General features: G+C 44.2%; 47 protein-coding genes (1 of these 47 running past the window's edge). 28 read left to right on the forward strand and 19 right to left on the reverse strand.

Annotated elements, in window-relative coordinates:
* Positions 1 to 137: 137 nt before the first annotated feature.
* From ACE1CD_RS06610 to ACE1CD_RS06620, 3 genes are all read right to left on the reverse strand, one after another.
* A complete protein-coding gene (locus ACE1CD_RS06610; RefSeq protein WP_374822564.1) occupies positions 138 to 983 on the reverse strand; it encodes a filamentous hemagglutinin N-terminal domain-containing protein in 846 nt (281 codons plus the stop codon).
* Between the two features lie 185 nt (positions 984 to 1,168).
* Complete coding sequence (gene cphA / locus ACE1CD_RS06615; RefSeq protein WP_374822567.1) at positions 1,169 to 3,853, reverse strand: cyanophycin synthetase; 2,685 nt, start codon at positions 3,851 to 3,853, stop codon at positions 1,169 to 1,171.
* 379 nt (positions 3,854 to 4,232) lie between these two features.
* Positions 4,233 to 5,093 carry a cyanophycinase gene (locus ACE1CD_RS06620; RefSeq protein ID WP_374822569.1) on the reverse strand — a complete coding sequence of 287 codons (861 nt, stop codon included), beginning with the start codon at positions 5,091 to 5,093 and terminating at the stop codon, positions 4,233 to 4,235.
* Between the two features lie 419 nt (positions 5,094 to 5,512).
* Here ACE1CD_RS06620 and trmD point away from each other — a divergent pair, with 419 nt between their 5' ends.
* From trmD to ACE1CD_RS06670, 10 genes are all read left to right on the forward strand, one after another.
* Positions 5,513 to 6,271 carry a tRNA (guanosine(37)-N1)-methyltransferase TrmD gene (gene trmD / locus ACE1CD_RS06625; protein WP_374795416.1) on the forward strand — a complete coding sequence of 253 codons (759 nt, stop codon included), beginning with the start codon at positions 5,513 to 5,515 and terminating at the stop codon, positions 6,269 to 6,271.
* Positions 6,272 to 6,325: 54 nt separating this feature from the next.
* Entirely contained in the window at positions 6,326 to 7,345 is a 1,020-nt protein-coding gene (locus ACE1CD_RS06630; RefSeq protein ID WP_374795415.1) for a DUF1517 domain-containing protein, read from the forward strand.
* Positions 7,346 to 7,421: 76 nt separating this feature from the next.
* On the forward strand, positions 7,422 to 7,901 hold the full coding sequence (gene ispF, locus ACE1CD_RS06635) for a 2-C-methyl-D-erythritol 2,4-cyclodiphosphate synthase (RefSeq protein ID WP_374795414.1): 480 nt from the start codon (positions 7,422 to 7,424) through the stop codon (positions 7,899 to 7,901).
* A gap of 3 nt (positions 7,902 to 7,904) precedes the next feature.
* Positions 7,905 to 8,429, forward strand: coding sequence for a hypothetical protein (locus ACE1CD_RS06640; protein ID WP_374822572.1), 525 nt, complete (start codon positions 7,905 to 7,907; stop codon positions 8,427 to 8,429).
* Positions 8,430 to 8,434: 5 nt separating this feature from the next.
* On the forward strand, positions 8,435 to 8,572 hold the full coding sequence (locus ACE1CD_RS06645; RefSeq protein WP_374795412.1) for a hypothetical protein: 138 nt from the start codon (positions 8,435 to 8,437) through the stop codon (positions 8,570 to 8,572).
* 31 nt (positions 8,573 to 8,603) lie between these two features.
* On the forward strand, positions 8,604 to 10,415 hold the full coding sequence (locus ACE1CD_RS06650) for an ABC transporter substrate-binding protein (RefSeq protein ID WP_374822575.1): 1,812 nt from the start codon (positions 8,604 to 8,606) through the stop codon (positions 10,413 to 10,415).
* A gap of 47 nt (positions 10,416 to 10,462) precedes the next feature.
* Entirely contained in the window at positions 10,463 to 12,250 is a 1,788-nt protein-coding gene (locus ACE1CD_RS06655) for an ABC transporter substrate-binding protein (protein WP_374822578.1), read from the forward strand.
* A 41-nt stretch (positions 12,251 to 12,291) separates the two neighbouring features.
* A complete protein-coding gene (locus ACE1CD_RS06660) occupies positions 12,292 to 14,037 on the forward strand; it encodes an ABC transporter substrate-binding protein (protein ID WP_374822581.1) in 1,746 nt (581 codons plus the stop codon).
* Positions 14,038 to 14,085: 48 nt separating this feature from the next.
* A complete protein-coding gene (locus tag ACE1CD_RS06665) occupies positions 14,086 to 15,900 on the forward strand; it encodes an ABC transporter substrate-binding protein (protein WP_374822584.1) in 1,815 nt (604 codons plus the stop codon).
* 222 nt (positions 15,901 to 16,122) lie between these two features.
* Positions 16,123 to 17,577 carry an APC family permease gene (locus ACE1CD_RS06670; protein WP_374795407.1) on the forward strand — a complete coding sequence of 485 codons (1,455 nt, stop codon included), beginning with the start codon at positions 16,123 to 16,125 and terminating at the stop codon, positions 17,575 to 17,577.
* A gap of 233 nt (positions 17,578 to 17,810) precedes the next feature.
* Here ACE1CD_RS06670 and ACE1CD_RS06675 read toward each other — a convergent pair whose 3' ends face one another.
* Positions 17,811 to 18,008: a twin-arginine translocase TatA/TatE family subunit gene (locus ACE1CD_RS06675; RefSeq protein WP_374795406.1), complete on the reverse strand. Its 198-nt coding sequence runs from the start codon at positions 18,006 to 18,008 to the stop codon at positions 17,811 to 17,813.
* 278 nt (positions 18,009 to 18,286) lie between these two features.
* Here ACE1CD_RS06675 and ACE1CD_RS06680 point away from each other — a divergent pair, with 278 nt between their 5' ends.
* The 4 genes from ACE1CD_RS06680 (at position 18,287) to ACE1CD_RS06695 (ending at position 23,019) form a co-directional block, all read left to right on the forward strand.
* Positions 18,287 to 19,024, forward strand: coding sequence for a phycocyanobilin:ferredoxin oxidoreductase (locus ACE1CD_RS06680; RefSeq protein ID WP_374822587.1), 738 nt, complete (start codon positions 18,287 to 18,289; stop codon positions 19,022 to 19,024).
* Positions 19,025 to 19,269: 245 nt separating this feature from the next.
* Positions 19,270 to 21,009 carry a biotin/lipoyl-binding protein gene (locus ACE1CD_RS06685; protein ID WP_374822590.1) on the forward strand — a complete coding sequence of 580 codons (1,740 nt, stop codon included), beginning with the start codon at positions 19,270 to 19,272 and terminating at the stop codon, positions 21,007 to 21,009.
* A 27-nt stretch (positions 21,010 to 21,036) separates the two neighbouring features.
* Positions 21,037 to 22,185, forward strand: coding sequence for an ABC transporter permease DevC (devC, locus tag ACE1CD_RS06690; protein WP_374822593.1), 1,149 nt, complete (start codon positions 21,037 to 21,039; stop codon positions 22,183 to 22,185).
* A 123-nt stretch (positions 22,186 to 22,308) separates the two neighbouring features.
* On the forward strand, positions 22,309 to 23,019 hold the full coding sequence (locus ACE1CD_RS06695) for a DevA family ABC transporter ATP-binding protein (RefSeq protein WP_374822596.1): 711 nt from the start codon (positions 22,309 to 22,311) through the stop codon (positions 23,017 to 23,019).
* 142 nt (positions 23,020 to 23,161) lie between these two features.
* Here ACE1CD_RS06695 and ACE1CD_RS06700 read toward each other — a convergent pair whose 3' ends face one another.
* A complete protein-coding gene (locus tag ACE1CD_RS06700) occupies positions 23,162 to 24,061 on the reverse strand; it encodes a hypothetical protein (protein WP_374822599.1) in 900 nt (299 codons plus the stop codon).
* A gap of 639 nt (positions 24,062 to 24,700) precedes the next feature.
* Between ACE1CD_RS06700 and ACE1CD_RS06705 the strand changes: the two genes are divergently transcribed.
* Positions 24,701 to 27,340, forward strand: coding sequence for a PAS domain S-box protein (locus ACE1CD_RS06705; protein WP_374822602.1), 2,640 nt, complete (start codon positions 24,701 to 24,703; stop codon positions 27,338 to 27,340).
* A 135-nt stretch (positions 27,341 to 27,475) separates the two neighbouring features.
* Positions 27,476 to 27,814: a hypothetical protein gene (locus ACE1CD_RS06710; protein ID WP_374795397.1), complete on the forward strand. Its 339-nt coding sequence runs from the start codon at positions 27,476 to 27,478 to the stop codon at positions 27,812 to 27,814.
* A 26-nt stretch (positions 27,815 to 27,840) separates the two neighbouring features.
* Here the strand turns inward: ACE1CD_RS06710 and ACE1CD_RS06715 are convergent, their stop codons facing one another.
* Positions 27,841 to 29,163, reverse strand: a complete 1,323-nt coding sequence (locus ACE1CD_RS06715) for a hemolysin family protein (protein ID WP_374795396.1) — start codon at positions 29,161 to 29,163, stop codon at positions 27,841 to 27,843.
* An 897-nt stretch (positions 29,164 to 30,060) separates the two neighbouring features.
* Between ACE1CD_RS06715 and mfd the strand changes: the two genes are divergently transcribed.
* Positions 30,061 to 33,651 (forward strand): transcription-repair coupling factor, encoded by a 3,591-nt coding sequence (gene mfd / locus ACE1CD_RS06720; protein ID WP_374822605.1) that lies wholly within the window; start codon positions 30,061 to 30,063, stop codon positions 33,649 to 33,651.
* A gap of 161 nt (positions 33,652 to 33,812) precedes the next feature.
* The gene (locus ACE1CD_RS06725) at positions 33,813 to 34,259 is read left to right on the forward strand and encodes a nitrate reductase associated protein (RefSeq protein ID WP_374822608.1); all 447 of its coding nucleotides are present in this window, start codon (positions 33,813 to 33,815) and stop codon (positions 34,257 to 34,259) included.
* 73 nt (positions 34,260 to 34,332) lie between these two features.
* On the opposite strand, the gene ACE1CD_RS06730 is transcribed toward ACE1CD_RS06725, so the two are convergent.
* From ACE1CD_RS06730 to ACE1CD_RS06750, 5 genes are all read right to left on the reverse strand, one after another.
* The gene (locus ACE1CD_RS06730) at positions 34,333 to 35,751 is read right to left on the reverse strand and encodes a glycosyltransferase (protein ID WP_374822610.1); all 1,419 of its coding nucleotides are present in this window, start codon (positions 35,749 to 35,751) and stop codon (positions 34,333 to 34,335) included.
* A 38-nt stretch (positions 35,752 to 35,789) separates the two neighbouring features.
* Positions 35,790 to 36,554 carry a beta-carotene ketolase CrtW gene (gene crtW, locus ACE1CD_RS06735; RefSeq protein WP_374822613.1) on the reverse strand — a complete coding sequence of 255 codons (765 nt, stop codon included), beginning with the start codon at positions 36,552 to 36,554 and terminating at the stop codon, positions 35,790 to 35,792.
* A gap of 472 nt (positions 36,555 to 37,026) precedes the next feature.
* Positions 37,027 to 39,255 carry a photosystem I core protein PsaB gene (gene psaB / locus ACE1CD_RS06740; protein ID WP_374822616.1) on the reverse strand — a complete coding sequence of 743 codons (2,229 nt, stop codon included), beginning with the start codon at positions 39,253 to 39,255 and terminating at the stop codon, positions 37,027 to 37,029.
* 866 nt (positions 39,256 to 40,121) lie between these two features.
* A complete protein-coding gene (locus ACE1CD_RS06745) occupies positions 40,122 to 40,373 on the reverse strand; it encodes a hypothetical protein (protein WP_374822618.1) in 252 nt (83 codons plus the stop codon).
* Between the two features lie 893 nt (positions 40,374 to 41,266).
* On the reverse strand, positions 41,267 to 41,581 hold the full coding sequence (locus tag ACE1CD_RS06750) for a hypothetical protein (protein WP_374822621.1): 315 nt from the start codon (positions 41,579 to 41,581) through the stop codon (positions 41,267 to 41,269).
* Between the two features lie 133 nt (positions 41,582 to 41,714).
* Between ACE1CD_RS06750 and ACE1CD_RS06755 the strand changes: the two genes are divergently transcribed.
* Both ACE1CD_RS06755 and ACE1CD_RS06760 read left to right on the forward strand, forming a co-directional pair.
* Positions 41,715 to 41,891: a hypothetical protein gene (locus ACE1CD_RS06755; RefSeq protein ID WP_374822624.1), complete on the forward strand. Its 177-nt coding sequence runs from the start codon at positions 41,715 to 41,717 to the stop codon at positions 41,889 to 41,891.
* A gap of 104 nt (positions 41,892 to 41,995) precedes the next feature.
* Positions 41,996 to 43,228 (forward strand): zinc ribbon domain-containing protein, encoded by a 1,233-nt coding sequence (locus ACE1CD_RS06760; RefSeq protein WP_374795390.1) that lies wholly within the window; start codon positions 41,996 to 41,998, stop codon positions 43,226 to 43,228.
* Positions 43,229 to 43,242: 14 nt separating this feature from the next.
* Here the strand turns inward: ACE1CD_RS06760 and ACE1CD_RS06765 are convergent, their stop codons facing one another.
* Entirely contained in the window at positions 43,243 to 43,935 is a 693-nt protein-coding gene (locus ACE1CD_RS06765) for a response regulator (RefSeq protein WP_374822627.1), read from the reverse strand.
* Between the two features lies 1 nt (position 43,936).
* The gene (locus ACE1CD_RS06770) at positions 43,937 to 45,025 is read right to left on the reverse strand and encodes a sensor histidine kinase (protein ID WP_374822630.1); all 1,089 of its coding nucleotides are present in this window, start codon (positions 45,023 to 45,025) and stop codon (positions 43,937 to 43,939) included.
* Between the two features lie 263 nt (positions 45,026 to 45,288).
* On the opposite strand from ACE1CD_RS06770, the gene ACE1CD_RS06775 reads away from it, so the two are divergent.
* From ACE1CD_RS06775 to ACE1CD_RS06800, 6 genes are all read left to right on the forward strand, one after another.
* Positions 45,289 to 45,411 (forward strand): hypothetical protein, encoded by a 123-nt coding sequence (locus tag ACE1CD_RS06775; protein ID WP_374795386.1) that lies wholly within the window; start codon positions 45,289 to 45,291, stop codon positions 45,409 to 45,411.
* Between the two features lie 273 nt (positions 45,412 to 45,684).
* A complete protein-coding gene (gene kdpA / locus ACE1CD_RS06780) occupies positions 45,685 to 47,430 on the forward strand; it encodes a potassium-transporting ATPase subunit KdpA (RefSeq protein WP_374822633.1) in 1,746 nt (581 codons plus the stop codon).
* A 66-nt stretch (positions 47,431 to 47,496) separates the two neighbouring features.
* Positions 47,497 to 49,632 carry a potassium-transporting ATPase subunit KdpB gene (gene kdpB / locus ACE1CD_RS06785; RefSeq protein ID WP_374822636.1) on the forward strand — a complete coding sequence of 712 codons (2,136 nt, stop codon included), beginning with the start codon at positions 47,497 to 47,499 and terminating at the stop codon, positions 49,630 to 49,632.
* A gap of 201 nt (positions 49,633 to 49,833) precedes the next feature.
* Positions 49,834 to 50,115, forward strand: a complete 282-nt coding sequence (locus ACE1CD_RS06790; RefSeq protein ID WP_374822639.1) for a potassium-transporting ATPase subunit F — start codon at positions 49,834 to 49,836, stop codon at positions 50,113 to 50,115.
* Complete coding sequence (gene kdpC, locus ACE1CD_RS06795) at positions 50,115 to 50,759, forward strand: K(+)-transporting ATPase subunit C (RefSeq protein WP_374822642.1); 645 nt, start codon at positions 50,115 to 50,117, stop codon at positions 50,757 to 50,759. Before ACE1CD_RS06790 ends, kdpC begins: the two co-directional genes overlap by 1 nt.
* An 84-nt stretch (positions 50,760 to 50,843) precedes the next feature.
* Positions 50,844 to 51,986 (forward strand): universal stress protein, encoded by a 1,143-nt coding sequence (locus ACE1CD_RS06800; protein WP_374822644.1) that lies wholly within the window; start codon positions 50,844 to 50,846, stop codon positions 51,984 to 51,986.
* A 99-nt stretch (positions 51,987 to 52,085) separates the two neighbouring features.
* Here ACE1CD_RS06800 and ACE1CD_RS06805 read toward each other — a convergent pair whose 3' ends face one another.
* Genes ACE1CD_RS06805 through ACE1CD_RS06820 form a run of 4 tightly spaced genes read right to left on the reverse strand, consistent with a single transcriptional unit; the run spans position 52,086 to position 56,013 of the window.
* Complete coding sequence (locus ACE1CD_RS06805) at positions 52,086 to 53,630, reverse strand: GH3 auxin-responsive promoter family protein (RefSeq protein ID WP_374795380.1); 1,545 nt, start codon at positions 53,628 to 53,630, stop codon at positions 52,086 to 52,088.
* Positions 53,630 to 54,238 (reverse strand): acyl transferase, encoded by a 609-nt coding sequence (locus tag ACE1CD_RS06810; RefSeq protein ID WP_374795379.1) that lies wholly within the window; start codon positions 54,236 to 54,238, stop codon positions 53,630 to 53,632. The genes ACE1CD_RS06805 and ACE1CD_RS06810 overlap by 1 nt, the downstream gene beginning before the upstream one ends.
* Positions 54,235 to 54,981, reverse strand: coding sequence for a sterol desaturase family protein (locus tag ACE1CD_RS06815; RefSeq protein ID WP_374795378.1), 747 nt, complete (start codon positions 54,979 to 54,981; stop codon positions 54,235 to 54,237). Before ACE1CD_RS06815 ends, ACE1CD_RS06810 begins: the two co-directional genes overlap by 4 nt.
* Before the next feature lie 9 nt (positions 54,982 to 54,990).
* A complete protein-coding gene (locus ACE1CD_RS06820) occupies positions 54,991 to 56,013 on the reverse strand; it encodes a Rieske 2Fe-2S domain-containing protein (RefSeq protein WP_374822647.1) in 1,023 nt (340 codons plus the stop codon).
* Between the two features lie 211 nt (positions 56,014 to 56,224).
* Here ACE1CD_RS06820 and ACE1CD_RS06825 point away from each other — a divergent pair, with 211 nt between their 5' ends.
* Both ACE1CD_RS06825 and ACE1CD_RS06830 read left to right on the forward strand, forming a co-directional pair.
* A complete protein-coding gene (locus ACE1CD_RS06825; RefSeq protein ID WP_374795376.1) occupies positions 56,225 to 56,497 on the forward strand; it encodes a hypothetical protein in 273 nt (90 codons plus the stop codon).
* An 11-nt stretch (positions 56,498 to 56,508) separates the two neighbouring features.
* Positions 56,509 to 56,970, forward strand: coding sequence for a type II toxin-antitoxin system VapC family toxin (locus ACE1CD_RS06830; protein WP_374795375.1), 462 nt, complete (start codon positions 56,509 to 56,511; stop codon positions 56,968 to 56,970).
* A 13-nt stretch (positions 56,971 to 56,983) separates the two neighbouring features.
* Here the strand turns inward: ACE1CD_RS06830 and ACE1CD_RS06835 are convergent, their stop codons facing one another.
* On the reverse strand, positions 56,984 to 57,292 hold the full coding sequence (locus tag ACE1CD_RS06835) for a 2Fe-2S iron-sulfur cluster-binding protein (RefSeq protein ID WP_374822649.1): 309 nt from the start codon (positions 57,290 to 57,292) through the stop codon (positions 56,984 to 56,986).
* On the reverse strand, positions 57,285 to 57,671 hold the 3' end of the coding sequence (locus ACE1CD_RS06840) for a P-aminobenzoate N-oxygenase AurF (RefSeq protein WP_374822652.1). Its footprint extends 819 nt past the window's final position; 387 of the gene's 1,206 nt are visible here — the last part of the coding sequence; its start codon lies off the right edge, out of view — the gene reads right to left on this strand; it ends in the stop codon at positions 57,285 to 57,287. The genes ACE1CD_RS06835 and ACE1CD_RS06840 overlap by 8 nt, the downstream gene beginning before the upstream one ends.

Consider the following 57,671-nt stretch of genomic DNA (forward strand, 5'->3'; position numbering starts at 1 on the left):
GCATCGGCAAATATAGAAAAAGTCGGCACGGGGCATCGGCACGACTCTAAATGTACGTCGAGACAGATTAAGACTACCTCGGTAGCATCCGTCAATGAAGCGTAAAGAATCCCCACGCCTTCAGGCTGGGGAGTATGTCAAACATCTGCTTGTGGGACAGGCGTCTCGCCTGTCACCCCATCGGGGAAGCTCAAACTACCATCAGCATTGAGTCCTACCGTTCCCTCTCCTGCTAGTCCCCCTATCTCCACACGACCGCCAGGAGCCTGTAAAATACCGCCATCAACAATGACATTGCCACCAACTAGGATCAAATTTTTGCCAGGGGTAACTTCTAAGGGATTTAACTCGCTATCGAAACTTTTCTCTGTGCCTTCCTTACCAAATTCTTGACCTTTCCCCTGTACGCGAATCTCTCCTGGATTATTTCCATATTGCAATCCTACTGGTACATTAATACTCAGCAATTGAGCAGTCTGAGGATTGGTAGCGCTAAACTCAACTCCATCACCAAACTTGATGCTACTGGCTGTACTCCCCAAAAAGGAGCCACCAATATTCAATCTCGCATTCGGCCCAAAAATAATCCCATTTGGATTGATCAAAAATAAGTTAGCTATGCCATTAGCGCGAATCAATCCATCTATATTAGATCTCGAATTACCCGTTACCCGACTGAAAATATTCTGGATATCGACTGCGTTATTGAAAAATGCTTCACCGCCAGTTGGGATAGAGAACTCCCGAAAGCTATGGAAAAGATTGTTTCCGGCTCGGTTGCCGTCATTTATTGTAAATTTCTGATTATCTAGAGTTGTGACGTTGGTAGATAAAGTGCCGTCAGGGGCTATTTGCGATCGCACTTCTCCACCCCATCCCAAATAAAGCAGCGCCAAACCACTCGCCAACCACAACTTTAACTTGACTTGAGAACAAAACCGTGCTGGCTGAGATACCTGTGCGTAAGGCGATCGCTGTGGCATAGATGAATACCGAACAATTTCCGGATTATATCTCCATCAACTAAATATTCACAATGTCGCAACAAATTTTAATCGTTCTTAACGATAACAAAGAAATAAAAAAGGCAAAAGATGAAGTCGGGAAATTTTCCTTTTACCCTTGTTTCTTTTGCCTTTTGCCTTTTGACTTTTGCCTTTTAACTTACTTAGACTTGATTGATTACCGTAGACTGTGCAGTATTTACAGGTGTTGCCCCATTGAGCTGCTGTACGGGATCGGGTACTGGATTGCGTGCTTGAATCAAGCCGATCGCACGACTGACAGTTTCGGGTAAAATCACCACCAAACTACCCGCAGAAGCGGTATCTAAAGCGTTGTTGACAGCTGTTGTCTCATCTAGGATAGCTTCGTAACGGGAATCTGGCTTAGCTTGCTGGATGCCTTTGACAATCAAGGCAGATGCGTCACCGCGAGGACGTCCCCGCGTATCGTCGTCTTCTTTGATGATGATGCGATCGAACATTTCCGCCGCCAGTTTGCCCAACAAAATGAAATCTTCATCGCGGCGATCGCCAGGGCCACCCACTACGCCAATCCTCTCACCCGGCCAGTTGCGGACAAAACCGCTCAGCGCCTCGTAGCTGTGGGGATTGTGGGCATAATCCACCAAAGCGTGGAATTTGCCTAAATTAAAGATATTCATCCGTCCCGGCGTTTGGTTGACGGAAGCGCGGAATGTTTTGAGCGCCGTGCGAATTGTCTCGATATCAACGCCTTGCACAAACGCTGCCAAAGCAGCAGCTAGGGCATTGGCAATCATAAATGGCGCACGTCCTGCCATTGTCAGGGGTACGTTTACCGCTTGGTCGATTCGCAGCGTCCAATCTCCCTTCAAAATCGACAAATAGCCGTTTTCGTAAACTGCCGCCACGCCTCCCTTACTCGTGTGTTCCTTCACCAAAGAGTTATCTGGATTCATAGTGAAGTAAGCAACTTGGGCTTTCACCCGCTTTGGCATCTTCGCCACTAGGGGGTCATCTGCATTCAGTATCGCGTAACCTTTAGGCAAAACAGCTTCTGCCACCACACACTTGAGGTCGGCTAATTGCTCTACCGTATCGATATCGCCGATTCCCAGGTGGTCTGCGGCCACATTTAGCACTACGCCTACATCGGAAGCGTCGAAACCCAAACCGGAACGCAATATGCCGCCGCGTGCGGTTTCCAACACAGCCACTTCCACTGTCGGGTCTTGCAGAATCAACTGAGCGCTTTGCGGGCCGGTATTGTCTCCTTTTTCGACCAGATAATCCCCGATGTAGGTGGCATCGGTGGTCGTGTAGCCCACTGTCAAACCGGCACTCTTATAAATGTGGGCGATCAATCGCGTTGTTGTTGTCTTGCCGTTTGTACCGGTGATTGCCACAATGGGGATGCGAGAGGGAGTGCCGGGGGGAAACAGCATATCCATAACCGGAGCCGCGACATTGCGGGCAATTCCCTTACTGGGTGCAACGTGCATCCGAAATCCGGGTGCGGCGTTGACTTCGACGATGACGCCATCCACTTCTCTTAACGGTTTGGTGATATCGGGGGTAACGACATCGATGCCGGCGATATCCAAACCGATAATTTTTGCTACCCGTTGCGCGATCCAAACATTTTCCGGGTGGATGTCATCGGTGCGATCGACTGCAATCCCGCCCGTACTGAGGTTGGCCGTAGCCCGCAGGTAACATATTTGACCTTCTGGCAGTACTGTTTCCAGAGTGTAACCTTGTCGCTCCAACAATTGCCAGCTAGTACGGTCTAATGTAATTTTGGTGAGAACGTTTTGGTGTCCTTCGCCGCGAAGAGGGTCTTTATTCGTTTCTTCAATTAATTGCTCGATGGTTAATTTGCCATCTCCTACCACATGAGCCGGCACCCGTTCGGCAACCGCCACCACTTTGCCGTTTACCACCAATACCCTGTGGTCTCTGCCTTGATAATACCGTTCCACAATCACGGATTTGGAAACTTCTTTAGCGGCATCGTAGGCTTCTTCCGCTTGTTCCCAAGAGGTAATATTAATGGTTATACCCCTACCGTGATTGCCATCCAGGGGCTTGATTACAATTGGGTAGCCGCCCACATCTTGGATGGCATCTTGCAGATCGTCTAGATAGTTGATGACAGTGCCGCGAGGAACAGGTACTCCAGCTTCCCGCAAAATCAGTTTAGTGCTTTCTTTATCAGAGGCTAACTCTACACCTAAAATACTGGTGTTGGAGCTCAAAGTAGCTTGCATCCGCTTTTGGTGTATCCCGTAGCCGAATTGCACTAAGGCGCGAGCGCTCAAAGATGTCCAGGGAACTCCCCGCGCTTCTGCCTCTTTAACAATTGTTTCGGTACTCGGTCCTAAAGAGGCATCCGACCACATTTCCTGCAAATCTAACAGGTCTTGTTCTAATTCCTCTTGAGGATATGTGCCGGTGTCTACTATGCTCTGACACAGACGCACGGCTGCCCTGGCAGCATAGCGACCTGCTTGTTCGTCTTTATACTCAATAACTACTTGGTAGATTCCCGGTGTGCTTGTTTCGCGGGTACGACCGAATCCTACTGACATATCTGCCAGTTCTTGGAGTTCGAGGGCTACGTGTTCCACGATATGTCCCATCATTGTGCCTTCTCGAACTCGGCTGAGGAAGCCGCCCTTGCACCCTGGCGAACAAAAGTGTTCTTCTAAACTAGGCAGTACTTGTATTAATCCCTCGTAGAAGCCAGGAATCTGATTCGACGGTCGATCGGCAAGTTCTTCTAAATCGAGGCGCATTACGACCAGTTTGTGGCGTCTAATGCTCCAGTAGTTTGGACCGCGTAACGTCTGGATTTTAAGAATTTTCATGGCAGTATCCGAGGGTCATTTGGCAGCAAGGAAGCAATCAAAGCAACTATCTAGTTTCTTATGGGGAAGAGTTATTAAACTGTTCGCTATGGACATTTTTATGTATCTGTTGCTGGTATCCCATCCATCCTAGAGAAGAAGTTTGATTACCAATGTTAAAAATACTACATTACCGCTTTATAAGCAGGGCGTGGGGGAGTAGGGGAGTGGGGGAGTGGGGGAGTGGGGGAGCAGGGGAGCGGGGGGGCAGGGGAGCAAGAGAATTAATATTTTCCCTTTTCCTTATCCCTAGTCCCGACGCCCTGGCTCCTTTTTTGACTTTTGACTTTTGACTTTTGACTTTTGACTTTTGACTTTTGCTAGCTCTATTCCCCATGTACTAATGACTGTTTGCCACAAGTGGAATGATTTTGCGCTGGCGGATGTCATAGCGATCGCCATAAGTGAGAATATGAACGCGCATATTGCAAATACTGATGGGGTCGGTGGCTCCAACATAGGAATAGTTGGTGTGGGTAACTTCCCCTGGATCGACGATCGTCACAGTACCTCTACCCATCACTTGAACGACGCCATCTCGCTCGAATAGGGCGCAGGTATCTTCATCTATACCAATTCCCAAGCGATCGGGATGGGCGGCGACCGCGCTCATCAAACGAGCCATGCGATTGCGGTTGTGAAAGTGTTGGTCTACAATCACCTCTGGTATCAGGGCCAAACCCGTCGCCATATCCACCAACGAGCGATTGGGACATTCGCCGCTACCGCCACCGGCAATCATATGATGCCCCATCACCGCTGCACCCGCACTGGTGCCAGCCAGCGTTATCTTACCCTGCCACACCGCTAAGCGCAATTTTTCCATAAAAGGTGTATCGGCCAGCAATCCACACAGCCGCAGTTGGTCGCCACCTGTGAGAAATACTCCCGTACACACTTCTAGGTACTCGTGGATGGCGGGATCTTCACACTGCTGCCGATCGCGAATGTCTAGCAACTCGATCCGCTTGGCACCCATTTCCGTAAAGATGCTGCGATATCTTTCGCCGATGATGGCCGGTTCTCGCGAAGCTGATGGTATGATAGCTATTTGTGCATCGCTTGACCCGGCACGGCTAAAAAAAGTGTGCAGGATCTCGCGTCCGTGAACTTTGTCTTCTGCACCGCCAATCACCATGATTGCGGTTTTGATCGGTTGGGGTTTTCTGGGTTCCAAGGCTTGATATTCTAATTGCAGCATAGTGTTACTCTTGTCGTGCGGTAGGGCAGGCGTCGAAACTACGCCGTAATTTTGCTCCAGTCAAGAAATGCAAGTCTCCACTGCCAACTGTTATAGTGATGACTCTGGAGCTTAATCATTAACGCATAATGCCTGATTAATAAACAGATTATTAAACAATTATTGAAAAAATTGCCCATCCTATACAGAATAATCTCTATGCGTCCTAGATGTTGTGACTCACTCTACTTAAGATAGGGCGTCGGGGTTAGCGGTTAGGGAAGAGGGGAGTGGGGGAGTGGGAGAGTGGGGGAGCGGGAGAATAAATCTTTTCCCTATTAGCTGTCCCTATTCCCTTTCCTCTATTAGCTGTCCCTATTCCCCTTCCTCTATTCCCTTTCCTCTATTCCCGACGCCCTACGCCCTATCCCCTAGTCCCTATGAGATTTGATATTATAACTCTGTTTCCAGATTTTTTCACTTCTCCGCTGAGTTCCGGTCTGTTGGGTAAAGCACTGGCCAAAGGTATTGCAGAAGTTAATCTTATCAATCCCAGAGATTTCGCTACCGACAAGCATCGCCGGGTAGATGATGAACCCTACGGCGGTGGAGTCGGGATGCTGATCAAACCAGAACCCATCTTTGCCGCTGTTGAGTCGCTGCCAGTTTTACCGAGACGCGATGTAATTTTAATGACACCGCAAGGTCAAACTCTCCATCAGGATCTCTTGCGAGAATTGGTCGGCAACTACGACCAGCTGGTAATTATCTGCGGACATTACGAGGGTGTGGACGAACGAGTGCTGCATTTAGTTACCCGCGAGGTGTCCTTGGGGGATTTTGTGCTGACTTGCGGGGAAATTCCCGCACTCACTCTGATCAACGGTACGGTGCGCTTGCTACCCGGAACTGTGGGGAAGGAAGAGTCTTTGAAAGCGGAGAGTTTTGAGGCGGGGTTGTTGGACTATCCCCAGTATACCCGTCCGCCTGAGTTTCGGGGCCTGAAAGTGCCGGAAATTTTGCTATCTGGCGATCATGGTAAGATTGAAAAGTGGCGTCGCGATCGCCAAATCGAACGTACACGAGATCGCCGTCCCGATTTATTTGCTAAATGGTTAGAAACAACAGATTCTCAAACTGAGATTACCACTTTTGAGCTTGAAAAACAACCATTATCAAAAGAAACAGTAGCAGAATAACAGGGGCGATCGCGCAACCTACACAAGCAGACTTTCGCGAAAGGTAGACAAATCATGCGATTTCTTAAATCTCGCTTACTCTGGACGACAGCAACTGCATTTCTTTTATTTAATACTGTAGAAATTCAGATGCCTTCGAGTCAGCAAACAACATGGTTAAATATTGAGCAAGAAGCTTACGCCCAAAGAAGTGGCGGACGCAGCGGTGGCGGTTCTTTCAGTCGCCCTTCCAGATCTTCCGGCGGTTATTCTTCTCCCTCCAGAAGCAACAATAGTGGCGGTTCGTCTGGCCGTAGGTATTACCAATCTGCTCCCGTCTACGGTGGTGGGTACAGGTCAGGTGGAATTTATTTCTATTCCGGATGGGGATGGTTATTTCCTTCTTTGTTTGGGTTAATTGTGCCAACTGTTGTGCTGTTGATAGTTATCAAGACCTTTAATAAAGCCACCAGTAATTATGTGGCAACTACTAATGGAATTATCCCAAGCGGTAATAAAGAATTAGACAACAATATTGTTACGGTCAGCAAAATTCAAGTGGGATTGCTGGCGCAAGCGCGTGCGATTCAAAAAGAATTATCAGAATTAAGTCTTAGGCTCGATACGGGTACGCCAGAAGGATTATTAGAATTGTTACAAGAATCAGTTTTGGCGCTATTGCGATCGCCCGAAAACTGGACGCACGTATCCGCTACTTCCAAAACAGTCCGCAGTCGCGAGTCAGCGCAGGAAATTTTTAATAAGTTTTCTATTGAAGAACGCAGCAAATTTAGTTCGGAAACTCTTACTAACGTAGAGGGAAAAGTCAGCCAAAAAGAAGTAAATCCGAATCCAGATGCAGAACCGGGGTCCTATATTGTGGTAACGTTGTTAGTGGGCACAGAGAACGATCGCCCGCTGTTTGGAAATATACACTCATCTCAAGAATTGAAACAAGCCCTAGAGAGCATTGGCTCTGAAGCACCGGAATATCTGACGGTGTTTGAATTGCTTTGGACTCCTCAATCGGAAACAGAAAGCCTGACTTACAACGAGCTCTTGACTGAGTATACCAATTTGATGCAAATTGCTTAAGTGGTCATTAGCGATCGGTCATGGGCAGAAGTGACTAATAACTAATGGCCGATCGCAAATGACAAAGGAAAAAACAATGAACATCAGAATTGGCAATGGCTATGATATCCACCGACTCATTGAGGGGCGTCGTTTGATTTTGGGAGGCGTAGAAATTGCCCACGAATTAGGCTTGCTGGGGCATAGCGATGCTGATGTGCTGACTCACGCAATTATGGATGCGATGCTGGGGGCGTTGAGTTTGGGGGATATCGGTCATTATTTTCCGCCGACAGATGAGAAATGGGCTGGCGCTGATAGTTTGATGTTGCTGAGTCAGGTGAATCAATTGGTGTTAGATAAAGGTTGGCAGATCGGCAATATTGACTCGGTAGTGGTAGCGGAACGTCCGAAACTGAAGCCTCATATTACCAAAATGCGCGATCGCCTCGCCAGCGTTCTCAACTTAGACTCCGATCGGATCGGGATCAAAGCCACCACCAACGAAAAATTAGGGCCTGTCGGTAGGGAAGAAGGAATTGCAGCTTACGCTGTTGTTTTGCTTACTCAAGGATGAATTATGAACGCCGAACAATTGGAAAAAACTGTATATCGCATCAAACCGGAAGTTGTCATTTTAGACGATGACGATCGCATAATTTTGTTGGTTAAAGCTAAAGGAAACAGAGAAATATACGGGAATGTTTCCGAAGCGATTTCGTGGTTAAAAGCTGGCAATGGGGCTATCCCATTCGTCATGTTTATTGATATCGAAAATATCCAAATTTTTAAATGGGAAAGTGGCAACTTTTCCGCACCAGTTTGTATACTCAATACTGCGGAAGTGCTTAGCCCTTACGGTCTTGAAATAAGCGATAAATGGATATCTGGGGATTACCTTGGTAGCACAGCGCAATCGTGGTTGAACGACTTAGGCTATCACTGGAAGTCCCCTACTCCCCCAGCAGAAGAACAGATAGCAGCCATAGGGTTGTTGTCGTTGCTTAAAAATGGCACAGCTCAACCTGAAGTTGAAATCAGGATCGATAGCAAGTTGCGATACATCGTTTTGAAATATTTCTTCGCACGTCCAGATGATTTTTAATTAGCATGATACTTTACATCGAAACTAATGGCAATAGCAACGACTTTGATACGCAGTCAGTGCGATCGGCTTTACGTAATGCTGGTGTAGAAAATTATTTCAGCCGCACGCAAAATTTTCTAAATTGGCTACAGTTACAGTAAGGTTTGCAATCTGCCCCTAGAGAAAATAATTATGAGATATCCTATTATTACATATAATTGGCGGCGTTGGTTGGCAATTTTGTTAGCTGGACTGAGTGCGATCGTCCTCACAAGCTGTAACCCAAATCAGTTCAAAAGTCAAGCAGAACAAGTACCGCAATTAGTTGCTAGTATATTAACATCTCCGAAAACCTTCAACTATGCGCTGAATCAAACTGTGCCAAATGTTTTTGGTTTTATTTACGAGGGGCTGATTAGTGAAAATGGCGTCAATGGAAAAATTGAGCCAGCGCTAGCTGAATCCTGGGAAATTTCGGAAGACAAACTGCGGATTGTTTTTACCCTGCATCAGGATTTGAAGTGGTCAGATGGCGAACCGCTAACGGTAGACGACGTTGTTTTTACTTATAACGATATTTACCTGAACGAAAAGATTTCTACTGATATCAGAGACACACTCAAGATTGGAGAGAGTGGTGCTTTACCTAAAGTAAAAAAAATTGACGATCGTCGAGTTGAATTTAGTATACCGGAACCATTCGCTCCTTTCTTACGTAGCACCGGATTAGCAATTTTACCAGCTCATAGCTTGAGAGAATCTGTCAAATCTCTTGACTCGCAAGGCAAGCCTAAATTTAACTCTATGTGGGGGATAGATACAGATCCGAAAAAAATTATTGTTAACGGCCCTTATCGCATTCCGAGTTATCAGACTGGCGAGCGAGTTGTATTTGAGCGTAACCCCTATTACTGGCGCAAAGATGCAGTAGGAAATCGTTTGCCCTATATCGATCGCGTCGTTTGGCAAATAGTTGAAAACGCGGACACACAATTAATCCAATTTCGCTCTGGGGGATTGGATATGCTGGGCGTATCTCCCCTCAACTTTTCCTTACTCAAACGGGAAGAAAAGCGGGGTAACTTTACGATCTACAACGGTGGGCAAGCATCGGGCACGAGTTTTATTTGCTTTAATCTCAATAAAGGTAAAAGAAATGGAAAGCCACTGATAGACCCAATTAAATCTCGCTGGTTTAATACGGTAGCGTTTAGGCAGGCAGTTGCCTATGGGATCGATCGCCAAACTATGATTAACAACTTATTTCGCGGTCTTGCCGAAACGCAAAATTCCCCAATTTCTGTGCAAAGTCCCTACTACCTTTCTCCTCAAGAGGGTTTAAAAGTCTACGATTACAATCCAGAAAAAGCCAAAAAATTGCTGTTGGGAGCGGGATTCAAATATAACAATAAAAGCCAATTACTCGACGCCGATGGGAACCGAGTTCGCTTCACATTGCTTACCAATACAGGCAGCAGAACGGCTGAGGCAATAGTATCCCAAATCAAACAAGATTTAAGTAAAATTGGAATGCAAGTAGATGTGAGTCTGATTGAATTTAATGCCTTAGTAGATAAGTTTCACAATACTTTTGATTGGGAATCTTATTTTGGTGGTATTACGGGAGGAATTGAGCCCAATGATGGGGCAAATATTTGGCTTCCCGAAGGGGGATTGCATAGATTCAATCAAGCCCCCGCACCGGACGAAATTCCGATCGTAGGTCGAGAAATAGCCGATTGGGAAGCAGAAATCGGTCGCCTTTATATCCAAGGAGCAAAGGAGTTAGACGAAGCCAAGCGCAAAGCGATCTATGCTGAAACACAACGTATAAGTCAAGAGTATTTGCCTTTTATTTACTTAGTTAATCCGCTTTCTCTGGCGGCTGTACGGAATGAGATAGAAGGTGTGAAGTTCTCCGGATTGGGTGGCTTACTCTGGAACATTGCCGAACTCAAAATCAATAAAAATAGCCCCAGAGATTATCAAAAGTATCCTGAGTAGAAGATACTAGGGCTGATTATCTAAAAAAACTAGCGTGACATAACAATATGCTCTCCACTAAGATTTTTTCCCCTATTACTCGCTGTCGTTGGTTTGTAGTTTTGATGACGGCTATTGTAGCCATATCGCTTACCAGTTGCAATCCAGCCCAATTTAAAAAAGAGGGCGATCGCGTCTCTCAGTTAGTCGTCCGTCTCTCCACCGAACCAAAAACATTTAACTACGCCCTCAGCCAAGAATCACCTAATGTTTTTAATTTCATTTATGATGGTATGATTGCTGAAAATGGCAAGACTGGGGAAATTGAACCAGCGCTAGCTGAATCTTGGGAAATTTCGCCGGATTCCAAGCAGATAATCTTTAGATTGCGAGAAGGATTGAAATGGTCTGATGGGCAACCGTTAACGGCTGATGATGTTATTTTTACCTTTAATGACATCTACTTAAACGAGAAAATTCCCACAGACACCAGAGATGGTCTGCGAATTGGAGAAAGTCGCGCCTTGCCCACTGTAAAGAAATTAGACGATCGCCGCATAGAATTCACCGTACCGGAGCCATTTGCCCCCTTACTTAGGAGCGCTGGAGGAGCGGCAATTTTACCAAAACACGCCCTAGAAGAATCCATAAAAACCAAAGACAAAGATGGTAAACCTCGGTTTCTATCGACTTGGGGAACCGATACAGACCCCCAAAAAATTGTTAGCAACGGCCCCTACAAACTAGAAAGCTACCAAGCTACTCAGCGCGTCACTTTTCGCCGCAATCCCTATTACTGGCGACATGATGCTGAGGGAAATTCTCAACCCTACATCGAGCGAATTGTCTGGCAAATTGTCGAGCAAAGCGATACAGCTTTAATACAATTCCGCTCCGGACAATTGGATATTATCGAAATTGGGCCGTCAAGTTTTCAGTTATTAAAGCGAGAGGAAAAGCGAGGAAACTTTAGCATCCAAAATGCTGGGCCAGACACGGGCACAATTTTTATTTCTTTCAATCTCAACAAAGGAAGAAGAAACGGCAAACCTCTGGTAAACCCGATAAAATCTCGCTGGTTCAATACAGTTGCGTTCAGACAGGCAGTTGCTTATGGGCTCGATCGCCAAACCATGATTAACAACATATATCGGGGTTTGGGCGAGCCGCAAAACTCACCCATTTCCGTGCAAAGTCCCTATTACCTTACACCTCAAGAAGGGCTCCCAACCTACGATTACAATCCAGAAAAAGCCAAGCAATTACTATTAGGAGCGGGATTCAAATATAACAACAAAAACCAGCTGTTAGATGCTGATGGTAACCGGGTGCGCTTCTCGCTGCTATCGCCTGCTACTGGCGGTAGGGATAGCATAGGCTCCCAAATTAAGGGAGATTTAGAAAAAATCGGCATTCAAGTCGATTTGACTCCCCTTGATTTTGGCGCACTTGTAGACAAACTTTCCAACACCCTCGATTGGGAATGCCATTTACTTGCTTTTACCGGAAGTACCGAACCGCACAGCGGTTTTAATATCTGGTCTCCTGACGGTGGATTGCACAGTTTTAACCAAAAACCTCAATCGGGACAAACACCTATAGAAGGACGGGAAATTAGCGATTGGGAGAAAAAAATCGGCGATCTTTACATTCAGGCGGCACGAGAATTAGATGAAGCCAAACGCAAAGCTATTTATGGGGAAACTCAAAAGCTAGCGCAAGAATATCTGCCGTTTATTCACTTAGTTAACCCGCTGGCTCTGGCGGCAGTTCGCAATAATATTCAAGATGTAAAATACTCGGCTCTGGGAGATTACCGTTGGAATGTATACGAATTCAAAACAATCGAAAATTAATCATTTTGCAGTTCATCGTTAATAATTAGAGGTGATTGGCAATGAGGCGCTGGGTTGTTGTTCAAATTACGCTAATTTTGGCGATCGCACTCACTGGTTGCAACCCAGTCCATCTCGCAAATACTGACCCTATTTCCCAGTTAGTTATCGCCATTCTCAGCGAACCCAAGACTTTTAACCCGGCATTAGTCCTGGCATCGCCTAATATTATCAGCCTCACCTATGAAGGTTTAATTGCCGAAAACGGACGCGGGGAAATAATACCTGCACTTGCCGAATCTTGGCAAATTTCTGAAGATAAAAAGCACATTATTTTTACGTTACGCCGGGGATTGAAGTGGTCAGATGGGCAACTGCTCACGGCAGATGATGTTATTTTTACATATAAAGATGTCTACCTCAACGAAGCGCTTCCTATTGGTGTAATAGATATTTTCCGCATTGGCGATCGACTAACTTTACCCAGCGTTCGCAAACTAGACGATCGCCAAATTGAATTTATTACAAGCCAGCCTTTTGCGCCCTTCCTTCGTGCCACAGGCTTGCCAATTTTACCGCGTCATGCTTTGCAGTCAGCAGTGCAAACAAAAGACAAAGAAGGAAATTTCCAACTGTTGAGAACTTGGGACAACTCTACTCCACCAGAACAAATTATCGTTAATGGCCCTTATCGTTTAGAGAAGTATGACACTAGCGGCGAACGGCTGATATTTCGCCGCAATCCCTACTATTGGCGCAAAGATGCCCAAGGCAACCGACAGCCTTATATTGAGCGAGTAATTTGGCAAATAGTTACATCTACCGATACATCTTTGCTACAGTTTCGTTCCGGCGGATTAGATGCTATTAATGTTCAACCGGATTATTTTTCTTTGCTCAAACAATCGGAAAAACGAGGCGATTTTACGATTTATAATGGTGGTTCTGCATACAGCGACACATTTATCAGTTTTAATCTCAATAAAGGACGCCGAAACGGACGCCCCCTAGTTGACCCGATTAAGTCTCGCTGGTTTAATAAAGTGGAGTTTAGACAAGGGGTTGCTTATGCGATCGATCGTCAGCGAATGATTAACAATATTTTTCGGGGACTGGGTGAAATGCAAAATTCATCTATTTCCGTGCAAAGTCCCTATTATCTTTCCCCTCAAGCTGGATTAAAAGTCTACAATTACAATCCCGAACAAGCCAAACAATTACTTTTACGAGCCCAATTCAAATACAATCATAAAGGCGAACTGCTGGATGCGGAAGGCAACCGAGTTCGCTTCACCTTAATTACCAATGCGGGAAATAAAATTCGGGAAGCAATGGCAGTCCACATAAAGCAAGACTTGAGCAAAATCGGCATTCAAGTAGATGTCAATCCAATAGATTTTAGCGTTTTGGGAGAAAAATTAGGTAACTCCTTGGATTGGGATTGTTATTTGTTGGGTTTTGGTGGTGCGATCGAACCGAATGATGGATTTAATATTTGGTCTTTGTCTGGTGCATCCCACACCTTCAATCTGCAACCGCAATGGGGACAAACTCCCATCACAGGGAGAGAAGTAGCAGAATGGGAACAAAAAATTGCCAATCTCTACATCCAAGGCGCAACGGAGTTAGATGAAACGAAACGCCAAGAAATTTATGCGGAAACTCAACGCCTTACCCAAGAATATTTACCGTTTATTTACTTGGTAAACCCGCTGGCGATGGCGGCAGTACGAAATAAAATTAAAGGGGTAAAATACTCAGCCATAGGAGGAGCTTTCTGGAATATTTACGAACTGATAGTCAAATAAAATGTAGTGTAAATCAACTAGGTCATCAATCTAAAATTTAAAAACAAAATGATTTCTGCTATCTCCTCTAATTTCCGTCGTTGCCTCTCAGTTTTACTGGCATTAATTCTAGCCTTAACTTGTCAGTTTGCCCTGACTGGCTGTCAGATCGCGCAGTTCAAAACAAAATCTGCACAAGTCTCGCAACTGGTACTGACTGCCCTTACCGACCCCAAAACTTTTAATCCCGCACTCAATCAAGAATTTCCCAACATTTTTCTGTTTGCTTTTGATAGGTTGACTACAGAAAATGGCGTCACTGGTGAGGTAGAACCAGCTTTAGCAGAGTTCTGGGAAATTTCTCAGGACAAAAAGCGAGTAGTGTTTACCCTGCGGGAGGGATTGCAATGGTCGGATGGGCAACCTTTGACAGCAGATGATGTTGTTTTCACGTTTGAAGATGTCATTTTTAACAAACAAATTCCTACTGATTTTAAAGATAGCTTTAAAATCGGTGCCAGCGGTGCTTTTCCAAAAGTTCTGAAAATCAATAATCGCCAAGTGGAATTCATTTTGCCAGAGCCTTTCGCCCCTCTTTTGCGAGCAGTCGCAGGGCCAGAAGGTGTATCGATTTTGCCCAAACATATTTTACAAGCAGCTGTACAAACTAAAGGTTCAGATGGAAATCCTCGGTTTATATCTACCTGGGGAACGGATACCGACCCAACTAAAATTGTGGTAAACGGGCCATATCAACTGGAAAGTTTATCTCCCGGTCAACGGTTGGTATTTCGCCGCAATCCCTACTATTGGCGCAAAGACGAACAAGGCAACCAAATGCCTTACATTGAAAGGATTATTTGGCAGTTTATGGAAAATACAGACACCCAGTTGCTGGCGTTTCGTTCTGGCGATTTAGATGTAATGGGTGATGTGCGTCCGTTACGTCCGGAATATTATTCTTTATTGAAGAAGCAAGAAAAGCAAGGGAAATTTAAAGTTTATAACGGTGGCCCTTGGTCTGGCACGACTTACATTACTTTTAATCTGAGTAAGGCGAGGGATAAAAATAATCGTCCGTTTGTCGATCCAATTAAGTCTCGCTGGTTTAATAATTTAGCATTTCGGCAGGCAGTTGCTTATGCGATCGATCGCCAAAAAATGCGCGATAATATCTTTCGAGGCATTGGCGAATTGCAAAATTCACCGATTTCCGTACAAAGTCCCTATTACCTCAAAGATGGATTAAAAGTTTACAATTACAATCCGCAAAAAGCAAAAGAACTATTGATATCTGCGGGTTTTAAGTATAACGATCGCGCCGAACTTCTCGATGCTGATGGCAATCGCGTGCGCTTTACCTTGCTGACCAATTCCGGCAACAAAATTCGGGAAGCTATTGGCGCTCAAATCAAAGATGACCTCAGCAAAATCGGCATTCAAATTGACTTTAACCCTATTAATTTTAACACTCTAGTCGATAAAATTAACACTTCGCGAGATTGGGAAGCGCACATGATCGGATTTACAGGTGGAATCGATCCGCACGGTTTAACAAATCTGTGGACTAGCAGAGGAGGTTCTCACTCATTTAACTTAGCACCTCAACCCGGTCAACCTCCTATTAAAGGTTGGCAACCGCTGGACTGGGAGTTAGAGATCGATCGCCTTTTTGCAGCAGGAGCGAGAGAATTTGACGAAACCAAACGCCAAGCGATTTATGCAGAATTTCAGCGCATTGTTCAACAACAGTTACCTGTGATTCATTTAGTTAATGAAACTGCTTTAATGGCAGTGCGCGATCGCGTCCAAGGAGTCAAATACACTGGTTTACCCAGTTGGGGATTGTGGAATATTCAAGAACTTAAAATTGTCAGCAAATAAACGGCTTTTGACACTCCCCGCGATAAATCGACGGTGATTCTTGGTTCACCGAGAGTCCTTATCTAGACTCAGTAATTAGTCTAGATAGAGGTTTTTTGGTAATCGTTATGTTATAGTGAAGGTTGTTTATCATTTATTTTCATTGCTTATAGCTAATTCAATCAACTATAAGCAATGAACAACGAACAATGAACAATGAACAACGGATAGAAAAAAGTAGCCATGAAGAGAACTATAGATTGGAAGCAAACTTTTTGGATTACCGCCGGTTTATTACCTTCGATTCTGATTAGCATAGGCCCAGTAGTTGCTGTCGTTGGCACACCTTCCATACTGATCTGGACGCTATCAAATTTAATCGGTTTCGTGCAGCTATTTTTATACGCAGAACTGGCTGCTATCTTCCCCAACAAAACAGGAGGCGCTGCTGTCTACTCTGCTGTCGCATGGCTTCGCTACGGCAAAATTTTTGCGCCGATCAATGTTTGGTGCTACTGGATAACTTGGTCTTCAGCACTGGCAGTTACAGCAGCTTTGGCGGGAAATTATATTGTTAATGGTTTTTTTGCAGGTACGCCATTAGCAAATTTCTCGATTACCCTGCTTGACCTTTCCGCAATCTTGCCAGGAATTAAGTTCAAACTTGATGCCATAATTCTGTGCAGTGCAGCAATTATGTTAGTCGCTTTTTATTTGCAGCATCGGGGACTTCTCCAAACAGCAAGAATACAGTTTGCGTTGGCGCTTCTATCTATAATTCCATTATTTTTGTTGACGATCGCACCTTTGTTGACTGGAAAGGTCGATCTAACTAACTTCACACCTTTCATCCCCAAAGATACAACCAGTTGGTCTAGCGCAGCTGCGTTCACCTTGTTCATGGGGGGGATGTTTATGGCAGGCTACATTACCTACGGCGCTGAAATTGCAGTTTGTTATGTCAGCGAATTTAAAGACCCTGCTAGGGATGGCATCCGAGCTATTATCTTAATTGGGGTGACAGCGGCTGTAAGCTTTGTGATTTTCCCTTTCACTTTCTTGGGCGCGTTGGGGATGAAAAATGTTACAGATCCAGCTTTTGCAGCGGGAGATCCCCAAGCGGCAGTCGTCAAACTAGCAGCGATCGCGTTTGGAACTGGGTCTGGTAAATTGCTGACATTGATGCTGATCTTAGCTATGGTACTCGGTATCGTCACAGCAATGTCCAGCAGTTCCAGAACTTTATACCAAGCAGCAGTAGATGGTTTGTTCCCCAAATTTTTGGGTACCCTAAATCATCACGGTGTTCCAGTTGCAGCAATGTGGGCTGACCTAATTTTTAACTTGGTTTTGCTAACTTTAGGAAATCCTATTTTTGTGGTCGCTGCTTGCAGTGTGTCATACTTTATCTGCATCTGTATGGATTTAAATGCTGTCTGGATGTTACGACAACAACGGCCAAGTCAACCTCGGAGTTTCCGCGCACCGGATTGGCTTGTTTATGGGGGAATACCAATTCTCACTGTACTCAATCTATCATTCATGATTTTTGGCGCTAATGTTTTCGATCCGAATGCTTTGTGGTATGGCTTGGGAGCAATATTATTCATTTTTCCCATTTTCTTCTACAGGCACTATCTAGTTGATAAAGGTGTCTGGCCGGAATCAGCCCAAAAGCATTTCGATCTGACTGAATAATCGAGTCTAAATCCGGCTAACTACCCCCTGAGTGAACTCTCCGCCAAGACGCCAAGAATAAGAGGGAGAGAATAACCGGGGTAATCAAGCAGGATTTGCGATAAAGTTTAAATGTAGTGTCAATTCATGAATTGACACTACATTTAGATATTCTGCTTAAGTCTTGTTTTCTTGAGAATGATGCAAAATGTGAGCAATGGCTAATGACCAACGCTCAATGACTAAAATCGATCCTACTCTTTATTTTTGCCAGCCTCTGCGGGATCTTTTGCTGATGATTCCACTTCCTCTTCGGGCTTACTTATCTCTTGTTTAAAACCGCGCAAAGTTTTAGCTAAAGCGGTGCCGATTTCCGGAATTTTCTTGGGGCCGAAAATTATAATTGCAACTATGGTAATAACGCCGAGTTCGGGCAATCCTAAACCAAACATATGAATCTCCTGTGAATTAATAGGAATGGGGAATGGGGAATGGGAGATGCTTACTATACAAGCCTTTGGGCAAAAACATCAGTTTTAGTTATCATATCGAGTCCGCTGACATCATTGGTGGCATCATTATTTTATGGTTGAACGTGCAGAAAGTATTTTTTCTCCCTGCCTCTCTGCGCCTGTGCCTCTATGCCCTCCTTTCCTTTCTCTTCCCCTCTCCTCCTGCCTGTAATATATAGTGAAACAAGCAGCTGTTAAAATTATTAAAAAAAATAAAAATGCCAGAAACCCTCAGACCTTCTCTTCGCGAACAACAACACCCCCTGATTCGCCAACTCGCCGACTGCATCGAGTCCACCTGGAAACAATACCTGGACTTGGAACCGTACCACCTACCAGCTGAGTTGGGATATGTGGAAGGGCGATTGGAGGGAGAAAAGCTCACGATTGAAAATCGCTGCTATCAAACGCCGCAATTCCGCAAAATGCACTTGGAATTGGCCAAAGTAGGCACAAATTTGGATATATTGCATTGCGTGATGTTTCCCCGTCCGGAATACCCGTTGCCTATGTTTGGTACGGATTTGGTGGGAGGAAGGGGACAAATTAGTGCGGCGATCGCAGATTTGTCTGCCACCAGTCCCGATCGCAGTTTATCACCAGAATACAAAAATGCCCTCGCGGCCTTACCCGATGTAAACTTTCAAGAGCCTCGCGAGTTGCCAGATTGGGGGGATATTTTTTCCGAATTTTGCCTTTTCATCAGACCCGGTAACGTGGAGGAAGAAACTCGGTTTCTACAGCGCGTGCAGGCATTTTTGGAGATTCACTGTCAGCAGGCGCGACGTCAATCGCCCGTATCTTCCGATGCGGAGCGCGATCGCATCCTCGCCGGACAACGCTATTATTGCACCAAGCAGCAAAAAAATGATAAAACTCGACGGGTGCTGGAAAAAGCCTTTGGCTGCGAATGGGCCGAAAATTACATGACCGCAGTTTTATTCGATTATCTTTAACTGCATCACCTATCTGGAGGAAGTGCGATCGTCTCTGTAAAGATTACTTTGAAATATGGGATTGGGGCATGGGTCATGGGTAATTACATAGGAGGTTAAACCTATCTGTGTAAAATCTCGTGTTTATCTGTGGTTAAAAATACCTAAAACTTGCTATTTCGATCGGCTTTAACAGCTCAGTGGTGTCCCCTACCAAAACAGTCCGATTTTAGATGTGTCAAAATCACACAACTTCCTAAAAAATCATGGGGGAAGAAACGCAGTTAAAGGATTGGCTATTGGTAAAACCTACAGGCCGCTGGATATTAATTCTAGCCGTTGCTGCCTCTCTGGGCACTACAGTCTTGGGTTTATACAAGTTTAACGAATTCAAGAACGCACAAAACAAACAGCCAGAAACCGTCGCCACCGCGCCAGCAAAAATTGAGGTGACAGCCTTGGGGCGTTTAGAACCGCAAGGCGAACTGATAAAACTCTCTGCGCCTAGTTCTTTGGAAGGAACGCGGGTGGCAAGGCTGCTGGTGAAACAGGGAGATAAAATTGAAAACGGGCAAGTAATTGCCATTTTGGATAGCTACGAACAGCGTTTGGCATCTCTGGAAGAAGCCAAAAGACAAGTGCAAATTGCCCAAGCTAATCTGGCTAAAGTAAAAGCTGGGGCGAAAGCGGGAGAAATTGGGGCGCAGCAAGCTGAAATCGCTCGCTTGCAAGCGCAACTGGATGGAGAGAAGAAAACTCAACTCGCTACCATCGCCAGACTGCAAGCGCAACTGGATGGGGAGAGAAAAACTCAACAAGCTACGATTGCTAGACTGCAAGCGCAACTGGATGGGGAAAATAACGCTCAAAAAGCTTCTATTGCTAGGTTGCAAGCGCAACTGAATGGGGAGAGGAAAACTCAACAAGCCACTATTGCTAGGCTGCAAGCTCAATTTGACGGGGAAAGGAAAACTCAACAAGCTACGATTGCTAGATTGCAAGCTCAGCAGAGAAATGCGGGAGCGGAATTTGAACGCTATCAAATACTATACAAACAAGGTGCGCTGGATGCTTCCAGATTTGATAGTAAGCGTCTGGAATTGGAAACTTCCCAAGCGCAGGTAAATGAAGCGCAAGCTACTCTGAAACGAACTCTGGAAACTCTGTTTCAACAAATTAATGAGGCGCAAGCTACCCGCAACCAAAGTGAGGCAACTTTGGTCGAGCAGATTAATGAAGCTAAAGCTAATTTGACGAAGACCGATCGAACTTTGATCGAGCAAATTAATGAAGCTAAAGCTACGCTGAAAAAGACAGAACAAACTTTGGTCGAGCAGATTAACGAAGCGCAATCGACGCGCGATCGAACTGTAAATACTTTGAGCGAACAAATCGAGCAAGCTAAAGCAACTTTAAACCAAATTGCCGAGGTGCGTCCGACAGATGTGCAAGCGGCGCAAGCGGAGATCGATAAAGCGATCGCTACTGTTAAAAAAGCACAGACAGATTTGGATTTGGCTTCTGTGCGATCGCCCCTCTTCGGTCAGGTTTTGAAAGTTAATGCCCGTCCCGGCGAACGCATCGGTGATGATGGTATTATCGAACTCGGACACACTGACCAAATGTACGTAGTTGCAGAAGTTTATGAAACCGAAATCGATAAGGTGCGTTTGGGTCAAGCGGCTACTGTCTCTAGCAGCGCTTTTACTGGAAAATTAAAAGGAACTGTTGACCAACTCGGTTTAAAAATAGGCAAGAAAAATATTCTTAATGATGACCCCGCAGCTGACCAAGATGCCAGAGTCGTAGAAGTGAAAATTCGCCTCGACGAATCCGATAGCAAGCAAGTCGCCGGCTTGACTAACTTGCAGGTGGAAGTGGCCATTGATGTTTCGCCGACCTCATCTAATCATACAGATATTCCAGCGGGGGGGAACCCCACCCCCAACCCCTCCCCGTCTACGGGGAGGGGAGGAAGAGATGAGGAGGGGGGGAGCAATCAATAATGAACAATCAACTATGAACAATCAACTATGAAAGTACCTCTAGCATGGCTGCAACTGACTCGCGAAAAAATGCGCCTCGTAGTTGCGCTGGCAGGTATCGGTTTTGCCGACTTGCTGATGTTTATGCAACTGGGTTTTAAAACTTCTCTGTTTGAAAGTGCGATCGCTATTCACAAGCGTTTTCAAGGAGACTTGGTTTTAATCAGTCCTCGCTCGGAATTTATCGCCCAAATGGTGAGTTTTCCCCGCACTCGTTTGTACCAAGCGAAAGGATTTGAAGGTGTAGAATCGGTTAGCTATTTGTATATCGCGCCAGGAAAATGGAAAAATCCAGCTAATCCCAGTTACAATCGCTCGATATTTATTTTCGGTTTCGATCCGGAAAGACCAGTTTTTGATATGCCAGAAGTTAATCAGCAACTGGATAGGATAAAATTGCCGGATGTTTATCTATTCGATCGCAAATCTAGGGCTGAATTTGGGCCTGTGGCCGAGCAATTTGAAAAAGGAAATCCTGTTGTCACTGAGTTAAGCGATCGCAAAATCAAAATAGGAGGATTGTTTGACCTTGGCGCGTCGTTTGCAGCCGATGGGAATGTCATCACCAGCGATTTGAATTTTATTCGCGTTACCAAACGCTCTATGGACACAATTGATGTGGGTTTTATCAAACTAAAACCGGGTGCAGACCCGCAAGCTGTCCTGGAAAATATGCAGAAAAATTTGCCCGACGACGTGAAAGTGCTGACGATGGAAGGGTTTATCCAAATGGAGAAAAAATACTGGGAAACCGGCACTGCGATCGGCTTTATTTTTGGGTTGGGCGTAGCGATGGGATTTATTGTTGGCATCGTGATTGTTTATCAAATACTTTATACCGATGTAGCCGATCATTTGCCAGAATATGCTACGCTAAAGGCTATGGGATATACAGACTTTTATCTTTTAGGTGTGGTATTCCAAGAAGCAATTTTACTTTCAGTATTAGGCTACATTCCCGGATTTGTGATTTCTTTGGGATTGTACAATCTCGCTAAAAATGGTACTGGTTTACCGATGGGAATGACCTTCGATCTGGCATCAACAGTGTTTGTATTAACGGTCGTGATGTGCTTTGTATCGGGTGCAATAGCAGTGCGTAAACTACAAGCGGCAGATCCGGCGGATATCTTTTAATATCAAGTCAAAAGTCAAAAGTCAAAAGTCAAAAGTCAAAAGTCAAAAAAGAGAATGGGCTAGTGGGACGGCTTGACCGCTTATAAGTATAAACAAGGAACAATGAACAACTAACAATCGCCAATGAGTAATCAACCAGTTGTTGAAATCCAAAATCTCAATCATTATTTTGGGCAAGGGTCGCTCAAAAAACAAGCTTTATTTGATATTAACCTGGAACTGAACAGGGGAGAAGTTGTCATCTTAACCGGGCCGTCAGGGTGCGGAAAAACCACCTTGCTAACGTTAATTGGGAGTTTGCGATCGGTCCAAGAAGGCAGCTTGAAAATTTTAGGACGAGAGATGCGGGGTGCTGGGAAAAAACAACAAGTAGAAATTCGTCGTCAAATTGGCTATATTTTCCAAGCACATAACTTGCTGAAATGCTTAACTGCCGAACAAAATGTGCGAATGTCGATGGAACTGCACAATGGCATTTCTGCACGAGAAGTGAAAGCAAAATCGGTGGCCATGCTAGAGGCTGTAGGCTTGGGAAATCGAGTCGATTACTATCCGGATAACCTTTCTGGGGGACAAAAACAACGGGTAGCGATCGCACGCGCCTTGGTAAGTCATCCCAAATTAGTTTTAGCAGACGAACCCACCGCTGCGCTAGATAGCAAATCAGGCCGCGATGTCGTGGAATTAATGCAGCGTTTGGCGAAAGAGCAGGGATGTACCATCTTAATGGTGACTCACGACAACCGCATTTTAGATGTAGCCGATCGCATCGTTAGTATGGAAGACGGTCGTTTGATCCAAGATACAACCGCAGCCCTTGCATCTCATAGTTAAAACAAGGTAGCGCCAACGTTGGCGCTAGATTCACAAGTAAAACAAGCGATCGCAGTCGTAATGAAATCATTGTCTTAGTTACACCTAACATCATTGATGAATAGCACTTCCGAGTTCTATCCACGCTGCACTTGAGGGCGAACTACTTACCTGCGTTTTTATTATTAATTGGATTCGGTTTAGCATTAGTGGGATTCGGTTTAGCCCCAGCAGCTGGCGCTTTCTTCTGAGCTGGCGGCGTTCCGCGTTTGGGCGGCGGCGGTGGCGGATCGGGTAACCCCCCTGGCCCTCCTCTTTTAGTGGCAAAACTCACATTTACGCCTTCATTAGATTGTTCTATCACCAGCAAAGGAGTAGGTTTAGCCTTCTGATCCCATTGCATATGTACAATGCGACCTTGAATCGTCGGTTGCCAAGTATCGTGGTCATCGGTCGGACTCAAGAAAGTTTCGATGCAATCGATGATTTGATTGATTGTCTGAGAAGTTGCTTGAGTCGGTAACTTCATTAAACGGATTTGAATGCGGAAAAGAACTCCTTTTTTCGACTTGGGGTTGTCTGCTACTTGATACTCCACATCAAACATTTCATCTACTTGCCGTCCCGCATTAGCGGTACTACCAGTAGCCGCAGTTGGTGCAACTTGAGAGGGACGCAGCGCCAGGGAAATTTTATCTTTGACCTTCACCTTAATTTGATTGACAACGGCAAAGTGGAAGACTTCCTCTGCCATCCGCATCCGCAAATAATCCAGGTTAAACTCTCGCGAGTGAACCAAGTCCGGATTAGTTTCCATTTTCCGAATCGTTTCCAGGGCGAGCTTTAATTTTTTATCGGTTTCTCGCGTTCTGAATTCTTCAAACCGCAGTTTCTTTTTCAATCTGCTCAGCTGCCAAAAAAAGTACCCGCCCGCACCGACAAGAGCGATCGCCAACCCGATCGAGATTGTCGTCCACGGCAGGTCTGGGGGCGAATCTTTGGGTTTGGCAACGGGTGGTCTTTGAGCCAGCAATGGTTCTACGAGAATAATGGGATTTGACATATTAGGTAGCAGTTACATTTACACCTGTTTATAGAATGCCCCTAAGACGGGTAATAGCATCAGTAAAATCACTAAAAACAAAGAAATTTCAGAGTATTAGGATTTATACGGTTAATTGTAGCTCTGTGAATCTATGTTTGAAATTTTACGCTATTTACAGTAAAGTACGGAAATGGTTTTTACTTACGAGGAGCAAGCACGACCGTTAAAGGTGCCGAGCCAGCACGGATTTATACTTTGCTTGCAGACTGCGATCGTCTCCATCTGTATAGTTTTTGCGAATTTTTGTCCCACGATTGCACTCTCCGAGTCAATACTACCTGGATTTACGGGAAACCAAATTTCTTGTCTGTTCCCTCTGCTATATGCAAGCCATTCTCTCGCAACACTAGCCTAGCTTATTCAGCGGCTGGCGATCTTGGGCGCAAGAGCTGCGCCTCGATGTGCAGCCCTATGAGGTAAAAAAAATTTTAAAACCGTTACCTGATAACAGAATTGAAGCTTTAATGACTGAAATACTCAAAGATCGCTCACTGTAGCACTAAGGGCTTTTTTGAGTCAATCGGGTTGGTTGTCCTGACCCTGTACAAGGGTGTGACTATTTTTTGCAACAAATAATACAATTTCACAATTTTTAATATGGAAGAAGGTACCACAGAAGGTCGCAAAATTCAAGCAGAAGTGCGGCTTTTGGAAGCGATGACCCTAGCGATCGCCCAGTCTCAGGATTTCCATACCGCGCTGGGAGAAGCCTTGCGTCAGGTCTGCGAAGCGACAGGATGGAAGTATGGAGAAGTTTGGATTCCTCGCTTGGATGGCACCGCACTCGAATGCAGCCCAGTTTGGTACGGCAGTACTAACAATCTGGAGAAATTTAGAAAATTGAGTGAAGCATTGACGTTTCCTCATAACATAGGTCTACCCGGTCGAGTTTGGTCATCCAAGCAGCCAGAGTGGATTAAAGATGTTTCAAATGAGCCAGATTCTATTTTTCTGCGCTGTCAGATGGCATTAGAACCCGGACTGAAAGCCGGGTTAGCAATACCCATACTCGATGGCGATCGAGTGCTGGCAGTTCTGGTATTTTTTATGTTTGAATCTCGTGAAGAAGACAATCAACTGGTAGATTTAGTTTCAGGCGTTGCCACTCAATTGGGTTCCCTGATTGCCCAGAAGCGGATGCAGGAGGTTTTGAAGACGCAAGCGCGAGTGCTGGAAAGCATGGTAGAAGGTGTCAATATGTGCGACGAGAATGGATTTATATTTTTTACCAATGCGGCATTCGATGCGATGTTCGGATACGAGCGCGGTGAGTCGATCGGCAAACACATCTCAGATTTCGATGCCAATTCATCGGGAGAAAACGCTTGGCTTATAGAGCGAATAAACCAGCAGTTGCAAATCCAAGGATCTTGGTGCGGGGAATTCAAAAATTGTCAAAAAGACGGCACGCCATTCATTACTTATGTGAGGATAAGTGCCTTGGAAATTTCTGGAAAAAAGTATTGGATTTGCGTTCGAGAGGACATCACTGCTCGCAAAATCGCAGAAGAGGAATTGCAAACAAGTAAGCGCAGGTTGGCCAACTTGATCGATTCCCTTCCCGGTATTGCTTTTTCCTGTGCAAACGATCCTCAATGGTCGATGAAATACCTCAGCGAAGGTTGCCTTGATTTAACTGGGTATAAAAGTGAAGAACTCTTAGGTGATGGAATTTCTTATAATGCTCTCACTCATCCGGAAGATTTACCGAAAGTTTTGAATGCCATTAACGAATCAGTAAGCCAAAAGCAACCTTATGTAGTAGAGTATCGAATTAATACAAAATTTGGCTTAGAAAAATGGCTGTGGGAAAAAGGAAGGGCAGTATTTGATGAAAAAGGGGAAGTGCGGGGACTGGAAGGTTTCATCACCGACATCACCGATCGCAAACGTGCCGAGGAAGCATTACTGCAAGAGCGTAACTTTGTTTCTGCAATCCTTGACACTGCTAGCAGTTTAGTAGTAGTTCTTAACCAAGAAGGAAAAGTTATTCGTTTGAATCGAGCTTGTGAAAAAACAACAGGATACCTATTTGATGAAGTCAGGAATAAGTATTTCTGGGATATATTTTTAATTCCGGAAGAAAACAAGCAAGTTAAAGCTATATTTGAAGATTTACAAGTGGGTAAGTCGTCAAACCAGCATGAAAATTACTGGTTAACGAAAGACGGCAGCCGACGACTCATTGCCTGGTCTAACAGTGTCCTCCTCGATGCCGAGGGTGCCGTGAAATACATCATTGCGACTGGAATTGATATAACCGATCGCAAACAGGCAGAAGAAGCTTTGCGGCAGGCAGAACGCCAGTATCGCAGCATCTTTGAAAATGCTGTCGAAGGTATTTTCCAAACCACGGTAAATGGACATTACCTGATCGCAAATCCCATGTTAGCTCGAATTTACGGCTACGATTCACCATCAGAGTTGCTATCAGCTCTGACCGATATCGAGCATCAACTTTACGTAGACTGCAATCGCCGTGCTGAATTTATGAGCTTGGTCAAAGAACGGGGTGCTGTGTGGGGTTTTGAGTCGCAAGTTTATCGCAAAGACGGTAGCGTAATTTGGATTTCCGAAAATGCTTACGCGCTTTATGATGGTGAGGGTCGATTGGTGGGTTATGAAGGCACGGTTGTAGATATTACCGAGCGGAAGCGGGCAGAAGCGACAATTCAATATCAAGCATATCACGACTTGCTGACCAACTTGCCCAACCGCAACCTATTTAACGATCGCCTCGATTTATCCCTGGCAAATTCCCATAGAAATCATAACAAGCTGGCGGTAATGTTTTTGGATTTGGATTGTTTCAAAATTATCAACGATACGCTAGGTCATGCTGTGGGCGATCGTTTATTGCAACTTGTAGCAGAACGATTGACAAGCTGTTTGCGAGAAGGGGATACAGTTGCTCGCTGGGGAGGCGATGAATTCACTATATTACTGCCTCAAATCCATACTTTGCAAGAAGTTGCGAAAGTTGCTCAAAGACTTGTAGATGCCTTCAAGTTGCCTTTCAATTTACAAGATGCCGAACTTTATATCAGTAGCAGCATTGGGATTGCTCTCTATCCCCATGACGGTCAAGATTTGCAAACCCTCTTAAAAAATGCAGATATGGCTTTATATAAAGCCAAAGAAAATGGACGAAATAACTATCAGTTTCATATCGAAGATAATAATTTTCAAAATTCTGTTAAACCGATGAGAAAACGGAAAGCGCGATCGCCAGCTTGAACGGATGAGAAATCGGGTTTCTTTGCTTGTCAATGTCGATATTTTGTAACGCTCGCTTGCAGAAACCCGGTTGCTGGGATGATGGCGATCGCGGATGAGAAATCGGGTTTCTTTGCTTGTCAATGGAAAATGAAAATGAAGACGATAGCGATTAATACCAGCGAAGAAGTATTGCTGAAATGGCAGGGGTTTGCCGCTCGCCTCGGCATTTCTGTGGAAGAATCGATCGTCAGAAGTGTTGCGGAAAGAATCGAGCGGTTTTCTGAAAAATTACCAACCACAGTGGTTGATGGAAAAAATACTAAATCTCAGCAAGAAGTGTTAATTAAGCAGCGTGATGTGGTTTATGCAGATTTTTCAGAAATGGCGATCGATCGAGAATATCAAAAAGAGGCTTTAGAGATTTGTAGAGAATTTGAGAAAGCAGACTGGGAAGCCTTGCAGCTAGGTGAGTCTGAATATGAAACGCGGTGAAGTTTACCCGCTCAAAGCGCTTTCTTTTAAGCAGGATCGGTAGAAGTATCTGAATTTTTAGGTAACGGCATCACCAAAATTTTATCGACGCGATTGCCATCCATATCCATCACTTCAAAACGGAAGTTCCGCCATTCAAAACGATCGGCAGCAGTGGGAATACGACCCAAATTGGTAATCACAAAACCGCCCATTGTGTGATAATTGCCCCGGCGATCTTCTGGCAATTCGTCAATGTCAAAAAGTTCTAAGAAATCTTCCACCGGCAACATCCCATCCAACAACCAGGAACCATCTGCGCGTTGCACGGCTTGGGGTTCGTCCTGCTGATCTATAGACGGTATATCGCCGACAATTTCGACTAAAATGTCGTTGACTGTGACTAATCCTTGGATAACGCCGTATTCGTCTACCACCAGAACAATGTGGGTGCCGGATTGCTTGAACATTTCCAGGACTTTCAACCCCCGCGTGCTTTCTGGCACAAATAGGGGTCGTCGCAACAAGGCAGTTAAGTCGATCGGCTGACCAGTGAGAGAACGAGATAGCAAATCGGTAACCTGTACCACGCCCAAGACATTATCCAACTCGCCTTGGCAAACTAGAAGACGGGAATGTCCGCTATCGATCATCTTTTGTCTGTTCGTTTGGGCAGAATCGTCTAGGTCAAGCCAAACAATATCCGGTCGCGGGGTCATGAAGGCGCTGACAGGTCGATCGCCCAAACGAAACACCCTTTCCACCATATCTTGTTCCGCTTCTTCAAACGTTCCCGCCTCCGTACCTTGTTCGATCAAAACCCTAATTTCTTCTTCCGTAACTTCCGGTTCTGTGGAAGGTTTGACCCCCAACAGTCGCACCGCCATATCGGTGGAGGAACTTAACACATGAACGATCGGTGATGTAATTTTAGCCAACATCCGCATAGGAATAGCAACAGATGCGGCGATCGGTTCCGGATTGTTTAACGCCAAGCGTTTGGGCAGCAGTTCGCCAATCACCAACGTCAGATAGGTGATAATTAAAATCGCTAGTGTCGATGCGATCGCTTCCTTATATTGTGCTGTCTGCGGGAGCGCACCAAAAATAGGCGCTAATCTCTTAGAGATGACCGATTCGCCGAACGCACCCGACAGAATAGCCAGAAGTGTGATGCCAATTTGAACCGCAGACAAAAACTGATTCGGGGAATTAGCCAGTTGCAAAGCAACGCGGGCCTTAGCATCGCGATCGGCCATCTGTTGCAACCGCACCTTCCTTGCTGAAATAATCGCCAGTTCCGACATCACAAACAGGCCGTTGGCGATAATCAGTAGCAGAACGATCGCGATTTCGATAGTTGGGGACATTCCGAAAAGGGGTTAGAAAGTCAAAAGTCAAAAGTCAAAAGTCAAAAGTCAAAAGAAAAAATTCGTTTTACCGAAGATTTTGGGTTTAAAGCCTCGGCGTAGAACGCCGACTTTCGACTTTGTATTATAATTAGTGAGACTCAGGTAGAATATCCGCTGGTACAGGACGACTCAAATGAGTGAAACACGATTGGCCAGGAAATAATAAAGTCAAAGTGCAGCGAAAACACTTTAAACAGCTAGGGAAATCAACAGAGTACCAACCCAGAAAAGTCAAAGCTTTTCTTCTCTCAACAGTTAAATAAACGTAATGTGGGGCACACATAAACGCTAGATTAAATATTCTAGTACGCCTCTGGAGATATAGCCCTCTGGGGTCAGCTAAGTTAGGCTTGTTCATTGGTTCTATTGAACGGTGAAAGAGTTTAAGAATTGCCAGCAATGGATAGTTGATTTTAAGGTTTGTCGCTGAAAGAGGAAACTTCAAGAGTAATCTTGGGAATCACCGCACTTCTTCTGCGGTGAGGATGTCAATTCTTTTTGCGCTTGATATCATTCATCCTTATTATCCTTCTTCTGTGTTTTATGCAAAGGCTCTCAGGGTGGATATCAACATATTAGTCGCTCAGGAGTACCAGGTATCGGCGGGAGTGGGAAAATTTGGAGTTTGTAGGGACTGTTTGGCTGATATCTTTCATTTTCCAGACAAATCGGTCGTAAAAACTCGCCCCTACTCACTTATCCTGGGGTTAGGGCATCGGGCAAGCGGGAATTTTGACTGAGTGACTTTTGACTTTTCACGCAAAGCGATCGGTAACTCATGGAACCTGCCTTCTAAAATGGTGGAGGTACGCAACCATAGTAACTTTAACAGCGAGTTGAGCAGTTCTAGAACACATGGCCTTTTCTTCCATCATTAGGGCATTAGGGCGATCGCCCCTCACAGCAGAAATCCTCACCAAGCTAAATCGCACACAATGCGTGCGGCTTTCCGGCATCCCCCGTCTCCCGAAGGGATTGGTCGCCTCCGCCCTAGCGCAAACAGAGGGGCGGAATTTGTTCGTAGTAACTGCAACTCTGGAAGAAGCCGGACGCTGGACGGCCCAGCTAGAGGCGATGGGTTGGCAGACCGTAAATTTTTATCCCACCTCGGAAGCAACGCCCTACGAACCGTTTGACCCGGAATCGGAAATGATTTGGGGACAGATGCAGGTGCTGGCCGATTTGGTCAATTTTAGAGCTTCGATTTTAGATTTTGGATTGGGGTCTGCTGGTGAGAATCCAGAGACTCCCCCATCTGAAGAAGAGTCCCACAATCTAAAATCCAAAATCCTCAATCCAAAATCGAATTGGGCGATCGTCGCCACAGAAAGGGCCCTTCAACCCCACCTGCCGCCGAGGGAAGCTTTTCAACCCTACTGCCTCACCCTTCAAGTAGGACAAAATTGGGATTTAAACGCATTCAGCGATAAGCTAGCCCAGTTGGGATACGAACGAGTCCCCCTGGTAGAAACAGAAGGGCAGTGGAGTCGGCGCGGCGATATTATTGATGTATTCCCGGTTTCGGCTGAGCTGCCGGTACGGTTGGAATGGTTTGGCGACGAGTTGGAAAAGATGCGGGAGTTTGCACCCGACTCGCAGCGATCGATGGATAGCATCAAGCAGCTGATCCTCACGCCTACGAATTTCGGGCCGATCGTCATGGCATCGCTGACCGAAGAAAAAGGCGATCGCATTAAAAATTTTCTATCCCCAGAAGAACAAGAAAAATTCGATGCTGGCAATCCACCAGAAGGCGTGCGTCGATTTCTCGGGATAGCCTTTGAAAAACCCGCCTCCCTACTCGATTACTTGCCGCCAAATACTTTAGTAGCAATTGATGAGCCAGATCAATGTCGCGCACACGGCAATGTCTGGATCGAACACGCAGAAGAACAATGGAATCAATTGCAAATTGGAAAAAAAGCTCAATCTGAAATTACCCTCCCCCGCATTCATCGTTCTTTTGATGATTCCTTAACCGCAACACAAAGCTTTCACTGCACTCATTTATCCGAACTGGCAGAAGAAAATAATAGCAGCCTCAATCTTTCCAGTCGTCCAGTTCCCACAACGCCACATCAGTTTGGCAAAATAGCAGAAATTCTGCGCGGCGAACTAGCCAGAAACTTCTCTGTTTGGATTGTTTCCGCGCAACCTTCTCGTTCTGTTTCCCTACTGCAAGAACACGACTGTCCGGCCCAATTTATCCCCAATCCCCGCGACTATTTAGCGATTGACAAGCTACTCGTGCAACACACTTCCGTCGCGGTGAAATATTCCGGATTGGCAGAACTGGAAGGCTTTATTTTACCCACATTCCGGTTAGTTCTCGTCACCGATCGCGAATTTTACGGACAGCATACCCTCGCCACACCCAGTTATGTACGCAAGCGACGCCGCGCCGCATCCAAGCAGGTCGATCCCAACAAACTGCAACCGGGGGATTATGTGGTTCACCGAAACCACGGCATCGGCAAGTTTCTCAAGTTAGAAAAGCTGACCATAAATTACGAAACTCGCGAATATTTGGTAGTGCAATATGCGGATGGTTTGTTGCGAATAGCGGCAGATCAGTTAAACGCACTATCCCGATTTCGCACTTCCGGCGATCAGGCTCCAGAACTTAACAAAATGTCTGGCAAAGCCTGGGAAAATACTAAAAGTAAAGTTCGCAAATCTATTAAAAAGTTAGCAGTAGATTTGCTGAAATTGTATGCCCAACGCGCTCAACAGGAAGGTTTTTCCTATCCACCAGATAGTCCCTGGCAAGAAGAATTGGAAGATTCTTTCCCATATCAACCGACTCCAGATCAGTTGAAGGCAACGCAAGATGTGAAGCGGGATATGGAATCGCCTCGACCGATGGATCGATTGGTGTGTGGGGATGTGGGTTTTGGCAAAACCGAAGTGGCAATTCGAGCCATATTTAAAGCGGTAACGGCAGGAAAACAGGTAGCTTTTCTGGCACCGACAACGGTGTTGACGCAGCAGCACTATCACACCTTAAAAGAACGTTTTGCTCCTTATCCGATCAATGTGGGATTGCTGAACAGATTCCGCACAGAAGAAGAAAAGCGAGATATTTTACGGCGACTGGCAACTGGTGAATTGGATGTGGTTGTGGGAACGCAGCAACTGTTAGGAAAAGGGGTAACTTTCCGAGATTTAGGTTTGCTGGCGATCGATGAAGAACAGCGGTTTGGCGTCAATCAAAAAGAGAAAATTAAAACTCTAAAAACGCAGGTTGATGTGCTGACGCTGACAGCGACTCCGATTCCGCGCACTCTTTATATGTCGCTGTCGGGAATCAGGGAAATGAGTTTGATTACGACTCCGCCACCTTCGCGACGTCCGATTAAAACCCATCTGTCACCCTACGATTTGGAGGCGATACGCACTGCGATTCGTCAAGAACTCGATCGCGGCGGACAGGTGTTTTATGTAGTGCCGAGAATTGAGGGGATTGAGGAAACTGCTGCTAAACTGAGGGAGATGGTGCCTGGGGCAAGGTTGGCGATCGCGCACGGTCAGCTAGACGAATCCGAGTTGGAAACAACAATGCTGTCTTTCAGCAATGGAGAAGCAGATATCCTCCTCTGCACTACCATCATTGAATCCGGTTTGGATATTCCGCGAGTCAATACCATTTTGATCGAAGATGCCCAGAAATTTGGCCTCGCCCAATTGTACCAGCTGCGCGGTCGCGTCGGTCGGGCGGGAATTCAAGCCCACGCATGGTTATTTTATCCCAAACAAAGTCAGCTAACCGATACGGCGAGACAGCGTTTGCGTGCAATTCAGGAATTTACGCAGTTGGGGTCTGGGTATCAGCTGGCGACGCGAGATATGGAAATTCGCGGTGTGGGTAATTTGTTGGGTGTGGAACAGTCGGGTCAAATGGATGCGATCGGTTTTGACCTGTATACTGAAATGTTGCAAGAAGCAATTCGGGAAATTCGCGGTCAAGAAATTCCCAAGGTTGACGATACCCAAATCGATCTCAGTCTTACCGCTTTCATCCCAGCCGATTATATTCCCGATTTGGATCAGAAAATGAGCGCTTATCGCGCTGTGGCGGCGTCTACTTCTCAGGAAGAGTTAAATCAAATTGCCGCAGATTGGAGCGATCGCTATGGGCCCATTCCCAAACCCGCCCAACAAATGCTCAAAGTTATGCAACTCAAGCAAATCGCCAAGAAATTAGGTTTTTCGCGCATCAAGCCGGAAGGCAAACAACACGTTATCCTGGAAACACCGATGGAAGAACCCGCCTGGAACTTACTCGCCGCTAATTTGCCAGAACATCTGCAATCGCGTTTTGTTTATTCTCGCGGTAAAATAACTATTCGCGGTATGGGAGTTCAAAGTGCCGATCAGCAGTTGGATAATTTAATTAATTACCTGGGTAAAATGCAAGTAGCACTGCCAGAACCTGCTTTGGTGTGAAAATCTGAAAGTAAGTTTACGAAATCCTTGATTCCCTGTAGGGGCGAAGCATTTGGGCGATAATTTTTCGCTCTCACTAAAATATTTCTTACCAAATGCTTCGTCCCTCCCGACGCCCGACGCCCGACGCCCGACGCCCCTAGTCCCGACGCCCTAGCTATATGTTTTTTGAATTTGAATCTGACTTTGTAGATGCTTTGCGGTGCATTCCTATGCAGGTGCGCTATAAGTTAGACACTTGCGGTGTCAAACTTAAACTAAACGAATGGAATCACTTTACCAAAGAAGAACGTCAACTGCTGGTAGATCGACCCTGCACAACACCGGCAGAAATTCAAGCTTACCGAGAAATGCTACATCAATTGATAAAAGAGCGCATGGGTACATCAGCAACCGATTTGCCAGTTGAGGAAAACCCAGCTTGGATGGATGCAGCAAATGTGCCAGTTCCCGTGTGCGAAAAAGCAGAAGAATTGGATGTATCAATCACTTCAGAACAATGGGCAAATCTGCTACCTTTACAGCGATTTGCCCTAATTAAACTCAGCCGTTCCAATCACGAAAATAGCAATTTTTTACCCGCTCTCAAAGAATTTAATTTAGTTTGAGCGATCGGCAAAACTGATAGAATCATCGGGTGGGTTAGGCACAGGCGATAAATTAAAAGTTTTCAACCAAAAATTAAATTGCTGTGCTGTAACCCATCATCACCCGAATCTGTAACAAAAATGCCTCTTTAATTTTCCTGCGCTCGTACAAAGTGATAGAATCGTCGGGTGGGTTAGACACGGGCGATAAATTCAGCGTTTTCAAGCAATAATTAAATTCCGGTACCAAGCAGCGCTGTTCGACAGCCGAAATTGCTTGTTCGATAATATCGGCAGCTTGCTTGACTCCCCCTGCTTGACTAATTGCTTGCTTTATACTTAAAGCATTTTGCAAGTAAAAATCGTCCCTCATCACCCGTTGAATGGTATCTTTGAGTCTAGTAACGCTCAACTGAGTGACAGGAATTACTTCCCCAACTCCCGTCCACTTAACTCGCGCTCCTGTTCCCGGCTGCTCAAAAGTGATAGGAATAGCAACCAAAGGTACTCCATAGCTAAGCGAATCAAGTACTGTATTCATTCCTCCGTGAGTAATGGTTAAACTAGCTTTGTCAAGCACTTCTAGCTGCGGAGCATATTCTACAACTAAGGGAGAACCGGGTAGTTTTTCAACTGCTTCTGCATTCATCCCGCCTCCGTGAGTAATTACCAATTGGACATCCAGTTTTTCGCAAGCCGTCGCAATAGTATAAAAAACATCTGCTTTGGTATTTTGTACGCTCCCCAGAGAAGCGTAAATTAAAGGTTGTCCGGTTAATTGCTCAAATGGAAACGATACTTTTTGCGGGGATGAATTACGGAATGGGCCAACATAATGAACGTGCTTTGGCAAGTTAGGACAGGGAAAATCAAAAGCAGCAGGTTGTTGACTGATGTGAGCTAGTTGAGCGGATGTAGAATAAATATGGTGGTAAGGTGGTAACTTCCATCGATCGCGATATTTATTGATAGTTTTTATTATCGGTTGACAGCTGCGATCTAAAATGTAATAAGCAACCTGATTGCGAAGACGCGCCCACCAAGCATTATTGTAGCTCCAAGGTGTAAAAAAGGGCGGAACGTCAGGTGTTCGGTGAATTGCTTGACCAGAGGATATACAGATAAAGGGGAGGTTTAGGTATTGTGCGATCGTTTCGCCTGCGGGTTCGAGTTGATCTACCAAAACTGCTTCAATTCCCGTTGCTTTAATTGCCTTGGGAGCATCTTGACAAATAATTTCTGTCACCATTTGGCAGAAATTAACTGAATAGCGCAATGCTTCTATTTCGCTCAATTTAGCTAAGTTTTGGAAAGTTTCAGCTAATAGTCCCGGTCGATAAATAGACTGACCAATTGGGTAAAAGTCTACCCCTTCGGAGCGAATTTTAAATTCGAGATCCGAGATTTGTAGAAACGTGACGCGATGACCGCGTATTTGCAGCTCTCGTCCCAAGGCTGACAAAGGATTTATGTGACCTGGATAGGGAGGGCAAATTATACCAAAGTGAGTCATACTTGATTTAAAGTTGGAATTTTACATGGAAAATTTTTCTATTTCTTCGTGCTGTAAGCCTCTGGTAACTTCCACCAAGGGAGATGAGGATATTCATGATGTTCTTCATGGTAGCCAAAGTGATAGCAGGCGATAAATGACCAGAAAACTGGGAGTGGGTTAGTTTGCGCTCGATGACAATTAGTGTATCCTCCTTCTGGTTCGCGGTGGGGTAGGAAAGTGCCAAAGTAAAACAATTGTAATGAACTCAATAAGGGGGGTATAACCCAAAATAAGATTAGATTGATTGCGGATATATGGAATACATAGTCGATCGAATAAAATAGCGACATCAAGCCGATAAGTTGCTTCCAATTACAATAGCTTCTCATAAATTTAAAATACCAAACAAAGAGATGATCGGATGCTTCATCGTGGAAATCAGGGTCGAGTTCGCTGGCAGGGTTGTGGTGGTGTAAACTATGCTTTTTGACTAATTGTTTATAATTAAATAGCGCATAAGCTAATAGGCACAATGAACCTATAAAGTTGTTAATTTTGGGGTTGATTGGAAAAACTACCCCGTGCATAGCATCGTGAGCAGTAATAAATAATCCTGTATATATAAAGGTTTGCCAAACTACGCCAAGCAATATCCACAAAAAATTAACTTGCGATAAGTTGAAATGAAGTAAAAAGGTGAGGCTAATAGCCCAGACAATCATAATAACAAAAGCAATTATTATACTATACAATGCCTGCTTTGATAGGTTTGTTGAGTGAAAATATCTCGAATTAAAAGAAATTTGTTGCGATTGAAACACGCTATTACTCCACCTATCGTTGAATTGAAATTTACTATTCCAGGCAGAAATTTTTAGCTATCCTTGCTTACCGAAAGAAGGAGAGTAGCTATAAAAATAATGCTTTAAGGGTTAGTATTTGCTTTTAAAGCTGGGCGCTATGCGCGAGCAAAATACGATCGCTTTTTTTATAGTAACTATCCAAAACCTAATAAATATCTGCCTTGAGTTTTAAAGAAGCTTTATTTCTAAAGAACGATATTAGGGAAGGGTATATCGTTATTAAAGATACATGATTAGTTTCTTACTGCCAGAAGACAAACAGCTATAAACGGAGGTTTCCCTTAAGAAAAACCTCCGTCTAGAATCAGATTTTCATTTATCCACTGTGCTTTAGTGCAGCTAGAAACCGGGTTTCTGAGTCGATCGTTCACGGTGAAACCTACCATTTTTCGTAGAAACCCGGTTTCTTTGCGTGAACCCGTGAATAAGCTCAGCCAAATTTACCGGCAGTTGAAGCAATGAGGAATGCTGCATAGGTGAGGATATAGCCAACTGTAAAGTGGACTAAACCCACCAACCAACCCTGAACGATCGACAGCGCTACAGGCTTATCTTTCCAGCGGACTAAGTTGGCCAAAGGCGTGCGTTCGTGTGCCCAAACTAGGCATTCGATTAACTCTTGCCAATAACCGCGCCAAGAAATCAGGAACATAAACCCGGTAGCCCAAACCAGATGTCCGAATAGGAACATCCAAGACCAGACTGACAGGTTGCTGGTGCCGTAGGGGTTGTAGCCGTTAATCAGTTGAGCGGAATACAGCCACAGGTAGTCGCGCAGCCAGCCCATGATATAAGTAGAAGACTCATTGAACTGAGCCACATTGCCTTGCCAAATACCCAGATGCTTCCAGTGGAAGTAGAAGGTTACCCAACCAAGGGTGTTCAGCATCCAGAAAAAGCCGAGGTAAAAAGACTGTTCCCAAGCAGAAGTTTGACAGGTGCCGCCCCGACCTGGGCCATCGCAGGGGAAAACGAAACCGAAGTCTTTTTTATCGGGAAACAGTTTTGTACCCCGTGCATCTAAGGCACCCTTGACGCAAATCAGGGTAGTGGTGTGCAGACCGAGTGCGATCGCATGGTGAACCAAGAAATCGCCTGGGCCAATGGTCAGAAACAGAGAGTTAGTACCGTTGTTAATCGCATCCAGCCATCCCGGTAACCAAACGTTGCCGTGGTTGGGCCAAGCGGTGGCAGCGATGCTATCCGGATTGGACAGCAGTGTATCTAAGCCGTACAGCAGTTTACCGTGAGCGGACTGAATGAACTGGGCAAATACCGGTTCGATCAGGATTTGCTTTTCTGGAGTGCCAAAAGCTACCACCACATCATTGTGAACGTACAAGCCGAGAGTGTGGAAGCCAAGGAATAAAGAAACCCACGATAAGTGAGCGATAATCGCTTCTTTGTGTTGCAACACCCGATGCAGCACGTTACCTTTGTTCTGTTCGGGGTCGTAGTCCCGAATCCAGAAAATGGCAGCGTGAGCGAACGCACCGATCATCAGGAAGCCTGCAATGTACTGGTGGTGGGTGTATAGCGCCGCTTGGGTGGTGAAGTCCTGCCCGATAAAAGCATAAGGCGGCATCGAGTACATATGCTGCGCTACCAAAGAGGCGGCAACTCCCAAAGCAGCTAGGTGAATTCCTAATTGGAAGTGCAGGGAGTTGTTGTAGGTGTCGTACAATCCTTGGTGCGGTAGGTTGAACTGCCCTTCGGTTGGTACGCCAAAGAAATTCTTGGAGTTGAGCATCTCTTTGATGCTGTGACCGATGCCGAAGTTAGTCCGGTACATATGACCGGCGATGATGAAAATGACTGCGATCGCTAAGTGGTGGTGTGCCATATCCGTCAGCCACAAAGATTGGGTCTGAGGATGGAAACCACCCAAAAATGTCAAAATTGCAGTCCCTGCACCTTCTGATGTCGAAAAAATATGCCCAGCCGTATCGGGATTTTGGGCATAAACGCCCCAGTTTCCAGTAAAGAATGGCCGCAATCCCTCTGGGTGAGGCATCATTCTTAGGAAATTGCCCCAATTGACATCCACACCGCGAGATTCGGGAATGGCAACGTGAACTAAGTGACCCGTCCAAGCTAAAGAACTGACCCCAAACAAACCTGCCAAGTGGTGGTTCAGTCGAGGTTCGGCACTCTTAAACCAAGACAAGCTGGGACGGAAGTTTGGCTGTAGGTGCAGCCAACCGGCGAACAAGAAAAGCGCAGCCAGCAACAAGAGGAACACTGCGCCCTGGTACAGGTCGTTGTTCGTCCGCATACCGATGGTATACCACCAGTGGTAAATACCAGAGTATGTGATGTTGACGGGATAGTTTGCACCGGCTTGGGTGTAGGCATCTACTGCTGCGGCACCGAATTGCGGGTCCCAAATCGCATGAGCGATCGGACGCACATTCAGCGGGTCTTTAATCCACGCCGGGAAGTTACCTTGCCAAGCGACGTGGAACAGCAATCCTGAAGTCCACAAGAAAATGATTGCCACATGACCGAAGTGAGAGGCAAAAATCTTTTGATAAAGACCTTCCTCTGTCATGCCATCATGGCTTTCAAAATCGTGAGCCTGAGCAATCCCGTACCAGATGCGACGTGTTGTCGGGTCTTGAGCGAGATCCTGGCTATATTTTGGGAATTTCGTCGCCATGTATTTTACTTACATCCTTCATTTAGCTAATCGAAGTTGCTAACCTGTGCAGCTAGCAATCTCTGCAATTGAGTTAAGTTCTGCAAGCATTACGTCGGAATCAAACCGCACAACAAAGCTTAGCGAAATAATTTAAAGACGCTAAATTCTGCCTATTCAATGCTTGCAATTGGCTACGAAATAGGTCTATAGAAGTAATAATTTACGGTTTAATCATACGTTTAACTTCCAACTATAGAAGTACTTAACCGTTAAGTTTTTTTGTAGCGCTGAATACGCTCGCGTTGTCATAGCTATTTTCAAAGGTTGATATTAATTTAACTTGTAGTTATGGATACTCTTTTCTAGGAGCGATCGGCTGATTTGTGCGATCGCACAGAGCGAACCAAGCTTAAATTTTATCTTTTAAGGCTATTTCTGGATTAAAATGACTTTTTAAGTCTTTAATCTAAAAAAGATCGGCACTTCTCCCTGATTTAATCGTTTTTTCGTCTTTTCATGCTACCGCTACAGCAGAGCGATCGTAATTTTTTAACGTAGAAAGTTTCTCTACCTATCGAAGGATGAACTAATAAATTAAGACTGCAAATATGCTTATTTAACGGGAATTTAGTTGCCAAGCGCTCTATGAGAATCAATCCTCCAGAGCGCTTTGTCTATTAATCAAACCCTTAACTGAAACCCAAACTTCTTTCGTAATTACGCAAGGGCATACGCAATAAATGCAAACCCTCGGCGTAGTACCGAAGGTTTTATCTCGCAATATTGTGTTGTGCATTTTTATGCTCAATTTGATAGTGCTATGGTTAAATAGCACTTCACCGTAGCATTAGCACTAAAGTAAGTATTTTTTTACAGACTTTAGCCTAAGCGATCGGATTAATTTTGAGCATCGAAGAATTTGCTTGTCCGAACTTTTGAAGATGCGTTTGCACTTCCAGCGGAAGCTGATTTAAAGCCCTTCCCTGCCATCCTTCATTGGCTTGATATTGCAGGAGTCCGCAGTAGGTGTCTCCTTTGTGGATGTGCCACCCAAAGTTTGCTCGAATTATGTCATAGCCAACCAAAGCTTCAGCTAAGTAGCTGTCAATTGAATCGAGGTTATGTTGCAGTTGCATAGTCTTTACCAATTTGATTTCCGTTTAGAAATAACAGGTTTTTGTGGTTTATAATTAAATAATATTCTTTCGGCAAGCTACTTGCTCACCTTCTTTGGAGTTATTTGGTACTCACTAAAGAGGTAGATTAATGATAAAGTTAAATGGTAATTTTAGATACTTTAATTACGCCTCAAGGCACATAAATTTTTGGATTCGCAAACACAGATTAGCTTAACTCTGGAACCATTCTTTAGATAGAGGGTGGCTAAAGTCTTAGCAAATATACTTTAAAGTGAAAACAATAATACTGAAATTATAACCTAATTATAAAACAGGTGGTTTTCCTAAAGCAGATGCGATCGCAAAAAAGCGTTTACAGTTGAGGATGATGGTGGGTGACGGCACGGGAAATTAATTATTGGTTGAAAGGGCTCTGGGAATAATCAGAATAGTCAGAGCAGTTAATCGCCTCTTCAGTTAAAGCAATCTTAGGATGTACGGGACATTTAAGTACATAGTTACCTGTGAAGAACTGGCATTTTGAGCATGGAATTTGATGCAATCGCTTGACGGTTGTAATTCCTTTGTTAGCCGCCGAACTAATGTTAAATATAAATAAAAATATTAGTAGCCAAGTTGTTGCACACAAGAAAATTTGGCCAGTATTCTGGGAAGCATACGTTAGAAGATCGAGTATTTGAGACATAGCTTTTTGATAACTACCTTGCTTTTGCCGATAGTTTCAAAGGTAGCTAATATAATTTTTGCTCCCGTCTAACTGAAGGATGGGTTTATTTTTAAACAAAAGTGCGATCGCAAATACAAATAAACTTAATTTGTGACCGTAAATACAAAAAACTGGAGTAGTTTAGCGATCTCCAGTAATCCAATCCAAAAATAAATCGATCGAGCTAATCTGCCTTCTCAAACTTATCAAACAGTTCTAACAAACCAACCGTACCCACAAAAAAAGTATAAATACCATATTCGAGCGGCATCTTGTTTTTGGAAGGCGCATAAAAAGCTGCGATTACTGCCTCAATTAAATGGGCGACAACGGCAAATCGTTCAAGCAAGAAAATCGGGTTGAGGCTGGTCGGTATCTCAATATTAGTTAGTGTAGCATAAATATGCCAAATTTCCAATGCGATCGCACCGGTTATCAGCACTGTAGATATAACTTTGATCGCATCGGAAATTTTTTTATTAAAGAACTGTAATTTCATGCTCAAGACCAATAATTTTGCGTTAACTTCGTGACCGAATTTTAGATTTTACATTTGGAATTGCATAATTCCGGATGCGAAATCTCAAAAGGTTGACAAAAAAACTGATAAAATATCAGCGTAGCTATGTTCTATGGAAAGAGGTTGGTGTGTCCATAGGTCAGAATGGAATTGGACAGCTTTTGTTAAAATTGATGTTTGGCTTCCCGATCGGGGACGAAAAACTACGATTATACTCTACCATAGACTGGCCAGCCGAGAGCGATCGCGTCGCGTCTTCCTCCGCAACGTATCGCTGACGACAACCTGACCCAATCTATCCATCTTTGCGATCGCACAGGAGCGCGGCTTCATTAAGGTTCGGAATAATTTGGCATTGGTAGTTAAAGCTTAATCAATTATTGAGGTATCCTTATGTTATCGTTTTTTAGAAGAATTAGCAACAAATTTGTTGAAAAATTAACTAATATCCGTCACGAACCCATCAATAAAACTAGCTTAATTATTCTCATATTAATTGATATATTTGTGCTGTTTAATGTCTTTAGCGGCTTAAATAGCATTTCCCAATGGCCACTTGCCCCATATGAAGAGTTTCCCTGCTTTGAATCTTATCAAAATTACCAAACAGCAGAGAAGAAAGAAACTTTTGCATTTAAAGTTGCCACGATTCAAAATCGGATCGAACAAAATAAACAATCTCCACTTCCTTCTGTTGACAATTCCAACAGGTTGGGTCAAGTTTCCAATCTATGTACAAATCATACTCGTTTATCCAAAGCAGTTAACACTCCAGAAACTGTCCGATTAAAAACCAGTATCGATCGCCTGCGAAACGAAATCTCCTCTTCGCAACAAGAAATCCAAACTCTGCAAAGGCAATACAATTCTACTTTACTGGAAAAAATTGCAGGTCAACCGACCGAAAAATCAATCAATAAAGTTAATGCCGATCGCATCAAATCGGAGATCGATCGCAATCAGCAGCAAATCGCCGATAAAGAAAAGCAAATCGTCGCGCAGCAAACTCAATTAATTCAAAATCCGGCTGCTGACGCTTATCTCAAACTTCTCAGTAATACTCCTGAATATGAGACACTCAAAAAAGCTTATTCAACCGCCGATTTTTGGTATCCCAATAAACAATTACTATTACAAGTTTTATTTCTCTTACCGTTAATTGCCATAGCTTACATTTGGCATTCTACAGCCATCCGCAAAAATCTAGGCTTACAAAGCCTACTGAGTTGGCATTTACTCGCCATATTCTGTATTCCTTTAATAATTAAGTTTTTTGAATTCATCCAATTTGGCAATCTTGTCCGTGTAGCGATCGAACTAATTGTTAAGCTGTTCGGCGGCTTGGTATTTATTGCCAGCTATGCCTTTATCCTGATTATACCTTTGTTGGGGTTTGGTTTAATTAAACTGCTGCAAATCTGGGTTTTTAATCCCCGCGTTCAAGCGAAAAAGAGAATCCAAAAAGTGCGTTGCATTAATTGTAACTCAAAACTTCGCCTCAGCGATGAATTTTGTCCCTATTGCGGTTACGATCAGTATATCGATTGCTCAAATTGCCACCAAAAAGCTTATAAATATAGCAATTTTTGTAGCCAATGCGGTCACAAAATCGAGAGCGATCGATAATCTTTCTATATTGCTTATTCCGAACCGGGTAGCAAATCTGGAGCGATCGACTTATTTTGAATCGCTATGACAGCAGCTTGAGTGCGATCGCGCACGTCTAACTTTTGCAAGATCGAGTGAACGTGAACGCGCACCGTACCAGGAGTAATATACAGCATTTCGGCAATTTCCTGATTGGTTTTCCCAACGGCAATTAATGCCAAAATCTCTTGTTCTCTGCGGGTAAGAATCGAAGCAAATTTTTCAGATGAATTTTCCGATATAGTAGCAGTAGATTCCTTCTCAAAAGCAGCACGAATTTCGCTTGTAGCATTAGAATCCCACCAAGAAGCACCAGCAGCAACCGAACGAATTGCCAAAATTAACGTTTCCGACGGTACACCTTTTAAACAGTAACCTTGTGCGCCAACTTCAATAATTCGATTAATCAGAGATTTTTGCGTGTGCGATGTCAGTACCAAAATTGGTAAGTTGGAATATAATTGCCGCAGTTGGCGACAAGCCTCTATTCCACCAATTCCCGGTAATCCAATATCTAATACAACAATATCGAGAGAATGGCGTTTAGCCATTTCTACAGCAGTTTCCCCATCCTCAGCTTCTGCGATGACTTCAAAACCCGTCTCTTGCTGCAAGCGAACGCGCAAACCAAGGCGGAAGAGTTCATCATCCTCAACTAACAAAATTTTTAACGGTAGAGAAGACATTTTAGGCAGATTGGGAGAGATGGTGTGGGAAGGTAGGTAAGCGAAAGGCGAAAATTGCGCCAGTGGGATGACGGTTCTCTGCCCAAATTGTACCGCCGTGTGCTTCAATAATTTGACGAGATAGGTAAAGTCCCAATCCCGATCCTTTGGCTTGGCGATCGCTCTGTCCTTGGTAAAATCGTTCAAATAGATAGGGAAGCTCCTCAGCCCTCACTCCCGCCCCACTATCTATAATTTTAATTGTATGATGGGAAGTACCTGGCTCCATCACAACTTCCACTTTCCCACCGCGTACAGAGTGATTGATGGCATTGGTTAATAAATTAGCGAACACGCGCTGAAGTTGAAGAGAGTCGCCTTTGACCCATAAGAACTTGCGGAAATCGGATTCGCCGTAGTTAAAGGAAATGTGAACGCGACGACTGGCGGCTAAATCGGTTAGGGTAGTAGCAACTTCTTCGGCAATTTCTACTAGCTCGACAGTTGACCGATTCAAGTTTAATCCTTCAATATCGTTACGGTAAATATCTAGTAAGGTTTCCACCAGTTGCAGTGTTGTTTTGTGACTGCGAATCATGGTTGCCAAAACAGTTTGCTGAGTGGGTTGAACGATACCGAAACTTTCTTGTTGAAATGCCTTTAGCGTTTCAATTGCGCCTAACAGAGGAGTTTTTAGGTCGTGGGTAAGTGCGGAGGCAAAATCTTCGCGAACGCTGACGAGTTTTTCCTGTGCTTGCAGTTTGGCTTGCTGTTGCAACACGGTTTGTTGATAAAGCCGATTGCGATCGCTTAAAATTTCCGTAACTACCAGTGCGACGATCGCGATTAAACGACTTGCGATCGTAGAAGGTCTGACCGCTTCATTCTGTGGAAGCCAGATATTCAGCATCGTTAAGATACAAGCAACTACTGTAACAGTAAAAGTAGTTCTGCGGCTGAGACGGCTACTTGCCAGCAAAATCGGCCCTATATAGAGATAACCGAATACATAGTCCGATGGAGTGCTGTACTCCAGCAGTAGGACGATGGCAAATAGCGCGACAATCAACCAGAAGGTTCTCAAACGCCAATCTTTGGAATGAATAAACATTAGTCATTGGTCAGTGGTCAGCTATATCTAATCGTAGGGTGGGTTAGGCACGGGCGATAATTTCACCACATTCGATCGATAATTTAGTTCGCGTGCCGTAACCCACCGAGCGCACTCAACTGTAAGATTAACGAACATTTTTTTCATAAATCCGAAAGAGCCAAACTAATCACTAATGACTGTTGACCGAAAAAAGCGGTTTCAAGCCTCCCATTTCAATGGGAATCATCAAAAAATTTTGACGAATATTGTAAAGACGTTTCATGAAACGTCTCTACAATATTCAAGACCCAGCCAATCCTTTCATCCAAAATCCTCTCATCCAAAATCTGGTGACAGATAGGTGGGATGGCGGGTTACGGCACGGTAACTTAATTATGGCTTGACAATATTGAAATTATCGCCCGTGCCTAACCCACCCTACGATTGCTACGATTGCTTAACCTAAAGACAACCATTTAGGCGATCGTTTATATTTACCTATACTTACAGTTATAAAACACTCTAAACGCTCTAAACACTTGTATATCCAAAAGAATATACCGAGAATTAAAGATCCATTGCTTATAAATTTATACTTGTAAACATTGTCAAAACTGGGTAACTTAAAAATTGAAACCTTAAATCTTGGATTTCAAATTAAGATTCAAAATTGCCTTATGTTGCAAGGATGGATTCAGATTGCACTGACGCTACTAATTTTAGTAGCTATAACACCTTTTTTTGGCAGCTACATGGCTCGTGTCTTCCAAGATAGGAAAACCATCTTCGATCCGATTCTCAATCCGATCGAGACATTTATCTATTCCTTGGTAGGCGTGCGAACGAAAGAAGATATGACAGGTTGGCAGTATGCGAGAGCAATTGTGTACAGCAATATTGTCATGGGTATGTTCATCTTTTTCATTATTATGAATCAAGGATGGTTGCCATTTAACCCAACGGGCGTACCTGCACCAACTTGGGATACGGCGCTGCATACCACAATCTCTTTTATTACTAACACCAATCAGCAGCATTATTCGGGAGAAACTTATCTCAGCTATGGCAGCCAAATGTTAGCGCTGGGCTACCTTATGTTCACCTCAGCAGCTACGGGTTTGGCAGTAGGGATTGCTTTTATTAGAGGTTTGACAGGCAGACCGTTGGGTAATTTCTATGTAGATTTAATTCGCGCAATTACGCGGGTGTTACTGCCAATTAGTATCGTAGGCGCGATCGTTTTTATTATGGCTGGAATGCCTGAAACTTTGGCTGGCCCGATAGTAGTACCAACCTTAGAAAATCCGGCGATCGGTCAAGCGATCGCACGCGGCCCAGTAGCGCATTTCGAGATTATCAAAGAATTAGGTGAAAACGGTGGCGGTTTCTTTGCCATTAACGCAGCACACCCGTTTGAAAACCCGAATGGATTGACAAATTTAATTGAGCTTGTGGCGATGTTGTCTATTCCATCCTCGCTGATTTACACCTACGGTATTTACGCCAACAATATCAAGCAAGCGTGGTTGGTTTATTCAATTCCGTTGACAATTCTTGTCGCTTTCATCATCATTACAGCGATCGGAGAATACAACGGCAATCCCGCAGTTAACTCTTTGTTAGGCAGTCCAGCACCAAATTTAGAAGGAAAAGAAGTTCGGTTTGGTTGGGTGCAGTCAGCATTGTATGCAGTCTTCACCACTGCTACTATGTGCGGTGCTGTTAACAGTTTGCACGACTCTTTTATGCCCGATGGAGGATTTATTACTCTCTCCAATATGTTCCTCCAAATCGTGTTTGGCGGACAGGGAACGGGAACGGCATATTTGTTTGCTTACTTGTTGTTAGCAGTATTCGTTACCGGACTGATGGTTGGTCGGACACCAGAGTTTTTGGGAAGGAAAATTGAAAAGAACGAAGTCGTACTGGCAAGTTTTTTAATTCTGTTAGTTCACCCGATCGCTATTTTAATTCCCAGCGCGATCGCACTTGCTTTTCCCGACCAATTAGCAGGTATTAGCAACCCCGGTTTTCACGGTCTTTCGCAAGTAATTTACGAATATGCTTCCGCCGCAGCTAATAACGGTTCTGGGTTTGAAGGTTTGGGAGATTCGCAACCATCACCTTTTGCGATCGCTACAGGTACGCCAACAACTGTAACAGCATTGTGGTGGAACTTAAGCACTTGTTTCAGCTTATTAGCAGGGCGATATATTCCGATCGTAGCGTTACTATTACTAGCCGATAGTATGTCGCGCAAGCAAGCAGTTCCTTTCACTCCTGGCACATTGCGAACTGATACGGGATTGTTTACAGGTATCACGATGGGAGTGATTTTAATTATGGGCGCACTCACCTTTTTTCCGGTGCTGGCATTAGGCCCAATTGCAGAAGCTTTTCAAATTGGTAAAGGTATGGGGTAATAGGAAAATTTTTACCTATTATCTACTACCAAAAACTCATGAACGATGACTAATGACTATTAACTTATGGGAACCATAGATAAACGGCAAATTCGCGTACCTGGTGGCCCTCGCGACGAACGCAAACATACACCAAAAGTCGATCGCAGAGGAATTTACCAACGAGCAATTCGAGAATCATTTGTCAAACTCGACCCTCGAATTGTCGTTAAAAATCCAGTCATGTTCGTAGTTTGGCTGGGTACAATTGTCACTTTTTTAGTGACGATCGATCCCAATTTATTTGGTACGATCGCAGCAGATACCAACCAGCAACGATTGTTGAACGGGATTATTACCTTTATCCTGTTTTTTACCGTTCTATTTGCTAATTTTGCCGAAGCAGTTGCCGAAGGAAGAGGTAAAGCACAAGCTGACGCATTGCGATCGACTCGCACTGACACGATTGCCCGTAAATTACTTCCCAATGGTAAAATCGAAGAAATTAATTCAACCGAATTACGCCGAGGCGATTTAGTCAAAGTAGTTGCAGGCGATATGATTCCCGCCGATGGCGAAGTAACGCAAGGAATCGGTTCGGTTGATGAATCTGCGATTACCGGAGAATCTGCACCCGTATTGAAACAACCGGGAACTGATATTGCTAGTTCCGTTACTGGCGGAACGCGCTTACTTTCCGACGAATTAATCGTTCGGATTACTTCCGATCCAGGTCAAGGTTTTATCGATCGAATGATTGCTTTAGTCGAAGGTGCAGAACGAACTAAAACGCCGAATGAAATTGCTTTGACGGTATTGCTAGCAGTGCTGACTCAGGTATTCCTAATTGTAGTAGCTACCGTACCACCATTTGCCGGATACATTGCCAATTTTATTAGTATTGCCTTTGGTGTTGATGCGGGAAACAGTTTGCGAAGCGGTGCGAGTGTAGCGATATTAATTTCACTTTTAGTTGCTCTCATTCCTACCACAATTGGCGGTTTGCTAAGTGCGATCGGCATTGCAGGAATGGACAGAGTAGCGCAATTTAACGTAATTGCTACTTCTGGACGCGCTGTAGAAGCTTGCGGTGATGTCAACACTTTAGTATTAGATAAAACTGGCACGATTACGTTAGGAAATCGCTTAGCAGATGAATTTATTCCGACGAACGGACATTCGGTGCAGGAAGTAGGAAGTGTATGTCTTGCTGCAAGTATTTTCGATGAAACCCCTGAAGGTCGATCGATCGTGCGATTAGCAGAAAAGTTAGGTGCAAAGATAGATTTTGACACCAGTAAAGGCGAAGGTATCGAATTTTCTGCTCGTACTAGAATGAGCGGTACGGATATCAATGGAGAAGAATATCGCAAAGGTGCAGTAGAAGCGATTAAAGGTTTCGTGCGTTCGCGTGGCGGTCAAGTTCCTGCTGCTTTAGACCAAGCTTACGAACGAGTATCTCGCTTAGGAGGAACACCTTTAGCTGTTTGCAAAGGCAATGAAATTTACGGTGTAATTTACCTCAAAGATATCGTCAAACCTGGTTTGAGAGAGCGTTTCGATCAATTGCGACGAATGGGTGTAAAAACTATCATGCTGACTGGAGATAACCGCATTACTGCTTCCGTAATTGCCCAAGAAGCTGGAGTTGACGATTTCATTGCCGAAGCTACTCCTGAAGATAAAATCGATGTAATTCGCTCCGAACAATCGCAAGGCAAATTAGTAGCAATGACCGGAGATGGAACGAACGATGCACCAGCATTGGCGCAAGCAAACGTAGGTTTGGCAATGAATTCGGGAACGCAAGCGGCGAAAGAAGCTGCCAATATGGTAGATTTAGATTCCGATCCTACCAAATTGATCGATTTAGTCACGATCGGCAAACAATTACTAATAACTCGCGGCGCGTTAACTACATTCTCGATCGCCAACGATATCGCCAAGTATTTCGCCATTATTCCTACCATCTTCGCCGCCGCCGGAATAGGTGCATTAAACGTTATGGGATTGAAAAGCGCTCAATCTGCGATCGTTTCCGCATTAATTTATAACGCGCTGATCATTCCCGCCCTAATTCCTCTAGCATTACGAGGCGTACAATTCCGTCCTCTCACCGCCGATCAATTACTGCAACGCAACATTTTAATTTATGGCGTTGGCGGTATCATTGCTCCCTTCATTGCCATCAAAATAATCGATATCATCCTACCCCTTTCTTAACAATAATCAATCGTCAGTATTCACTTATTATATCATACCCGGTAAAATCCCTTTCTTATCTGCGTTCATCTGCGTTCATCTGCGTTCATCTGCTTACATCTGCGGTAAAAAATTCCCCCCCGATCTCCCACAGATAATCTTTCGCATACTACCCATCCCACCGGACATGATATTACTTGTTGTTTCCTCCTCCCTTTACCTATGAAACTTATTCACAAACAACGCTCGACTTTATTACCAAAAAATCCCATTCACTTACTTGAAGAAGCGCTCGAAATTTGGATGCAATGGCGCAGGCAAAAACTGCCGTTATACCTATTTCTAGGAATCAGCATTAACTTATTCATTGCGCCATTAGTTTATGCTGCTACAGATGGCGGATTATCCCGCCCTCAATCCTGGGCATTAGGATTGTTGGGATTGGGTACGATCGCAATTTCCATCTATTTATTTTTCGTTATGTTTGTACCGGAGAAGTTCTAATGAGTTTCGCAAGGGAAATAGGCAGAGCGATTCGTTCTACCCTGGTACTTTGGGTAATTACTGCCTTAATTTATCCGCTATTTACGATCGCTTTCGGGCAGATTGTTTTTCCTTTTCAAGCAAATGGTAGCATCCTTACTAACGATCGAGGTCAGCTAATTGGATCGGCTTTAATCGGTCAACCATTTACAAGCGATCGCTATTTCAACAGTCGTCCCAGCACCACCAACTATAGCACCGCCGATCCTACCAAAGATGAAGCAGGCGTGTTGAAAACAGGAGTTTCTGGTGCGAGTAATTTAGCACCAAGCAACCCTGCATTGCTCGATCGCATTCAAGGGAAAATCGATCCAGACCCCACAAAAAGCATTGAAGGGGATATTCCCAGATTGCAAAAAGCGGGAATTAAACCTACCGCCGATTTGATTTACACTTCCGGTTCTAGCCTCGATCCGCATATCACACCAGAAGCAGCTAAAGCGCAAATTTCCCGCATTGCAGCAACACGAAAACTAGACACCAATCAGTTAGAAATTTTAATTAATCAAAATACTGATGGGCGATGGTTGGGAATATTTGGCGAACCAGGTGTTAACGTACTAAAGCTAAATCTAGCTTTGGATAAACTCAAGTCTGCCAGTTAGTAAATATAATAAATACCAATTTAAAATGCAAACAATCGCTTTTTAAATTGGTATTTTAAAAATTATTCTTTTTGCTCCAATTAAATGTATCAACCACAAGCATCTTCACCAGATAGTAGCTACATCCGTCCGGCGCGTCGCGGTAAGCATAAAATTTTTATTGGTATGGCTCCAGGCGTGGGTAAAACTTTTAAAATGTTGGAAGAAGGACACACTTTGAAACGAAATGGTGTGGATGTGGTAATTGCTTTGTTGGAAACTCACGGACGCAAGGAAACCGCCGCCAAAGCAGAAGGCTTGGAAATGATTCCCCGCCAACAAATAAGCCATAATAGTTTAGTGCTAACGGAAATGGATACCGATGCTATTATTGCTCGCCAACCGCAGCTTGCTTTAGTGGATGAATTAGCACATACAAATATTCCAGGTTCTCAGCGAGAAAAGCGCTACCAAGATGTGGAAGTTATTTTGGCGGAAGGAATTGATGTATATTCCACAGTTAATATTCAGCACTTAGAAAGTTTGAACGATTTGGTAGCTCGAATTACCGGAATTGTTGTGCGAGAACGCATTCCCGATCGCTTTTTGGAAGAAGCTGATGAAGTTGTTGTCGTCGATGTCACTCCCGAAACTCTAGAAGAACGTCTGCGGGAAGGCAAAATTTATGCGATGGAGAAAGTAGAGCAATCATTGCAGAACTTTTTCCAACGTCGTAATTTAATTGCTTTAAGAGAACTAGCGCTGCGCGAGGTAGCTGATAATGTAGAAGGAGATGCTGTTGCAGAAGCCACCCGCACTAGCAACGGTGAAAATTTAGAAGTACAAAATATCAGCGTTCACGAACGGGTATTGGTTTGCGTTTCCACCGAACCAAATTCAGTACAGCTTCTGCGGCGGGGAGCCAGAATTGCTGGTTACATGAATGCTCCTCTTTATACGCTGTTCGTTGATAATCCCGATCGCTTTCTCACCAAGACAGAAGCACTTCATGTGGAAACCTGCGAACGTTTGTGCCGAGAATTTGAAGGAGAATTTTTGCGAGTGTCAGGGTATAACGTTCCGGAAGAAATTGCCAAAGTTGCCAAGTCTTACCGCATTACTCAAATTGTTTTGGGAAGAAGTCGAAAATCTCGTTGGAAAATTTTGCTGCGTGGCTCTTTTATTGATAATTTGATCCGGTTACTTCCCCAAATAGATATTCATATCATCCGCACACAAAATAAATAATTGTACGACGACCTAGCTATAAAGGGCGATTGATTTTGCTCACCCTCACTACTGGGCTGCATTTGTACTGATTGGCAATCCCTGGTAGGAAAGTAGCGTCTAGGGACTAGGAGAAGAAAAATACACTTGTAGGAGTGCAAAGTTAATAGGCGATGTTACGAGAATGGGATGTTTAATGCCACCCCAAATACTCCCGGTGCGAACGCGGTACAAAGCTAATACTTCCGGAATTTGAGGAGAGATTAAAACCTGTGGTGGTGCAAGTTGATCGAGTAATCGGGCGCGGTGATACTGGCTTGATTCTGACAAAGCACGATCGAGATTTTGAGCAAGGATATCGGGCGTTTGTTTGGCCGAATCGAGTAATAGGATATAGTGAGGTGGATTGGCGACTGGAACTAAGCTTTTAAAACTGGTTCCTTGCAGATTCAACTCTTCCAAAATATGGCGCACAAAGGTTTCTTGCAGTTTTTCGCCAACTAAATCGCTAATATTTTGATGTCGCCCCAGAAACTCTAAGCAGGGAGTATGGCGATACCAATGAGTCACCTGAATGCGATCGCCTATTCGATAGCGATACAAACCGCCTTTTTGGGATAAAATAATTGTGTATGCCTTTCCGGTGGTAAGTTCGTGCAATTTATGTAAGGAACCTTTATCGTCTTCAAACTCGAAAAAGACTCGATCGAGAACTGGCACGTACCCCTCAGCTTCAATTAACGGAATTGTCATCGGGGCTTCAGTAGCTAACAAACCTTTACCCTGAACCAAAACACCTGGAAATTGCGATCGCAGTCCATTTGCCCCATCTGCTGCATTTGCACTATCCCAGCAAGAAATCAGCTTTAAGTTTGACCAGAGTTGTGTCCAGGGAATTTTAGTATCAGCGAGAAGTTGGAGACGATCGCGTGAGATTTTGTGTTGTAATTCTGCTACTAATAACTTCTGATTTGCCTGGATATAATTTAAATGCACCTGGAGGAAACTCGGACTCCAAACAGAAATAATTTCCAATTTTTCCGCCTGCAACAATGCTAAAGCAAGCTGATGTTTAAATAGGTGCGGATCGCGCAGGCGATCGAGTTTATCCGGCATCACCAACCAGGGACGTAGAAACCACTGCAACCAACCGTCCAGGTAATCCAGGTCATCTTGCAGAGATAAGGAACTATCTTTTTTGGTATTCGCTTCATCTAATTGAGGTGAAATACAGGCGTAGAGCTTTCCTGTTGAGAATCGAGGCCCATGTTGGATCAGATCGTTTGCCCAAACACAAAACATATGATTGAAAGATTTTCGTAGCGAGCGCGTGTAAGGAATCCACTTAACTGCGCCACTACTTCCAGAGGTTTTTTCATAAAACAAAATGGGTTCGGGAGTTAGGGGAATTCGATCGCGTTTGGGATGTTGATTTTGCTCTCCTAAAATCCAAGGTGCAAGTGCGTCATAATCGACGATCGGCACGCGCTGCCAATCTGCTACAGAACGAATTCCCAAGGATTTGCCATACTCGCTTTGAATGAGGCGATCGCAGATATCTTTCTGTACAGATGCCTGAGTTAATTGCGGGTTATCCAGCGCTAGATGAAATCGATGAGCAGTTGGTGCAAGAAGTTGCCCAAACAGTTGAATTAACTGACGCATTATTTCACCTTTTGATTGGGGTAAAGATTAGTGGTGACTGGTAGATAGGTGCCATCCCGAATAACTACACCAGGGGCGAGATGCGAGCCTGCGCCCACAAATACATCATTGCCAATTTTGACTTTTTTGACATACAACATCAAGTTTTGTTTGCGGGGTTTAATAATGTGAGAATAGATGCCAACGCGATGTCCAATTACAACGCGATCGCCTATTTCCAAAAAACCGCGATCGGCAATCTCTAATCCTGGTGTCCAATACACATTTCGCCCTACTTTAGCACCCCACAAACGCAACCAGCCGGAAAATGCGCCCGGAATCAATCTCAACACTGCCTCTAAAGCGGGAATCGCAATATAAATAGCCTGGATTTGATGGCTTCCCCACCAAGGACTGTACTCTTTTCCCCGCAAATAACTAATTCCCTCCCGCACCGGATACATCCACTGATGCAATCGGTAGACTAGCACTGGCAAACCGTAGAGAGAACCCAGAATCGCCATTCCACTTACGATACCGGGAGAATGTGCAAAGTAGAGAAATCCCATCCCAGTTAGCAGTAAAACAAGGGTAGGAAAGAACAACAAAATCGTACTCAGGAGTGTCATGAAAACGGAAATAAAAGTTTTTGAGTCAAGGTTAATTGGGTGGCGGTGCCGATTTCGGTTGGCAATTCACTACCTTCATGATAAGTTCCATACAACCTATCCCAAAGTTTCAGATTCGCACCATAATTGCAGTGAGGTGATTGACTGGAATGATGCCATGAGTGATCCTGTGGCAGAATCAACCAAGGAGATAGGCAACGGTAAAGCCAACTAGGTGAAGGAATTGTCAGTCGGCTGTGTCGCCATAAATCTAGAGCAGAAGTTAAACTAACTCCTAAAAGATAGCCTGTTGGATCGGCTAGCAAGTACAGAAATAGGGCATGAACCCACAGATAAACAATTAGAAAGCTCGCCCAAATGGTGTTGCGAGATGTACCCAAAACATCTAGATCGGTTACAGTGTGATGCACCTGATGGATCTGCCAGAAGCGAGCAAAGTGCAAGAGGCGATGATTCCAGTAATAGAGATAATCAACTCCAACAAAGCTAAGTATAAATGTAAAAATTAGAGGCAGCTTAAGAGATTCCTGCGCTATGGGTAGCCAGTGACGATAAAACTGATAAATTAACGTAACTTGCAGTACGGGAATCAAAATTCCTTGCACAAACAACCCGGCACTATCGAGTAACCAATCTTCTAGAGATTTGGCTTTGAGTTGAGTTCGACCGTATTTATCGAATATTGTCCATCCAACCAATCCGATAAAAGCAACAAAAACAAGAAGTTGTGCAATGATTTGCATAGCTAAATTTTATACCCAAAATGTAACTTTAACCGATTGATGGGGTAGTTTGCGCGGATCTTCGCCACGAGCGATCGCATCTCGAATGGACTCCACAAACACATGAATTGTATCGGCGGGTGTATGAGAAAATTGCGTGCCGTATTTGGCGATCGTTTCCCCCTGAATGCCCAGAATTTTGACATCCTGTTGAATAATATGTTGCGCTGTCCATCGCACAAAGGGACGCGCCAGTTTATTCCAGATTCCGTAGTTATAAGTAACATCCGTGTAAACTAGCGTTGAATTTTCCGTTTCTGGAACAGATTGACTTGTAATGAACAAATGGCGATTGTCTCCCATGTTGTATTCTACACAGGTAATATTCGGAAAATAAAAGCGATCGCTATGTTTAATTTCAACACCTTGCCTATTGAGAAAACGGCTATACCATCCCAGATTGTTAGTTTCGTTACGATACTCTACCAAAACCGAACCATTGCAGCGTTCTACAATCATCTCTAACTTTTGTTGGCGGGAAGTACGGAAAATACCAGGATGAACAAAGGCTGTGTGGGGAATATCAATAAAGTTTTCCACACAATTGGTAACGTTGTTGGCAAAACGGTTAATTACCCGCACTGTCTCCCACCCAGGTTCTTGATAATGAGGCATGGAAAAGGGATGAAAATCTTCGCTCAAGTTGTCAGATAATCGCACATAAACATAACCATCCTGTTCTTTTGTTGCGTAACATTTGGCGCGACGCTGCTGGGAAGGTTTGAACGAATCTCCTTCAGCAGGAACAGCAATAACCTTACCATTTCGATCGTATATCCAAGCATGATAAGGACATTGCAATGCACCGCGACAAACTTTTCCTGTGGAGAGGCGGCTATTGCGATGCAAACAGCGATCGCGCAACGCCACAGCTTGTCCATCTTCTGCGCGAAAAATTGCCAGCCATTCTCCTAAGAGCGATCGCGCTAAAACAGCGTTCGGTTTTAAGCGATCGCTCAGTGCGACAATGTACCAAAAATCTGCAAATTGCATACAGTAGAGTTTATGAGGTGGATATGCTGAAAACGCTTTGGGTTAGTGCTAGACAAAGGAAAGAAGAAGTTGAGTTTTGCCTTCAAGCCAGTCAAACATCACTATATACAGTTTGGAACAACACTGAGGATAATGTCTATAAACTGACATCGATAGCCAGCAAGGTATCGCAGTTGCTATAATAATTAAATATTCAAAATAGGCAAAATTTATGATGGCGCATGAAACATCTAGTCAGTTGACCGTAAAAGAATTGTTGCTTAAGGAGATCGATCTAACCTCAGACGATGTTTTGGAAGAGTTGCTAGATTTCGTTCTATTCATCAAAACGAGGCGTACACAAAAGAAATCTACAGCCGCATCTTTGTTAAAATATGCAGGTACTTGGCAGGGAGACGATCTTGAGGATTGTCTCCAGCTCGTTCGTGAAACTCGCGATCGCTTCTACATTCCTAATGATGAAGCCAATGATGAAGAAATTTAGCCTATAAATCCATGTATTTATTAGATACAAATCACTGTAGCTATATTCTTCAGGGTAATCCTGATGTCTGTAATCGTTTTCAAGAGCTTGGGCAAAATCTGGTTGCAATTTGTCCCATTGTTCAAGCAGAACTAATCTTCATGGCTCAAAACTCACAGCGACAGTTGGAAAATATTGAAAATGTTCGCAACTTTATTCAAGATATAGAAATCTATCCAATTACATCCATAACTGCGGAAATTTATGGTGAATTTAAAGCAGAATTAATTCGTCATTTTGGCGCAAGAGAGAAAATTAAGCGACGACGAACTAAATTATCTGATATTGGTATTCAAGAAAGTGATTTGTGGATTGCGTCAATTGCTATCCAACACAATCTCACACTTGTTTCTGCCGATCGCGATTTTCAAAGAATCCAAGAAGTGCGTTCTCTTTCTATAGAAACTTGGTATTCTCCTCCAACAGAAGCTTAACAAATGTAATCGCCTATTTACGGAATGTCTTGTCATCTTTGAACCTGCAAATCTCTACATCGGCTGTCAGGTCAATTTGACAAGCTAATCGAGCATTCGGAACATTGGGAGCCAAAGTATCCAACATTTCCTGTTCATCTGTTTTGGCAGCAGGAATATCACCAGTAACTTCAACTAAACAAGTTCCGCAGATTCCAGTCCGACAGCCAAACAAGACAGGTGAATTTTGAATCGTGAGATGTTCGGATAAATTTTGATGCGGTTGCAAAGAAATGGGGGGATAATCAGTTCCGGGAAAGGAGATTGTATATAAATCAGACACGGCAGAAAGCCTCTTGATGTTGTTGTTCAAAGCGTTGAAAAGCACTTTTTTGATTTTTCAAATATTGAGGAATTGAATTAGATGCCATCAGTGACATTTCGCGATTGCGTTTCCACAGGTAATCGAGTTTTTCAACATAGACTTTATAAGATTCCATCGCTTCCTGATGCGTTAAATAACTGCGGTGTAATCCTTCTGACTCTTCGGTAAAACAGCGTCGCATCATTTCTTTAGCCTCTATGTCGGTTAGAGCGAAAAGAGGCGATCGCAACACGCGATAAATCTTGCCATACAGCGCCGGATCGTACCAAAAAATCCCATTAATCGCAGCCGAAAAGTGAAAGTGATCGCGCTGACATCCCCATAATCCTAAATTAGC

The sequence above is a fragment of the Aerosakkonema sp. BLCC-F183 genome (assembly GCF_041929145.1).
Classification (GTDB): domain Bacteria; phylum Cyanobacteriota; class Cyanobacteriia; order Cyanobacteriales; family Aerosakkonemataceae; genus Aerosakkonema.

Bases quoted from the DNA above. Each gene is read 5' to 3' on its own strand.
- devC (WP_374822593.1), top strand. From the start codon at position 21,037: ATGAAAGTACCTCTAGCATGGCTGCAACTGACTCGCGAAAAAATGCGC.
- ACE1CD_RS06680 (WP_374822587.1), top strand. From the start codon at position 18,287: ATGCCAGAAACCCTCAGACCTTCTCTTCGCGAACAACAACACCCCCTG.
- ACE1CD_RS06815 (WP_374795378.1), bottom strand. From the start codon at position 54,981: ATGCAAATCATTGCACAACTTCTTGTTTTTGTTGCTTTTATCGGATTG.
- ACE1CD_RS06645 (WP_374795412.1), top strand. From the start codon at position 8,435: ATGATACTTTACATCGAAACTAATGGCAATAGCAACGACTTTGATACG.
- mfd (WP_374822605.1), top strand. From the start codon at position 30,061: ATGGCCTTTTCTTCCATCATTAGGGCATTAGGGCGATCGCCCCTCACA.
- trmD (WP_374795416.1), top strand. From the start codon at position 5,513: ATGAGATTTGATATTATAACTCTGTTTCCAGATTTTTTCACTTCTCCG.
- kdpB (WP_374822636.1), top strand. From the start codon at position 47,497: ATGGGAACCATAGATAAACGGCAAATTCGCGTACCTGGTGGCCCTCGC.
- ACE1CD_RS06800 (WP_374822644.1), top strand. From the start codon at position 50,844: ATGTATCAACCACAAGCATCTTCACCAGATAGTAGCTACATCCGTCCG.
- ACE1CD_RS06675 (WP_374795406.1), bottom strand. From the start codon at position 18,008: ATGTTTGGTTTAGGATTGCCCGAACTCGGCGTTATTACCATAGTTGCA.
- ACE1CD_RS06710 (WP_374795397.1), top strand. From the start codon at position 27,476: ATGAAGACGATAGCGATTAATACCAGCGAAGAAGTATTGCTGAAATGG.
- ACE1CD_RS06745 (WP_374822618.1), bottom strand. From the start codon at position 40,373: ATGCAACTGCAACATAACCTCGATTCAATTGACAGCTACTTAGCTGAA.
- ACE1CD_RS06730 (WP_374822610.1), bottom strand. From the start codon at position 35,751: ATGACTCACTTTGGTATAATTTGCCCTCCCTATCCAGGTCACATAAAT.
- ACE1CD_RS06775 (WP_374795386.1), top strand. From the start codon at position 45,289: ATGAAACGTCTCTACAATATTCAAGACCCAGCCAATCCTTTCATCCAA.
- ACE1CD_RS06655 (WP_374822578.1), top strand. From the start codon at position 10,463: ATGCTCTCCACTAAGATTTTTTCCCCTATTACTCGCTGTCGTTGGTTT.
- ACE1CD_RS06765 (WP_374822627.1), bottom strand. From the start codon at position 43,935: ATGTCTTCTCTACCGTTAAAAATTTTGTTAGTTGAGGATGATGAACTC.
- ACE1CD_RS06820 (WP_374822647.1), bottom strand. From the start codon at position 56,013: ATGCAATTTGCAGATTTTTGGTACATTGTCGCACTGAGCGATCGCTTA.
- ACE1CD_RS06750 (WP_374822621.1), bottom strand. From the start codon at position 41,581: ATGAAATTACAGTTCTTTAATAAAAAAATTTCCGATGCGATCAAAGTT.
- ACE1CD_RS06620 (WP_374822569.1), bottom strand. From the start codon at position 5,093: ATGCTGCAATTAGAATATCAAGCCTTGGAACCCAGAAAACCCCAACCG.
- ACE1CD_RS06760 (WP_374795390.1), top strand. From the start codon at position 41,996: ATGTTATCGTTTTTTAGAAGAATTAGCAACAAATTTGTTGAAAAATTA.
- kdpA (WP_374822633.1), top strand. From the start codon at position 45,685: ATGTTGCAAGGATGGATTCAGATTGCACTGACGCTACTAATTTTAGTA.
- ACE1CD_RS06825 (WP_374795376.1), top strand. From the start codon at position 56,225: ATGATGGCGCATGAAACATCTAGTCAGTTGACCGTAAAAGAATTGTTG.
- ACE1CD_RS06670 (WP_374795407.1), top strand. From the start codon at position 16,123: ATGAAGAGAACTATAGATTGGAAGCAAACTTTTTGGATTACCGCCGGT.
- ACE1CD_RS06695 (WP_374822596.1), top strand. From the start codon at position 22,309: ATGAGTAATCAACCAGTTGTTGAAATCCAAAATCTCAATCATTATTTT.
- ACE1CD_RS06770 (WP_374822630.1), bottom strand. From the start codon at position 45,025: ATGTTTATTCATTCCAAAGATTGGCGTTTGAGAACCTTCTGGTTGATT.
- ACE1CD_RS06665 (WP_374822584.1), top strand. From the start codon at position 14,086: ATGATTTCTGCTATCTCCTCTAATTTCCGTCGTTGCCTCTCAGTTTTA.
- ispF (WP_374795414.1), top strand. From the start codon at position 7,422: ATGAACATCAGAATTGGCAATGGCTATGATATCCACCGACTCATTGAG.
- ACE1CD_RS06685 (WP_374822590.1), top strand. From the start codon at position 19,270: ATGGGGGAAGAAACGCAGTTAAAGGATTGGCTATTGGTAAAACCTACA.
- ACE1CD_RS06830 (WP_374795375.1), top strand. From the start codon at position 56,509: ATGTATTTATTAGATACAAATCACTGTAGCTATATTCTTCAGGGTAAT.
- ACE1CD_RS06805 (WP_374795380.1), bottom strand. From the start codon at position 53,630: ATGCGTCAGTTAATTCAACTGTTTGGGCAACTTCTTGCACCAACTGCT.
- ACE1CD_RS06650 (WP_374822575.1), top strand. From the start codon at position 8,604: ATGAGATATCCTATTATTACATATAATTGGCGGCGTTGGTTGGCAATT.
- ACE1CD_RS06700 (WP_374822599.1), bottom strand. From the start codon at position 24,061: ATGTCAAATCCCATTATTCTCGTAGAACCATTGCTGGCTCAAAGACCA.
- kdpC (WP_374822642.1), top strand. From the start codon at position 50,115: ATGAGTTTCGCAAGGGAAATAGGCAGAGCGATTCGTTCTACCCTGGTA.
- ACE1CD_RS06705 (WP_374822602.1), top strand. From the start codon at position 24,701: ATGGAAGAAGGTACCACAGAAGGTCGCAAAATTCAAGCAGAAGTGCGG.
- ACE1CD_RS06610 (WP_374822564.1), bottom strand. From the start codon at position 983: ATGCCACAGCGATCGCCTTACGCACAGGTATCTCAGCCAGCACGGTTT.
- ACE1CD_RS06755 (WP_374822624.1), top strand. From the start codon at position 41,715: ATGGAAAGAGGTTGGTGTGTCCATAGGTCAGAATGGAATTGGACAGCT.
- psaB (WP_374822616.1), bottom strand. From the start codon at position 39,255: ATGGCGACGAAATTCCCAAAATATAGCCAGGATCTCGCTCAAGACCCG.
- ACE1CD_RS06715 (WP_374795396.1), bottom strand. From the start codon at position 29,163: ATGTCCCCAACTATCGAAATCGCGATCGTTCTGCTACTGATTATCGCC.
- cphA (WP_374822567.1), bottom strand. From the start codon at position 3,853: ATGAAAATTCTTAAAATCCAGACGTTACGCGGTCCAAACTACTGGAGC.
- ACE1CD_RS06790 (WP_374822639.1), top strand. From the start codon at position 49,834: ATGAAACTTATTCACAAACAACGCTCGACTTTATTACCAAAAAATCCC.
- ACE1CD_RS06810 (WP_374795379.1), bottom strand. From the start codon at position 54,238: ATGACACTCCTGAGTACGATTTTGTTGTTCTTTCCTACCCTTGTTTTA.
- ACE1CD_RS06660 (WP_374822581.1), top strand. From the start codon at position 12,292: ATGAGGCGCTGGGTTGTTGTTCAAATTACGCTAATTTTGGCGATCGCA.
- ACE1CD_RS06640 (WP_374822572.1), top strand. From the start codon at position 7,905: ATGAACGCCGAACAATTGGAAAAAACTGTATATCGCATCAAACCGGAA.
- ACE1CD_RS06630 (WP_374795415.1), top strand. From the start codon at position 6,326: ATGCGATTTCTTAAATCTCGCTTACTCTGGACGACAGCAACTGCATTT.
- ACE1CD_RS06725 (WP_374822608.1), top strand. From the start codon at position 33,813: ATGTTTTTTGAATTTGAATCTGACTTTGTAGATGCTTTGCGGTGCATT.